The organism is Gemmatimonas aurantiaca T-27 (assembly GCF_000010305.1).
Taxonomy (GTDB): Bacteria; Gemmatimonadota; Gemmatimonadetes; order Gemmatimonadales; family Gemmatimonadaceae; genus Gemmatimonas; species Gemmatimonas aurantiaca.
In genome coordinates, this window is the sequence record NC_012489.1 from 288,357 (window position 1) to 345,338 (window position 56,982).

A 56,982-nucleotide genomic window follows, 5' to 3' on the forward strand; every position below is an offset into this window, starting at 1 on the left:
TGTTGCAGCGCGGTCACGACCTGGGCGCCAATGGCGATCGGGTCGATGGTTTCATGGGGCGCGGCCGCATGTCCGCCCCGTCCCATGATGGTGCACTGAAACGTGTCCGGTGCTGCCATCGCGGGGCCGGAGATGAGACCGATACGGCCCACCGCCAATGGCGACCAGAGATGCAGTCCGATCACCTGGTGCACCCCATCCATCACACCATGCTGCACCAGCTCTTCGGCGCCGCCGGGGGAGAGTTCTTCGGCGTGCTGGAAGACGAACCGCACGGTGCCATGGAGGGCCGCACGATGGCGGGCCAACAACGTGGCCAGCGCGAGCACAATGGCCGTGTGCCCATCGTGGCCGCAGGCGTGCATGGCGCCGTCCACCGTAGACCGGTACGGCACATCGTTCTCTTCGACGATAGGCAGCGCATCGATATCGGCGCGCACGGCGATCGTGGGCCCGGTGAGCCCCCCACGCAGTTCCGCCACCACGCTGGTGCGTGTGGGCCGCGACACCGAGAGACCCTCGACGGCCGACAGCACATCGAAGATGGTCTGTGAGGTACGCACCTCTTCGAAGGCGACCTCCGGATGCATGTGCAGGTGACGCCGCCAAGTGACCACCTGAGGCATCAGGGCATCGATTTCGCTCTGGAGGAATTCCTGCTGGAGGGGCAGATGGTGGGCAGCGGCCTCAGTCGTGCCGGCATGGCCGGTGTCGAATGGGGTGGCGTGACTCGTCATCGTGTCCTCCGGGATGTGGCCTGGGGTGTAACCGCGGCGCGGTCGGGCGCGTAGAATCCAGTATGCCTCTCCTGCAAGCTACCACGGTACCCGCGCCACCACTGCCGCCCCAGGCACCTTCGGCGGTGGTGGGTGGCACCACGATACCGCTGAACAACACCCCGGTGAGCGCGGCGGATCTGGCCGCGTTGCGCTCTCGGCGCACGGAGCTGTCCAATCAGCTCACGTCTGCGCAGGGACGACGCGATGACCTGGTGAAGGAGCTCCGTACGAGTCCGGAGGGTGTTGCGCGCACCGGCATCGAGCAGCGCATGTCCGTGATCGACGAGCGCATTGTGCAAATCGAGAAAGACATTGCGGCCAATGGCCGCGAGCTGGCGCGTGCACCACTGGCCCGGGCAGAAACGCAGGCACCACCGCGCGTCGGCGGGTTTCTCACGTCGGGTCAGGTCACCGGAATCTCCATCGTGTTCACCGTCACGGTGCTGATGCCGATCGCGATGGCGTACGCGCGATCGATCATGCGCCGGGCCAGTCAGCCCAAGCCGGCGCCGCAGGTGCTCGAAAGCGCCGCGCGGCTCGAGCGCATGGAGCAGGCCATCGACACCATCGCGGTGGAAGTGGAACGCATCTCCGAAGGCCAGCGGTTTGTCACGCAACTCATGGCGCCGAAGCCACAGCAGGACTCGGTGTTGATTGGCGAACGGCATGAGGTGCCGCGCTAGGAACAGCGGGGGGAACACAGACCACGCTGAAACGGGCAGATGGCACAGATACCACACCAATAAAAAAGAGGAGCCTCAGTCGACAGGCTCCTCTTTTCTATTTTGCAACTGTTTGTTGAAGCAGTGGCAGTATCTGTGCCATCTGCCCGTTTCAGCGCCGTCTGTGTTCCCCCCGCTGTTCACGCGGGCAGATCGTCGATACTGCGATCAGCGAGCAACGAGGCACGACCGAGCACCGGATGCATGGCCGGTTTGAGTGTGTTGCCGCAGAGTCGTTCGTAATTGAGTCGGAGCAGCTCCACCACCGCGGGCACATCGTGCTCGCTGCGGATGCGGAAGCTGATCCAGCCGGAATGAGGGAGTGTGCGGTGCGCGGCCGCGCGGCCGGCCGCCACGAGATCACGGCGCATGCGCACGGGCACCAGCAGATCGACCACGTTGCCAACGTGCACGTGACCGATTTCCCGTTTGCTCACACGAAACTCGACACCACCGAAGCGATGGGGTAACACTTCCACCCCTTCCCACTGACGCACGATCTCGGTGACAGCCGCACCGTAGTCAGTCGTTCCCATGCGCGCCCTCCAGGCACCGTTCGATGTGGAGAGCATGAAGCGCGCCGGTCGCGTGCGCAAGCCTGTGCAATGCACAACACCCCGCGTCGAACAGTGATGCTGTCGACGCGGGGTGTTGTAGTCAGCCTGACAAGTATGCAGCGCCCGGATCAGACCGGGAAGAGCATCTCGCGATAGCGGGGCAACGGCCAGAACTCGTCACCAATGGCGAGTTCAAGCGCGTCACTCGTTTCACGCACTTCGGCCAGCGCGTCGCAACCCGTGCTGGTCAGGTACACGGCCTGCGCATCGAGATCGTCGTGCAGCGCTTCCGCCTTCGTGATGACCTTGGCCAGTTCAGCCCGCTTCTTCTGCGCCGCCGCCACCAGCTTCGAGGTCGCATTGGCCGCGTCCACGACGGGCTGCATGTTGATGCCCGCCGCCGCACCCTGACCCGCCGTGCCCGCGAGCTGCGCGAGGTAGGCGTACGACGCCGGCAGCACCTGCGTATCGATCATCTGCTGCAGCGTGTGCAGTTCGATGAGGATGTCCTTCACGTAGCGCTCGAGGCGCACGTGATAGCGGCTCTCGAGTTCGACATCCGTGAGGATGCCGGTGCCCTTGAACAGTGCCTTGGCCGAATCCGTCTTGAGTTCCGCCATCGCTTCCGGCGTGCGACGCAGGTTCAGCAAGCCGCGGCTCTTGGCTTCCACCACCCATTCGTCCGAGTAGTTGTTGCCTTCGAAGCGGACCGCAGTGGTTTCCTTGAACGCCTTGCGCACCACCTTGAGCACCGCATCATCGGTGCTCTTGGCCGTCTTGATTTCCTTGGCCAGCGCTTCGGTCAGCTCGATCACCGCTTCCGCCACACCGGCCTGCAGCAGCATCACCGGGAACGCGATGCTCTGCGACCCACCCACAGCGCGGAACTCGAACTTCGCGCCCGTGAAGGCAAACGGCGACGTGCGGTTACGGTCGGTGTTGTCCTGCTCCACTTCAGGCAACTTGGCCACGCCCAGCTTGAGCATCGCCTGTTCGGCGTTGGCCGGCGACGTCTTGCCACCCGCGATGTCTTCGATGACCTGCGTGAGACCCTTGCCGAGGAACGCCGAGATGATGGCCGGCGGCGCTTCGTTGGCACCGAGACGGTGTTCGTTGCCCGACGTGGCGATACCCGCGCGCAGGAGACCGGCGTGCTTGTGCACACCCTTCAGCACGGCCGCGAGGATGATGAGGAAACGCAGGTTCTGGTGCGGCGTCTTGCCCGGCTTGAGCAGGTTGGTGCCGTCCAGGTTGTTGTCCGACGTGATCGCCAGCGACCAGTTGCAGTGTTTGCCCGAGCCATTGATGCCGGCAAAGGGCTTTTCGTGCACGATGGCCTGCAGGCCATGACGCAGCGCCACCTTGCGGAGCACGGCCATGGTCAGGTGGTTGTGATCGACGGCGATATCCGAGTCTTCGAAGATCGGCGCCATCTCGAACTGCGACGGTGCGACTTCATTGTGACGCGTGACGATGGGCACGCCGAGCTTGTAGAGCTCGTGCTCCACTTCGCTGATGCACGCCTGCACACGCTCGGGGATGCCACCGAAGTAGTGGTCTTCGAGCTGCTGGCCACGTGGCGGCGGCGCGCCGACGAGCGAACGGTTGGCCATCACCAGATCGGGGCGCAGCGCAAAATGCGCGCGGTCGATGAGGAAAAACTCCTGCTCCACGCCGAGCGTGGTGTTGACGCGCAACACGCCGGTGTCGCCCATCAGTTCGAGGAGCTTGATGGTCGCGGCGGAGAGCACATCGGAGCTGCGCAGCAGCGGCGTCATCTCATCGAGCGCTTCGCCGTTGTAACCGATGAAGACCGACGGGATGCAGAGATACTTCACGCCACCCGTTTCGCTGATGAACACCGGCGATCCCGGATTCCATGCCGTGTAGCCACGCGCTTCCCACGTCGCGCGCAGGCCGCCCGACGGGAACGACGACGCATCCGGTTCCGACTGAATGAGCTGCTCGCCGGTGAACGTCTCCATCGGCAGCTTGTTTTCGTCGAAGTTCAGGAACGCGTCATGCTTTTCGGCTGTGAGGCCAGTCTGCGGCTGGAACCAGTGCGTGAAGTGCGTGACGCCACGCGACAGCGCCCATTCCTTGATGACCTGCGCCACCACCGGCGCGATATCGGAATCGAGCTTCTTTCCGAGACGGATGGAGGCCGCGAGCTTCTTGTACACATCCTTCGGGAGCTTGGCGCGCATGTCGCGCAGGCCGAAGGTGTTCATCCCGAACCACACGCTGGTGGGCTGCTGCACACCGTTGGAGTCAGGGCGCGTAGTGATGCGAACCGGGCGGTGCGTGACTTCGCGCATTGCTGCGCTGCGCGAACGATTGCTTATCGACATGGGCGAAGGGCTGTGGTTCCGACGGCTGTAAATCCGGTGTCACCGGTTTTGTGCAATTCGGGAAGAAATATGGCAGCATCGGTCGCATATCCAAGTTCCGTCGATAAAATCGCGCAGAAAAACGTGCAAAAAGTGCACATCCTGGCGAGCAGTGTCACAATACGACCTATACATGCGAATAAAAGCCGAATAAAATAGGGACAATCTGCACCAATAAGCATTCGACGAGGAACGAATCGGGCGACTGGCTGTGGCCCGCAGCTCAGCGTGGCCTTGTCGCATCCCTGACGCGTGGTAGTGTGAAGACGTGACCATACCCCATCTCCCGCTCCGCATTGGCGCGCTCGCGGCGGCCTCGTTGATCGCGCTCGCCTGTGGTGGCTCGGATTCCTCTTCCGCCGACAGCGCGGCGAACACGGCGCAGTTGCCACCGGTCGCACGACCACTCACGCCCAGTGACTCGGCATGCCCGAAGGACGGCACCTGGAAGGCCTGCGCGCTTGAGGATCGCATCAACAAGGCCGGCATTCCCATCAAAGTGATCGATACGATCACCGTGCCGTACTTCCCCGAGCCTGGAGTGCGCTACCGCATCGGGCGTACGGCGACCATGGCCGCCTTCTACTTCGCTGACTCGGCGACGGGTGCCAATGCCACCGAAAAGCTCCATCGCTTCCGTCTCACACCGCCCAACGACTCCATCGGTGCCTGGCCCGCGGCACCCGTTGAAGGGGTCCGCTCGGCGAATCTCATTGCGGTGCTGTTCGATGTGAACGGGACGCAGGCCGAACGGGTGCGCTTGGCCATCACCGCCGGTGCACCGCAGCCGGCGAGTGCGCTGCCGCCGACGCCTTCCGGTGCGCAGAAGCTGCCGCCCGCACCACCGGCCCGTTGATGCCATCAGGTCGGTGCGCGTCTCGGAGACGCGGCGCGCGCGCGATGGGCATGATGAGTGCAGCGGTCAGTGCGCTGATCCTGGTGACGACGCGCCTCGGCGCTCAAGCCCCAGTCCCTGAGCCGCCAGCCGTGGGACAACGCGTGATTGCCAACGGGGCTTCCGATCACACGATAGAAGCGGCGGAAACGTCGGATTCCGATTCGTCCAGTCACGCCACGCGGAATCGCTATCTGCTGATGGCCGCTGGCGCCGTCACGGCGGCCACCTTCAATCAGGCCACGGCGATGCCGGTGCAGTGGAAGCGCACCTGGTATGGATACGGCGCACGACTCGCCGACCAGGCGGGGTTTGGTGTTGCCGAAGAATCGCTGCGTCTCGGACTGCTGGCCGCGATGCCGTGGAAAGGCGTGGCGATGGAATGCCCCAGCGCCCGTCGTGCATCAGGCCACGGCTTCTTGCGCCGTGTCGGTGCGGCCGGCACCTGTGGTGTCGTGAATACGCTGGTGGTGCGGAATGCCGAGGGAGCGCGTCGGCCGAATCTGCCGCTCATTGGCGCCATCACCGGCGCGAGTGCCTTGAGCCTCACCTGGCGTCCCGAGCGTGTCGACGCGGGCAAGGGGCAGATGTTCGTGCTCACGCGCATTGGTTTTGTATCTGGCAGCACCGCACTCAAGTCCGCCTACACGGAGTTCACGGCCCGCTGAGGCGCCGTGAACTCCGCTGTATTGCATCGATCAGCGGTAGACGATGCCGCCGTCGGTGAGAATGGCCTGTCCGGTGATGTAGTCCGAATCGGGGCCGGCCAGGAACGACACCAGCGACGCCACATCATCCGGCGTTTGTGCACGACCGAGGGCGATGCCTTCCACGTACTTCTTGTACGTCTCACCCTTCGGGGCGCCGGTGAGCGCGGCAAACCGCTCGTCGATCTCCACCCACATGTCGGTGCCGACGATACCGGGGCAGTACGCATTCACCGTGATACCGGCGCTGGCATACTCTTTCGCGGCGGCCTGCGTGAGACCACGCACGGCGAACTTGGTGGCTGAGTAGACGCCGAGCATGGCAAACCCATCGTGGGCAGCAATGGATGCGGCGTTGATGATCTTGCCCTTCTGCTTGCGGGCCTGGAACTTGGCCGCCGCCGCCTGAATGCCCCAGAGCACGCCGTCGACGTTGATCCGAAAAATGCGTTCGACCTCTTCCGGCGTGACCGAGGCGATCGGATTCACCTGCGCGATGCCGGCGTTGTTGACGATGACATCGAAGCCGCCGAGGGCCTGTTCGGCCTTGTCGATGGCCGCATAAACATCGTCGCGTTTGCTGATGTCAGCGGTGATGGACACCGTCTTGCGACCCAGTGCCGCGATTTCTGCGGCGACGCCGGTGAGGCGATCGGCCTTGAGGTCGACCAGCGCGATATCGGCGCCGTCCTTGGCCAGGCGGAGGGCGATGCCACGGCCGATGCCCTGCGCCGCCCCGGTGACGAGAACCACCTTCCCTTCAATGGACATGTATCTCTCTCCTGTTGATTGGGTACCTCAATACTAAGACATTGTAAATGTCTAAACAACTATTGGTAGACGATTTATTCTGAAGCATTGCCAGTCGGCGGTTACTGTGACCGATTGCAGTATCACCGACCCCGCGACCGTTCCCGGAGTGTGCATGTCTGAGCCATCACAAGTGATTGTGAATACACCACTTGCCAGTCTTCACGACATCGAGATCGCGGCCCGCGGCTGCTTGTCGTCGATGGCCTACGAGTACGTGAGTGGTGGGGCCGGCGACGAGTGTACGCTGGGTTGGAACGAGAGGGACTGGAACAGCATCCGGCTTCGGCAGCGGGTGCTGGTGGACGTTGCCGAGCTCGATACCTCGGTCAGCCTGCTTGGCCGAACGCTGTCGCACCCCATCCTGCTGGCCCCCACGGCCTACCACAAACTCATTCACGCCGACGGGGAGGTGGCCACGGCACGGGGAGCCAGCGAAGCCGGCGCGCCGATGATCATGAGTTCGTTCAGCAACTCGCCCATCGAAGATGTGGCCCGGGCCACCACCGCGCCGTTCTGGTTCCAGCTCTACGTCCAGCCCGATCGTGAATTCACGAAGGCCCTCGTGCAGCGCGTGGAAGCCGCGGGATGCGAAGCGCTGTGCCTCACCGTGGACACACCCGTACTTGGTGCGCGCTATCGCGAAACACGCACGGGTTTTCATCTGCCGGACGGACTTACGCGTGCCAACCTGGAGGGCATGACGCAGGTGGCGGCCGACGCCGCGCATCGTCCGCCGGAAGGAGCGATCTACAGCGCCGTGCTCGAGCCGCGGCTCACCTGGAAAGACGTGGAGTGGCTGCGCAGCATTGCCACGGTGCCCGTGTTACTCAAAGGCATCATGGACCCGGACGATGCACGACTTGCCGTGCAGCACGGTGCGTCGGGTGTGATTGTGTCCAATCACGGTGCACGGAATCTCGATACCGTGCCATCGACGGCCATGGCGCTGCCCCATGTGGTGGACGCGATCGATGGTCGTGTGCCCGTGTTGGTCGACGGCGGCATCCGCCGCGGGACCGATGTGCTCAAAGCGCTCGCACTCGGCGCCTCGTCCGTCCTGATCGGGCGCCCCTACCTGTACGGATTGGCGGTGGATGGTGCCGCGGGCGTCTCACGGGTGGTGCGCACGCTGCGCACCGAACTCGAAATGGCCATGGCACTCACCGGTCGTACATCGGTGAGTGCCATTGATCGCAGCGTGTTATGGGCGTGACGTGCGGGTGAGGTTCATGCCCGCATTGTTCACGCGATTGTTGGAGCGATCCCGGTCGATGAGATACATGAGCGGGTCGATCTCCACCGACTGCACCAGCCACGACACCGTGGTGTCCAGCGAAACTACCCCACGCTGCGCCATCACATTCACCTGATGTAGCACGCCAGCGCGATCACGCAGACCGAGTATGATGGGCAGCGCATCGGCGGGCTCGATAACCTCTCGTGCTGCGGCACCTGCGCCGCGCACGGCCACCCGTTGCGCGGTGAAACGTGCCGTGAGATGGGTACCCGACGCATTGCTTCCTGATGCCGCGCTGAACGACGCAGCGACCGTGGTATCGACGGCAAGATCGTAGATCACACGATCGGTGAGCCATTCGTCCACCGCTTGTTGCGCGGTGGGTGTGGTGGCTGCCGCGCGCAGCAGCCGATGCAGTTGTTGTGCACTGGCGGTACCACGCGGCCCACTCTGGGTCGCGAGCAGGTTGCGCAGAATGCCGCGTACGACACTGTCGCCCAGTGTATGCCGCAGCGCATGCATGGCCAATGTGCCCTTGCGATAGTACAGCTCGGGTTCGTCGGACATGGTGAGCAGGGTGGCTTCGGTGGTGCTGCGGGCATTGAGATATCGGTCGTGATCGAATGCCAGCATGTCCGTCAGACGGTCCTGCCCATGCGCCTGTTCCAGCAGTACCTGTTCGGCGTACTTGGCCATGGTTTCCACGAGCAGCAGGCGTCCCTCCGTGTCGAGCGGATTGACGGCGTGTCCCCACCACTGGTGCGCCACTTCGTGTCCGATGCGCCGGAGCAGCAGATCCACATCAGTGCTGCGCGCGTCGGTGAGCATGCCCCGCGTTTCCGTCAGGTAGATGCTGCCGGGCAAGGCGTAGGCGCCAAAGCGGAATCCCGACTGCACTTCGATGATGCGCAACACGTCGTGCGGATACGGGCCGAACTCCCGCTCGAGCACCTCCAGTGACGACGTCGCAATGGTGAGCAATCGTGAGGCAGGTTCAGCATGCCGCGGGTTGTACCACACTTCCACGGGCGTGGCGCCACGCACCGTCTGCACTGTGGCACGCTGCACATCATACCGTCCGCTGCTGATCGCCATGGCGCCCGACGTGGGACGCGTGGTGCGATAGTGCCACGTGCTGTGTGTGGTGGTGCGTGCACTGTCGATGAGCGCACCGGGGCCCTGTGCCACCTGATCGGCGTCGGTCTCGATGCGCACATCGGCCGTGAACCAGGCCGGCGTCTGTCCGTGTGCTTCCACCTGGGTCCGCAGCGAGTCTTCCGCGCTGGCGGATTGCAGGACGGGGGTTGCGGATTGCTCGAGCCCCTGCTTGATGCGCTCCGTGCTGTCGCGCAGTTCACGTCCCGGTGAATAGCCCAGTCTGGGCAACACGTCGGACGAGTGCAGGAAGGTACCATTGGCCGAAACATCGATGGCGTTGCCGTCCACACGAATGCCACCGCGATCGATCGTGGCCATCATCGACAATGGCAGCGAATCTCCGGGAGCCAATGGTGCACTGAGCACCAGCACATGGACCGCGTGCAACGCATCGACGCGCGCCAACTTCATCGTGTTGCGCGTCGCCCGTTCTGTGAGATCGGGGGAGAGCGGCTCTACCAACGGTACCACATCCGCATCGACGGCAGGGCCCACCACCACGTTCGACAGATCGGTGGGGAACACCAGCCACAGCGAATCGATGGACGCGTCGGTGTTGTTCACCAGATGCAGGCGCGCATGTACATCGGCGCGAGCTTGCGTTGGCAGCAGCTTCACATGCATCGCCACATGCGTGAACGCCGGCTGCGGCGCACCGGACAGATGGCGATAGGTGCGCTCATAGGCCACCCGACGGGCCAGTGCTTCGTGCGACCGTTCGAACGGTGTGTGCACGGTGGTTTGCCAGGTCATGCCCGCCAACACGGCGGCATACAACACGCCACCGGCCAGCAAGGTCGTACGCGCACGTGGCGCGAGTCCCTGTTTGATGAGCTGGGGCGCACGTCGCATGCGCTGCAGAAAGGGCAGCACTTCACCACGCGGCCAGAGTGCAGCGGCAACACCGAGCAACACCAGTGTGCCCAGCAGCCAAGTGCCCTGATACGCCAGCCAGCTCACCAGCGTGTTGCCGTAACCGGCGAGATCCGACCAGATCAGCGATGGTGCACTGCCAAATCGCCACAGGGGATGCTCGAGACCAACGGCCATACCCAACGACTCACCCTGCTCGGCGATGATCAACACCGCGAGTCCGAGCAGCATGGCCACCCACCGGTTGCCGATCAGCACCTGCAGTGCTGCTGCGAGCCCAACGAGAATCACGAGTGGCAGCATGGACGCCGCAACGTGTGCCGCGAGCACATCCCATTCGATGGGCAAGCCACCGGCGAACAGGTGCATGACCACGGTGGTGCCGTACCCGGTGAGCGCCAACACCAACGGCACGGTCATCAGCGCCACCAGCTTGCCGGCCAACAGCGCTGTACTGCGCACCGGGGTGGCATCCCTGATGCCATCGAACTTGAGCAGGCGCTCCCGCGAGAACACATCGGCGCCGAAGTACAGCACACACAGTGCGCCGAGCAGGCGGAGCGCGATGGGGACGGCGTCAGCCAACTGCGCCGTGCTGGCGAGAACACGGGTGCCGTAGTCGCCGCTCTTGAGCTGACCGTCGGCTTCGATGGCGATGACGGGAATCCACATGGCCAGCAGCGCGAGCAGCGGCCAACTGCGCAGCAACAGGCGGGCTTCGAGGCGCATGACCGCATTGGCGGCGGCACGCCACGCGCCCAGGCCGGTCACATCGACAACGGGCATCTTTACATGGGACGTGCTCTGTGGCGGCACAGGCGCCACCGCCGATGTGTCCGCGTCTGCTTTGGTGCGCGAGAACCAGCGGCGCTGGGGCGCGCCCACCGCGCGGGCCATGCGCCGATCGAGACGGAGCAGCGGTACCAGGCACAGCGCCGCCATGGCCAGGACCATCAGGCGGTTCTGCAGCAGATGACCACTCAAGGACAGTGCGCGGGCCTGTCGGTCGAGCGGCATCAGGTAACGCGTCTGTTCAAAAAACGCCGACAGACCGAATGGGTCGAGCAGGGCCGCGCGGGCGAGCAGTTCCGGCGTGGGCGGGCGTGTGCCTGCCATCAGCGGACTGTCCACCATCAGCGCCGTGACCATGTAGCCGGCGTAGATACCGATGCTGGCCACGAAGGTGGCGAGTGTGCTCCGGGAGGCCGCAGCCACCGCGAACAGCAGTGCACTGCACCACAGCGCATTGGGAATCACCACCCAGGCAAAGGCGCGCCAATACGGGTCCGGTGAAAATGGCACGAGCCGATCGGCCGGCAGGGGAATCACCAGTGGCAACACCGCGAGGACGATGGTGCTGACGGCGAGTGCGGCGAGCAACAGAATCACCACCCCCGCATAGCGCACGGCCAGCACGGTGGTGCGGGACACCGGACGCGATTCGATCAATGCGCGCATGCCGTGTTCATCGTCACGCAGCGCCGCGTGCACACACAGCATGGGCAGCGCAAACACACTGAGCAGCGAAAACAGTGCCATGGTTTCCGTGACCACGAACGCACCATTCACGGCGTCCGCCGGCGGTCCGAACCGCGTTGCCACGGTGGTGACCGGCAACAAGGCCAGCAGCACCACGGTCGCGAGGAAGGTCACGCGCCATCCCTGGTAGCGCATCTCGAATGCCAGCAGTCCGGGCCAGATCGCACCGCCTGCCGGCACAGGTGCGCCGACGTTCCTGCCGGTATTGGTCCCGGTGTTGCTCCCGGTGCTCATGCGACGGGCCCGATGGCGCGGAAGTACACATCTTCGAGCGTCGCGGCGGTGGGCGTCGATTGGGCATCAGGCGCCGAGTCGGCCAGCAGGCGCAAGCGGGTCTGCCCTGCGTGCAGGGTGTGCGACAGCGGCGTGCCGCGGGCGGTGTTGGTCCACGTTTCCTGACGTCCCATCGTGCGGCTGAACACCCGACCTTCGAGTTCACCCACCAGATCATCGGGCACACCTTCGCACACCACCTGACCACGATTCATGATGGCCATGTGGGTGCATAGCTGGCGCACGTCTTCCACGATGTGGGTGGACAGGATCACCACCACCTGTTCACCCACGGCGCTGAGCAGGTTGTAGAATCGGCTGCGTTCGGCGGGATCGAGCCCCGCCGTGGGTTCATCGACGATGAGCAGACGCGGATCGCCGAGCAGGGCCTGTGCAATGCCGAAGCGCTGCCGCATACCGCCCGAGAATCCGCTTACTGCGCGATGCCGATGCTCCCAGAGATTCACCTGCTCCAGCAGCGCATCGACCTGGGCGCGCCGCGAAGCCTTGTCGGTGAGTCCCTTGAGCAGCGCGAGATGGTCGAGCAGCATGCGCGCTGACAGGCCGGGATACACGCCAAAGTCTTGTGGCAGGTATCCGAGCCGCGCACGATGAGACGTGACATCGGCGAAGATGTCGATACCGTCCATGGTGATCGAACCGGCATCCATCGGCTGCAGCGTGGCGATGGTGCGCATGAGCGAAGACTTGCCGGCGCCATTGGGGCCGAGCAATCCGAACAGGCCGGGACCAATGTGGAGCGTCACACCACGCAGGGCGTGCACGCCATTGGGATAGGTTCTGGAGACGTTGTGGAGAGCAAGCATAGGCGACACGACGGACCCGCTGTTCTCAAGTTTCGTGCTAACAAGAACAAATCATTTATTAAGGTTCATCTTAATATCCACCATGCCACCCTGGAGCCAGAACGCTGTGTCCCATCCGCACGCTGAACGCCCACGTCAAACCGTGGCCATTGTGGGTCTTGGCAGTATTGGTGGCGTGATCGCGGGCATGCTCCGCGCCGCCGATCGCCATGACGTGACGGCTTGTGTGCGGACGCCTGTCGATCGACTGACGGTGGAACGCCCAGGCGATGTGGTGCAGACGCCACTGCGCGCCATCACCGATCCGTTGCAGGCCACGCCGGTGGACTGGGTACTGCTGTGCACCAAGGTGCACGACGTGCCACACGCCGCACCGTGGCTGACGCGCCTGTGTACGCCCAACACCCGCGTGGCGGTATTGCAGAACGGCATCGGTCATGTCGAACGCCTGACGCCATTGGTTGGCGGGGCCACCATCGTTCCGACGATCGTGTACTACAACAGTGAGCGACTGGCGCCGGATCGGGTGCGTTTTCGTCCGGCGGATCATCAGGAGTTTGCCGTGCGCGATGATGCCGATGGCCGGGCCTTTGCGGAACTGCTGGACGGCACGGCGATGCGCCTGCTGGTCAGCGAAGACTTCCTGACGCTGACCTGGAAGAAGCTGTTGCTCAATGTGATCGCCAATCCGATCACGGCATTGGCCATGGAACGCATGACCGTGCTGCGACGGGATGACGTGCAGGCACTCTGTCTGGAGACGCTGCGCGAGGCCGTGGCTGTCGGGCGCGCGGAAGGTGCGCGGCTTCGCGACGACGACGCGGCTCAGGCGCTCGCCACGATCCTCACGTACCCTGCCGAAGCGGGGACATCGATGTACTTCGATCGATTGGCGGGACGTCCGCTGGAAATCGAGGCGTTGACGGGCGCGGTGGTCGCTGCGGGCCGGAAGCATGACATTCCCATGCCCGTGAACAACACCATGTTCACACTGCTACGTGCGGTGCACGATGCCCACGTGGCTGCCGGCCGATAGCGGCGCGGTGATTCAACTCGCGCGCTTCATGCCGGGCTGCTGCGCTTCCAGCGCCGCACCCAGCGCTTCCGCCGTCCATATGATCGCGTTGGTGTAGAAGTCGTTGATCTTTGCCTGATCGACGCCCATGTCCTTGGCAATCATGGTCGCGTTCTCGAACAGGCCGAGCTCATAACTCTCGGCGAATTCCAGCGCGTTGGCATAGGGCCCCGAACGCTCCAGCAGCGCATCGTTGGCTTCCGTGCTCAGCACCACCCGATCGAGTATTTCGTTGAGCGGCATGCGGAACACCGCATCGAGCAGCGAAAAGAGTCCGACGAGGAACAGCGTACCACTGTCGCGACCACCACCCACGAGCTGTTCGAGCAGGCGGCCCCGTTCGACGGCCTGACGCACCAGTTCCTGATCCACGCCGGTCTTGCTCTTGCGGGCGGCGGCGACCGCCACGGCCAACCAGCGCAGAAAGGCATTGCGGCCGATGAGACGCAGCGCCTGGCCGATGGAGGCCACGCCCCGTCCGCCCAGCGCCGCCGAATTCACGAGGCGCAGCAACTGGAAGGTGAGCACCGGATCGGTGGCGATGACGTCTTCGAGCTGCCGATCACTGATGTTGCCATCGCGGGCGAGCCCCATGAGCCGCATGGCCGCGACGGTGCTCTGCGGCATGTCGGCCGCCGGCAGTGGCTCGGGGCGGCTGAAGAACGTGCCCTGAAACGCATGGAAGCCACTCGAGAGTGTGGCTTCGTAGTGCTCGATCTCCTCGACATTGGCCGCGATGAGCTTGAGCGCTCCAGCCGCGGTGCCCGCCGTGCCGTTGGTCAGGCGCGCGCAGATGGCCGCCAGGGTGTCGGCATTGCCGGCGCGGGCATCGACGCGCACCCAGCTCGCATGGGACAGCAGCGATTCGGCTGGCGAGGTGTCGGCCCCGATCTGGTCGAGAGCGAGCAGACCGCCCGCCGCCCGGTACCGGGCGATGGCTTCCACCAGTACTACATCAGCCGCTGTGTCGGCAGGAAGCAGCACGATGGCCGAACCGGGTTCGGCGGCCAGGAACGCATCTTCGATGAGCTGCTCGCGCGAGGCCGGCACAAAGGCCGGCAGACGGTTGCGAACAAGGTCGAAGGTGCCGCTCAGAAAACTCTGGGCGAATCCATGCTGACCGTCATCGGCGTCGTTGTACCGGACCTCATAGCCAATCAGAGACCCGGTGGAGCTGAAGACAGGCTGGCGAACGAGGCAGAAATCAGACATGGCGCTGTGACGTCGTGCGGGCGAGGGGTAGCGGGGACGACACCGTCCCAGCGACTCTACAGACGATTCAGGCGCTCCCGGGGGCACGAACCTCGGCCGATCCGATTTCCGGGTGAGGGCGTGGTTCCCGTGCAGGTGGTCTATGAGTCTGGCAACGTTGGATGGCACCCTGCATCGGGGGTGCGGCGGTCGGTACGCCCTGCAGACGGAGCAGGTGACGGTACGTCTGAGTGGTATGGCGGCCGAGGTGACCCGTGAGTTTTACCGGTGTGAGAAGTGCGGACACGAGCAGCGCACGATCGATCAGCGCGACTCGGCCGAAAAGGCCGCCACCGAACAGATCCGGGCCGCCAACGACCTGCTGGCCCCGCGGGCCATCCGGCAGTTGCGGGAGTCGCTGGGCCTCACGGTGCCCCAGTTTGCCGAACTGATCTACGGCACGCCAAAGGGCATTCTGGAAGGGTGGGAGAAGGGGCGGTATCTGCAGAACCGTGAGGCCGATGCGCTCATTCGGAGCCTGGCCGACCGCGAGACGCTGGAACGTCGGGCGGCCAAGGCCGGGGTGACGCTGCCGGCCGGTCCTCAGACCGAAGCGCCGGCCAGCCAGCCGGCTGATCCCCAGGCCACCGCCGCAGAACCGACGCCGAGTTCCCAGGACTCTTGACTGCACGGGGAGGTGAAGGAGTAGGGTAGCGCATGACTGAACTCCTTCTTCTCCGTGTCGTGCATGTGTTGTCGGGCACCTTCTGGCTGGGTGCTGCTTTGGTGAATGTCTTTTTTCTGATGCCCGCGGCGATGAGTGTCGGTCCGGCCGGTGGCACGCTGATGCTGGCGCTGCGGGATCGTGGGCTCATGCATTGGCTGCTGGCGACATCGGTACTCACGCTGCTGTCGGGCATGCGGCTGTTCTGGATCATTGCCGGTGGTGACCCGGCCATGTTCATGGCCTCGCCGATGGGTCGTGTGTTCGGGCTGTCCGGCATCGCCGCGATCCTCGCGTTTGCCCTGGCCATGCTGGTCTCCCGCCCCTCGGCGGTGAAGATCGCGACGTTGTCGAGTGCCATGGGCAGCGCCTCCGAAGCCGAACGCGACGTGCTGCAGCGGGACATCGAGCGGTGCCGGCAGCGGGCGCGCATCGGGTCGACGCTGAACATCGTGCTGCTGATGGGGAGTGCGATGGGCATGGCCGTGGCGCGCTATCTCTGAGCCCGCGGGATAAGTTGGGCCATCCTCCAGGAGAATCCCGCATGATCCCGTGTTCTGCTTCCCGTGTGCCGTTGTCGTATCTCGCCGTGCTGACGGCGATGGTCCTGTCACCAGCAGTGGTGCAGGCGCAGTTGCGTGGTGTGATGCCGCGTGATGCGCTGGTGCACGAAACGGCCAGTGATGTGCAGATCGCGCCTGATGGGCGGCAACTGGTGTACGTGCGACAGAATGTGGATTCGTTGCGCGACAAGCGGCTGCGCACTCTGTGGACCGTGAACGCCGACGGGTCGGCGCATCGCCAGCTCTTGCCGGGCAGCAATGAAACGGCGCCACGCTGGTCGCCCGATGGCACGCAGCTCGTGTTCCGTTCCGATCGTGAAGGCGGCGCGCAGTTGTGGACCATGCAGGTGGCGAGCGGCGCGCTCAAGCGACTGACGTCGGTGGCACGCGGACCATTGGGTGCCGCGTGGTCGCCTGATGGCAAACAGATCGCGTTCACCTCGCTGGTGCCGGAACCGGCGTTGTCGATCGCCCAGCAGATCGCGCCACCCGCGGGGGCGACATGGGCGCCGCCGGCGCGGGCGTTCGACAAGCTCATTTACCGGTTCGATGGCGCCGGTGAGCTCGAGCGTGGGTGGTCGCAGTTGTTCGTGGTGGATGTGGCGAGTGGCACCACACGCCAACTCACCAAGGGCGCGTACCATGTGGGCGGGGGCAATGGGCGTGGCAGTGGGGTGCCGTCGTGGAGTCCCGATGGCAAGACCATTCTGATCAGCGCCAATCGTCGTCCCGACTATGAAATCGAAAGCACCGACACCGAAGTGATGGCGGTGGATGTCGTCTCCGGCGATGTGCGTGCGCTGACCACGCGTTTTGGTCCGGACAATCGCCCGATGATGTCGCCCGATGGACAGTGGATTGCGTTCACGGGGTACGACGACCGCCGATTGGGCTACCAGAATCACGAATTGTACGTGATGCGTGCCGACGGATCGGCGCGACGGTCACTGACCGCATCGTATGACCGCTCCGTGGGCAGCCCGGTGTGGGCGCCGGATTCGCGCGGTCTGTATGTGGAGCTCAACAACGAAGGGGAGACGCAGGTGGGGTACGTGCCGCTGGCCGGTGGTGTGCCGCGCACGATTGCTCGGCATCTGGGCAACGGGCAGACCGCGTACGAAGGCAGCGGCTACAGTGTATCGCGCGCCGGACGGGTGGCGTTTGTGACATCGCGTGGCAACCATCCCGGCGGTGTGGCAACTGCTGCCATAGGTGACAGTAGCCCCAAGGTGCTGGCCGGTATGAATGCCGTGCTGCTGGCAAATGCCAGGATGGGCGAGGTGGAGATGTTCTGGACGCCGTCGTCGCACGACGGTTGGCGGGTGCAGTCGTGGCTGATCAAGCCGCCCGGTTTTGATGCCAGCAAGAAGTATCCGATTCTGCTGGAGATTCACGGCGGCCCGTTTCTGGGCTACGGCGATCGGTTCGACCTGGAAAAGCAGGCGCTGGCCGGTGCCGGATATCTCGTGTTGTATGTGAATCCGCGTGGCAGCACGAGCTATGGTGAGAAGTTTGCCAACGGCATTCATCACGACTATCCCAACTTCGACCGACTCGATCTCGAGAGTGCGGTGGATGCCGTGATCGCCAAGGGGATCGTGGACACCACGCGGCTGTATGTGGCCGGTGGCAGTGGGGGTGGCGTGCTGACGGCGTGGATCACGTCGTACACGCACCGCTACCGCGCGGCGGTGGTGGAATATCCGGTGATCAACTGGACGTCATGGCTGTGGACAGCGGACACGCCGCGAGGCACGACGACGTGGTTCCCCGGTGCGCCGTGGGATCATGAGGCCCAGTATGCGAAACGGTCCCCGCTGTCGCGGGTGCAGTTCGTGAAGACGCCGACGATGGTGCTCACGGGCGAGTTGGACTATCGCACGCCGATGAGCGAGTCGGAGCAGTGGTACAGCGCACTACGCTTTCGTGGGGTGGAAGCGGTGCTGGTGAAGGTGCCGGGTGAGCCGCATGGCATTCGGGAATCGCCCAGTCATTGGCTGCAGAAGATGGCGTATGTGCAGGGGTGGTTGGATGGGCATGGGGGGCGGCAGCCGTAGTGAAGTGACAACTCCTTCTTTTACTCGCCAGTCATGAACCGACCTTTCGTATTGGCTGCGGCCATCGTCGCATGGTGTGCCGTGCTGGCCGCCACGCGCGTGCCACCGCAAGACGACGCATTCACCGTCGCCAGCTACAACATCCGCCATGGTCGCGGCATGGATGGTGTGGTCGACCTGCACCGCACCGGCGAAGCCATCGCTCGCCTGGGCGCCGATGTGGTGGCGCTGCAGGAAGTCGATCGGAACGTGGAACGTTCGGGGCGTGTGGATGAACCCCGCGTACTGGGCGAACAGTTGAGCATGTCGCACGCCTTCGGTGCTTTCATGCCATACCAGGGTGGTGAGTATGGCATGGCCATCGTGTCACGACTCCCGATCCGGCGCAGTCAGGCGCTCCGGCTGCCTGATGGCAACGAACCGCGAGTAGCGCTGCTGGCCGAACTGGAGCTGCCGAGCGGGGCGCGGGTACTGGTCGTGAACGTGCACTTCGACTGGGTCGGTAACGACACGCTGCGGTATGCGCAGGTGAAGGCGCTGGGGGCCGTGTTGGACACGGTGCGTCTGCCGGTCATCTTGCTGGGTGACTTCAACGATCAACCGGCCTCACGTACGCTGCAGCATTGGCAACCGCGTTTTCGCGTCGCCGCCAAACCGGAGTCCGACCGTTTCACCTTCTCCTCTACCGAACCCAAGCAGGAAATCGACCACATCCTGCTGGCACCGGCACGCGCCTGGGGTGAGGCTACGGTGCGGGTGATCACGGACCCGATCACCTCGGATCATCGACCCATCGTGGCGCAGCTACGCCTTCTCAAACCTTGAAGGAGGTCTGAAGATGCACACCATGCAGAATCGACCGTTGGTGCTGGGCCTGTTGCTCGCACAGGCCCTGTTGATCTCGTGCACGGCGCCAACCACCGGAACACCACGTGATGACGGCGTGAAGCCGCTGCAGGTGACGAGCAGTTCGTCGGCACTGCGTTTTGATGCGGCCACCATCGATAGTGCGTCGATAGCGGGTGATGTGCTGTCACTCCACGTCACACACGGTGGCGGCTGCACCACGCACACGTTCGGCTTGCACACGTCGGGGATATTCCTGGAATCGTATCCTGTACAGGTGCCGGCGCAGTTGTCTCACGATGCGGCCGATGATCGGTGTCGTGCGCTGGTTCGGCCGGTGCTGCGCTTCGATCTGTCCGCACTGCGGACACTCTATCAGAAGGCGTACGGCGCACGTGGCGAGCTGGTACTCAATGTGCAGGCGCCGGGAGGTGGTGGCGCGTCCACGTCGGTGCGCTACGTGATTCAGTAGTACGAACCACCACGATCACTCATCACCGCAACATGGCCCACCAGAACACACCACAACCACCCGCATCCAACACGCCGGCCAGCTTCGACTGGAACGGCCGCTCCGGCGAGGTCTGGCGCGACAACCAGTCGCGTCTCGATCGCATGCTCGCGCCGTATGGCGCGGCGGCCGTCGCAGCAGCATCACCCGCACCGGGTGAGCGTGTGCTCGATGTGGGGTGCGGCTCTGGTGCCACGTCGCTGGAGCTGGCGGCGCGTGTGGGAGCCTCGGGATCGGTGCTCGGCCTCGATATCTCCGAACCACTGCTCTCACGCGCACGCGAACGGGTGCCGCCTGGAGTGCCGGTGTCGTTTGCGCTGGGTGATGCCGCAAAACATGCGCTGCCCGAGGGCACCTTCGATCTGCTGTTCTCGCGCTTCGGTGTGATGTTTTTCGACGATCCGATCGCGGCGTTCACGCACCTGCGTCGTGCTCTCGCGCCGAGCGGGCGCCTGACGTTCGTGTGCTGGCGCCCGTTCGATCAGAACGATTGGGTGCGTCTGCCCATGCAGGCCGTGGCGGATATCCTGCCACCGCTGCCGTTGCCGGGCCCCCATGCGCCGGGGCCATTTGCCTTTGGCGACACGGAGCGGGTGCGGCACATTCTGACGTCGGCCGGATTCACCGATATCGACATCACGGCGTTCGACAGTCCGCAGGTGTACGGCGAAGCGGACACGCGTGAAGATGCCGTAGCGGCGGCGCTCGAACTGGCGCTGCAGGTGGGGCCGCTCAGTCGGGCGATGGCCGAACAGCCACCGGAACTGCGGGAACGTGCGGCCGCGGCGGTGCGCGCGGCATTCGAAGCACGCGCCACCGACCATGTGGTCACGATGGATGGTGCGGCGTGGATCGTGACGGCGCGCAACGCGGTGCTTCGCTAGCGGCGCGCCATCACCGCGTTTTCAATACACGTGTCAGAACTCTTCGTGCGTCAGCGGGTCGAGGCCGAGGATGCGACCGTTGGTCCGTTCGAGTGTGGCAATGTTTGCCATGTCGTCCGCTGACAACTCGAAGTCGAATACCGCCAGATTCTGCGACTGACGCTCGCCGTTGGCGGCCTTGGGCAGCGGCACGGCACCGAGCTGCACATGCCAGCGTAACACCACCTGCGCCACACTGCGACCGACCCGAGTGGCAATACCGGTGAGCACCGGCTCGGCGAGCAGGTCCTGTCCTCGACCGATCGGACTCCACGATTCCGTGATGATGCGGTGAGTGTCGTGGTACACGCGCTGCGCCATCTGCGGGAAATACGGGTGCAACTCCACCTGATTCACCGATGGTGTCACGCCGGAATCGGCAATGATGCGATCGAGATGTTCGGGCAGAAAGTTGCTCACGCCAATGGAACGCACGAGGCCGCGCTTGCGCGCTTCGACCATCGCCTGCCAGGCCTCGATGTACACACCCTGATTCGGGTTCGGCCAGTGAATGAGATACAGGTCGAAGTACTCGAGGTTCGCGCGATACAACGATTCTTCGATGGTACGCAGCGCGCTGTCATACCGGTGATGGCGCCCGGGCAGCTTGGATGTGATGCGTAACTCGGATCGCGGCACGCCGGCGCGGCGCACGGCTTCACCGACCGCGCCTTCGTTTTCGTAGTTGAACGCCGAGTCGATGAGGCGATAGCCGCGGTGCATGGCGTCCACCATCGCGGCAACACCGGCCGATCCGTTCAGCTTGTAGGTGCCAAGCCCAACGTGCGGCAGGGTGGTGCCATCATTGGCGCGAACATCAGGAATGATGGCCACGGTCAGAGCGTGCCGAGTGCCACGTCCATCTGCACGACCTTGGCGCCGGAACCACCGGCTTGCACGCCGGCGCGTTCGGCAACACCCGACACATTGGTGCCCACCGCCGAGAGGCGAACACACCCGTTGAACTGGATACCAAAGCCCACGCTGAACCGTCCATCCGCTCCGGCGCGTGCCTGGGAGCGCTGCTTCAACACGCCGGTGTTACATGCTCCTTCGTACAGTTCGCCGGTGACCACGGCGTAGGCCGCCGCCGAGCTGGTCGCGGCGGTGACCGTGCCTTCCACGCGAAACTCGTATCCGGGATCGAACGTGGTGTTGCCGCACCCGGTGATGCCCGCTCCTGCGGTCACACCCAGGATGATCCCATAGACGGTGCGCCAGCGGCGCCCGTCGAGGCCTGTCTGTCCTGCTGCCATCGTTCCTCCGGTTGGTCGACTGCGATCCTTTCAATCCTAGTCGGCGGGTGGGAACGATGGCATCGTCGGCGCAGGCGGGACCTGTCACGCGACACACCGCGTGCCGCGTCTTCTGCTCAGCGCCCGGCGCTTCGTGTGATCGAACCCACCGGCACGCCGTATACGACGAGTCCGTTCTGTCCCACCGCCATGGCCCGATTGCCCACATACGAGGCGTCGTTCACGAGCTCCGGCGTGGTGCCCACCGACACCCACTGGTTGTTCTGCAGCGTGTAGATGCCGCGCGTGCCAGTAAATGCGTAATACTCGCCTCCCGCGCGTCCCGTCATCGCCTGGATGACATACCCGAGCTGCGGCAGCGGCTGCCACCGTGTGCCGTTCCAGCGCAGAATACCGGACTCTCCATAGAGCAGCGCCTCTGTGGGCGACAACACTACGATGCGATCATATCGGCCGGTGGTGGCGGCTGTATCGACTGTGAAAGTCGAGCCATTCCAGCGCAGTACGCGGTTGGCGTTGGTGGAATTGGTGACGGCCATGACATTGTCTGCGGCGGTGCCGTGCAGGTCATTGAACGACCAGCCCGTGGCGATGGCCGGCACGTTCGCGTTCACCCAGGTGCCACCCACCATGCGCATGAGTCCCTGTCGTCCCGCGGAAGACGACGCAGCGCCGGCACCCCACAGACCGTCGCTCGATGCACCCCAGGTCCGTATGAGGTCGGCGGGCAGGGTGGTCCATTGCAGGGTGCCGCTGCTGTATCGCGCCGCCACGCTGGCCAGCGTGAAGTAAGCACCGCCGGCGGCATCGGCATTCACGGTGCCATTGGCAAAACCGATGGTCGAGGTACGACCGAGGAACAGGGGTGTCCATCGCTGACCATCGTAACGCAGTGCCGACTCGGCGCCGCGTGCGACGGTCCACGCCGCGCCGGTGGGCGAGAGCGACAGCACGGCATTGTTGGTGAGATACGCTGTGGCGGAGATTGTCGAACTGGTGATACGCCACAGCGCGCCGCCGGCGGTGCCGCTGTAGGTACGCACGGTGCGATCTTGCGCGCTGCGGCAGGCCTGCAGCCCGCCGGCGTTGCGTGATCCGTCCGGCATCGTGATGGCGGTGAGTGAGCCGCTGTAGCGGAGGATCTCTCCGAGACCTCCGCTCACCAGCACATCGCCGTTTGCGCACAGCACCGGCGTGGCGCTGTTGTTGGTGGTTTGTGTGGACGAGGTCGCGACGCGCTGCCACGCACCGCCGGCATTGCGCGCGACGTACCAGTTGAACCCGTTGTTTTCCGATCCCCCGACCAGCAGCTCATCCGTCGGAAGCATGATCAGTGCAACGGCGGCCGATGTACCACCGGCGAGTGAAGAGCGGGGCAGTGCCGACCAGGCGTTGGTGTTGAACTGGAGGACGTCTGCATTGGGCCACGATCCGCCAGGGGTCCAGAGCATGTAGAAGCGACGGCCGGTGGGCGCGATCACGAGATCGCGCGACGTGGAGGGAGCGCCGGGCATGCCGGCATCACTCAGCACGTCCCAGGTGGTGTCGCGTCGCTCGAGGATGAGGCCACCGTCACCACTCGCAAAGCCGGCCCCGTCGGCGCGCATGGTGATGAAACGCAGATGCCGTGTCGTGTTGGTGATTTCGCGCGCCCAACCACTGGCGGTGCGCCGCAGAATGCGGCCGCTGTCGCCTACCACCCAGGTTCCCGCGCTGGTGGAGGCAACGTCGCGCAACGTGGGCCCATCGGGCACGTCGACGGCGCGCCATACACCGGCCGCCGACTCCTCCCACGCGCGTCCGCGTCCCGCTGCGGTGCCTCCCACGCCAAGCACGGTGTTGTTGCCGACAACCGATTGCAGGCTGGTGAGTTGGTTGACGATGTCGCCTTCGCCAATGCGGGCGTCATACGTGGAAGTCCATCGAGTCGCAAACGCGGGGGCGCGCACGGTGATGGGTGTGGATGCTGACACCGTAGGAGTGCCGACGCTGCTCACGGCAATGGTGGTGCTGCCGGCGGCGATGGCAGTGACCCGTCCGGTGGCACTGACGGTGGCGACAGCCGGAGCGGCGCTCACATAGGTGAGGCGGGTGTCGGCACCGCTGTCGGCGTTCACGGTGACCACCAGTTGTGCCGCGTCGCCCACTTCGAGTGCAGCCACCTGCGCCACGGTGATACTGCGGACCGCAGGCGCGCGTACGACCAGTGTGGCCGTACCGCGCACCGTGGTGTCGGCGGTGGCGATGGCGGTGATGGTGGTCGTGCCGGAAGCGATCGTGGTCACACGGCCATCTATGGCAACTGTTACCACTGTGTTATTGCCAGAGCGCCACGTGACCGTGCGTGCCAAGCCGCTGTCGGCCGTGACGGTGGCCGCCAGCGTGCGCGACTGGCCCACCAGCAGCGTGTCGGCGGTGGGAGCGACGGTCACACTGCGCACGCGCGGTACGGCGCTCACGGTGATGGTGCTGGTGTCGAGCAGAGCGGCAGCGGTGCGATCGGTGGCGCGGCTGGTGGCGATCATGAGCGCGGTGCCGGGTGACACGGCGGTCACGGTGCCTGTGCTGTCGATGGTGGCCACGGCCGCGGTGTTGCTGCGCCAGCTCACCCGCGTGTCGATACCGGCATCACCTGCCACGGTGGCCGAGAGCGTCCGTGTCTGACCCACCTGCAACGACACGATGGACGGTTGCACATCGATGCTGCGGGCTACGGGTCGCACGGTCACTGTCAGTCGAGCTTCTGCGCGCAGGCTGCCGTTGGTTGCTTCGGCCACCACGATCGCCGTGCCGGGCGTTACTGCGGTGATGGTTGCCGTGGCGCCGGAGCCGCTGACGGTGGCCACGGCCGGTGTTTCACTACGCCAGCTCGTAGTGGCGGATGTCGGTGAAACCGTTGCCGATACCGTGGCGCTGGCGCCGGCTCCGGCCAGTTCGGTGGCAGACGTGGACAGCGTGATGGTCGGGGCAACCGGGGTTGGCGGGGGAGTGACACCGCCGCCACCACCACCATCATCTCCACCACCTCCGCCGCAGGCAGAGAGGATGACGGCGCCGAGAAGGGCAGCGACCACCGAAGGCAACCGCAGGAGTGCAGGCACGACAGGCTCCGTGAGAGAGGAAGACATCTGCTCACGCGCAATCGTGGCCGGGAATTGCTCACGGGCTGAGGTGGTCGGATTTGGGGAGTGCGGCGATGGTGGTGCGTGGCATAACGGCGGCGACCGAGTAAACTGCGCGAAGTGCATCGCGCAGAACCCACCTCACTCCCTGGCACTGTGGAAGGTTCGGCCACGAATTCGATGATCACGCGGTGGGCCCGTCAGTTCCTCCGCGACGAGCCTCCGCGTGCGACGTCGCTGGTGGTGACGGTGTTCGGCGATGCCATCGCGCCGCACGGCGGCTCGGCGTGGCTGCGCACGCTCATCGACTTGATGGACACGTTCGGCATCAACGAGCGGGCGGTGCGTACCAGTGTGTATCGCCTGGCAGAGGACGCGTGGCTGGAGGCGCAGCGGCAGGGTCGGCAGAGTCGCTACGCACTGACGGAATCCGGCGTGCGCCGCTTCATGTTGGCGTCGCGGCGCATCTATCACCCGGGCCTTCCCACCTGGGATGGGCAATGGATTCTGGTGCTGATTCCGCGCGGGGCGGAGGTGATGGCGTCGCGCACGGACCTCCGGCGTGAGCTGGCCTGGGAGGGATTTGCGACCGTCACGCCGGGATTGTTGGCCCATCCTCAGGGCGACACTACCCGGTTGCGTGAGCTGCTCGACGAACTGGGGGTGCGCGACGACGCCTTCGTGGTGCGGGCACAGGATCTGCCCGGCGTGGCGGCACGGGAGCTGTCGCAGTTGGCGAGCTATTGGCCGCTCGAGTCTGTGGCGACGCAGTACCGCGATTTTCTGGCACGCTTCGAGCCAATCGCGGAGGTGGCTGGGAAGGCCGATGCCTGTTCGCCGCGGCAGGCGTTTCTCATCCGGACACTGTTGGTGCACGCCTATCGCCGAGTGGTGTTGCACGATCCGCGTCTCCCGGCGGCGATGCTCCCCGCGGACTGGCCTGGCCGGACGGCGTACGCCCTGAGCCGGCGTCTCTATCTGGCGGTGACGCCAGGTGCTGAAGCCTATCTGATAGATGCGCTGGGCGAGGATGGCGGGTTGGTGAATGCGGAGTTCCGGGATCGTTTTACGCAAACGTGGTGATCTGAACAAATGATCTTTTTGTGATTCTATAGTGGTTTGTAAGTGTCGCGATGATCGTGAGGGAAACCGGATTGTCTGGTGCGCGGAACGGGGTTTGGGGTGTTGGTCGAGCTTTGGGTGGGCCGCCTGCGGCGGCGATACCTGCAGGATCAACGGCCGGATAGGCGAGCCGTGAGTTCGACAGGCGTTCGTGTGGGATCGGCCAAATGAGATTTTTTGAGTGAACTGCGGTTGGGTTGTGTGGTGGCCACGGGGAAGCGCGTCGTCGGCACCAGCCTCAACCCCAAAAGAAATGGCTGCTGAACCCGCGGAGGCGTTCGTCGCCGGATCGGCTCGCTAATCCGGCTGTTGATCCTGCAGGTATCGCCGCCGCAGGCGGCCCCTCCAGCCGGCCGCCCACTCCCAATCCAGTGCCAAGCACCCAACAGGCAACCTCGCCCCGCAGAAATCTCAATGTGATACGAAAAGTTGACGTCACAGCAAAAATGTGTATCATTAAGGACGGTTCGTATCCTGCCCGTCGTCCGCACGCGGTCGACGTTCCCACCACGCCCAGCTCCCGGTCGCATGTACGCACAGATGGTGAACACCGGCGTCTCACGCGTTGAATCGCGTGAGGAGATGTCTCCCGAGGCGCGACGCTTTCAGGAGCGCGTGGACGCGGATATCCGCATCGAGCCGCGTGAGTGGATGCCCGAGGCCTATCGCAAGACGCTGATCCGTCAGATCTCACAGCACGCGCATTCCGAGATTGTTGGTATGCTGCCCGAGGGCAACTGGATCACGCGCGCGCCGAATCTGGAGCGCAAGGCGATCCTGCTGGCCAAGGTGCAGGACGAAGCTGGACACGGTCTCTATCTCTACAGCGCTGCCGAAACACTGGGTGTGTCGCGTGAAGAGCTCACCCGCCAGCTCGTGACGGGCGAGGCGAAGTATTCGAGCATCTTCAACTATCCCACGCTCACGTGGGCGGATATCGGCGTGATCGGCTGGCTGGTGGACGGCGCCGCGATCATGAACCAGATCCCGCTGCAGCGTTGCTCGTACGGCCCGTATGCCCGCGCGATGATCCGCGTCTGCAAGGAAGAGAGCTTCCATCAGCGGCAGGGTTACGCCAGCCTGATGGTGTTGGCCAAGGGTTCGGCAGAGCAGAAGGAGATGTTGCAGGACGCGCTCAACCGCTGGTGGTGGCCGTCGCTGATGATGTTCGGCCCGCCGGACGCGGAGTCGGTGCACAGCGCACAGTCGGCGCGTTGGAAGATCAAGCTGTTCTCCAATGACGAACTGCGTCAGCGCTTTGTCGACCAGACCGTGCCGCAGGCCGAATATCTCGGTATCACGCTCCCCGATCCGGACCTCCGCTGGAACGAAGAGCGCGGGCACTACGACTACGGCAAGATCGACTGGGCCGAGTTCCAGGCGGTCGTGGCCGGCAATGGTCCGTGCAACCGGCAGCGCATGCAGTCCGTGAACTCGGCCTTCTACGACGGCGCCTGGGTGCGTGAGGCCGCTGCGGCACATGCCACCAAGACCGCCGAGCGGGAAACCCAAAGGGCCGCGCAATCCCACGCCGAACAGAAGCGGGCGTCCTGATGAAAGAGTGGCCGTTGTTCGAGATCTTCATCCGCAGCTCACACGGGCTCGCGCATCGTCATGTGGGCAGCCTGCACGCCGCGGATGAAAACATGGCGTTGCAGGCCGCACGCGACGTGTACACGCGCCGCGGGGAAGGCACGAGCATGTGGGTGGTGCGTTCGTCGCACATCGTTGCCAGCGCTCCCGAAGACAAGGAGCTGAACTTCGACGCGGCGGACACCAAGCCGTATCGGCACCCGACGTTCTTCGACGTGCCGGAAGAAGTGGGGCACATGTGAGCGTGGTGGTCGAGAGTCTCCTGCGGTTGGGCGACAACGGCTTGATCCTGTCGCATCGACTGTCGGAAGTCGTGGGCAAGCAGCCCATCCTCGAAGAAGAGCTGGCGTCGGCCAACGTGGCCCTCGACCTGCTCGGGCAGTCACGGTTGTGGCTCGCTCTCGCCGGTGAGATCGAAGGCGAAGGGCGTGACGCCGACGCGTTGGCGTTCTTCCGCGACGTACGTGCGTTCCGCAATGCGTTGCTGGTGGAACAGCCCAACGGCGATTTTGCGTTTCAGGTGGCACGGCAGTTTTTCTTTGACGCTTGGCATCATCTGGTGCTGCGTGGCCTGACGCGTGTGACCGACCATCGGGTGCGCGACATCGCCACCAAGGCGTCCAAGGAAGTGGCGTACCATGTGCGCCGCAGTGGCGACTGGGTGGTGCGTCTGGGTGATGGCACCGACGAAAGCCATCAGCGCATGCAGACGGCCGTGAACGAACTGTGGCCGTACGTCGACGAGCTGTTCATGGACGACGAAACGGATGTCGCCGCGCACGCCGCCGGTGTGGGTGTGCTGCACGCTCCGCTCAAGGCCGCATGGGACACGCTCGTGCAGGACACGCTGGCCGCCGCCACGCTCACCGTGCCGCCCGCATCCAAGTGGCCGCAGCGTGGTGGCAAGCAGGGACGGCATGGTGAACATCTCGGGTATGTGCTCGCGGATCTGCAGTATCTGCAGCGCGCGTACCCCGGGCAGTCCTGGTAAGAGGAGCACACCGGACCATGGTGTCCTTGCCGCCGCGCGATGGAGGCACATCCACTGGCATCACGTCTGATGTCACATCGGATGCCACGTCGTCCGCACGCCCGTCGATCGAACAGGTGTGGGCGTGGTTGGGGGAAGTGCCCGATCCGGAGATCCCGGTGATCTCCCTCGTGGATCTTGGCATCGTGCGGGGCGTGGAATGGACAGGTGATGGGGATGAGGCCACGCTGGTGGTACGCATCACGCCCACCTATTCGGGATGCCCGGCCACGCAGGTGATCGCCGGTGACGTGAAGGACGCGATGGCGGCGCATGGCATACCCCGCGTGGTCATCGAGACGAGCCTGTCGCCGGCATGGACCACGGACTGGTTGTCGGACGTGGGCCGAGAGCGCCTGCGGGACTACGGCATTGCGCCGCCAGGCGCGCGAGAAGACGTGCTGGTGTCGCTCACGCGGCGCGGGGCACCTGTGGCAACGATTGCGTGCCCGCGCTGCGGGTCGTCGCGCACCCGGCTGGTGAGTGAGTTCGGTTCCACGCCGTGCAAGGCGCATCATGCCTGCCTCGAGTGTCTGGAACCGTTCGACTACTTCAAGCCGATCTGATTTTTTCTTTGTCGAGAGCCATAGGCGAGATGCGGGATTTTCATCGACTGCAGGTCCGTGATGTTCAGCACGACACCCGCGAATCCGTGGTGGTGTCGCTGGACGTGCCGGAAGAGATGCGCGAAGCGTTCCAGTTCCAGCCCGGTCAATACCTCACGTTCCGTCAGACGCTCGACGGCGAAGAGTGCCGACGCTCGTACTCGATCTGCTCGGCGTTGCAGGACGGCGCCCTGCGCGTGTCGGTGAAGCGCGTGCCGCAGGGGTTGTTCTCCACCTGGGCCAATCAGACACTCGAAGCCGGTGTCGAACTCGACGTGATGCGCCCCACGGGTCGCTTCACGGTGGCCATCGACCCCACGGCGTCGCATCACTATCTGGGGATCGCGAGCGGCAGCGGTATCACGCCGGTGCTGAGCATTCTCAAGTCGGTGCTGCTGGGTGAGCCGAACAGCCACTTCACGCTGATCTACGGCAATCGGGCGACCGGCTCGATCATGTTCCGCGAAGAGCTGCACGATCTCAAGGACCGCTTCCCCGAGCGATTCAGCATCGTGCACCTGCTCACGCGCGAGACACAGGATATCGATCTGTTCAACGGCCGTATCGACGGCGAAAAGCTCGAGCAGCTCTTCGGGAGCTGGGTCAACATCAAGCGCATCGACGGGGCGTTTGTGTGTGGCCCCGAGTCGATGACCGTGAGCACGGTGGCGGCGCTCAAGAACGCCGGACTCACGTCGGAGCAGATCAAGTTCGAACTGTTCACCACCGACGACAGCACGCCACGCCGCGCACGGTCCGCGGAAGCGATTGCCGCCAATGCTGCTGACGCCCATTGCGAGACCACCATCACGCTCGATGGCCGTCAGCAGACGTTCGATATGCCGCGTGCCGGCGAAACGGTGCTCGAGGCCGGCCGTCGCGCCGGCGCCGATCTGCCATATTCGTGCAAGGCCGGTGTGTGCTCAACGTGCCGCGCCAAGGTCATCGAAGGTGAAGTGGAGATGGACCGCTGCTATGGCCTCGAAGACTATGAGGTGGCACGCGGGTACATCCTCACCTGCCAGAGCTATCCGCTCACCGATCGTCTGGTGGTCGATTTCGATCAATAGCTGATGCTGGCCGTTGTGCACCTGCCCGGTACATCCGGGTAGGTGCCCCTCGCCGGCCGGGGCTCGCGTGGCATACATTGCCCGGATGTCCTCGCCCCTGATCGACGCGCGCGCGCTCAGTCGCCGCTATGGCGCCGTGTTGGCGCTCGATCGATTCACCGTGTCCATCGCGCCGGGTATCACGGGGCTCGTGGGCGCCAATGGCGCCGGCAAGAGTACGTTCATTCGCATTCTGCTGGGCCTGGTGACGCCGAGTGCGGGTGAGGTGAGTGTGTTGGGGCACGACGTGCGATCGGCGCGCGCGAACATCCGCGCGCTCGTGGGCTACATGCCCGAGCACGATTGCCTGCCGCCTGACATGAGTGCGGCGGAGTTCACCACCTTCATGGGGCGTCTGAGCGGTCTGCCGGCCCATGCCGCGCGCGAGCGCAGCGCCGAGGTGCTGCGGCATGTGGGGTTGTTCGAGGAACGCTACCGCCCCATCGGCAGCTACTCCACCGGCATGGCGCAGCGCGTGAAGCTCGCGCAGGCGCTGGTGCACGATCCGCGTGTGCTCATTCTGGACGAACCCACCAATGGTCTCGATCCCGCCGGGCGCGAGGAGATGCTGGCGTTGATCCGCCGCACGGGCCGGGAGTTCGGCATATCGGTGTTGCTGTCGTCACACCTGCTGGGTGAACTCGAACGCATTTGCGATGGCATCGTGCAAATGGATGGCGGGCGTCTTGTGCGTGCCGAATCGATCGACGAACTGACCGGTGAAACGGGCGACCTGCTGGTGGATGTGGATGGTGATCTCGCGCGGTTTGCGGCAGCGCTGCGGACGCGCGTGCATACCGCGGCCGATGTGGTCGTGCAGCGGCATCAGGTGCAGGTTCGCCCGTTGGCCGGTGCCTCGTTCGATCACATTGCCGATGCCGTGCGTGACGCGGCGGTGGAGTCGGACGTAGGATTGCTGCGGATGGAGCGCGCCCGCGCACGACTCGACGACTTGTTTCGTGATGCCACGGACCAGCCGAGCGTCGCGTCGTGAGTACCTCCACCATTCACGACCTCGGCTATCGTCGGTACGACGGCACGCGTGAAGGATGGACAGGGGCCTGGTCGGCGCTGTTCTGGCAGGGATTCCGCGGCATGTTCGGCATTGGACGCTCGTTGCGGGCGAAAGGCATTCCGGTGTTTGTGATCGTGATGGCGTTGCTGCCCTGTCTGGCCACGGTGGCGGCTGCGGCGGTGTCGAATGGACAGGCCGCGATTCCGTACGGACTGCTGATCGGCTCGCAGTTGCTGCTGTTTGTGCTGTTCACGGCGGCGCAGGTACCGGAAGTGTTGTGCCGTGATCGACAGCATGGGGTGTTGCCGTTGTTGCTCACCCGGGCTCTCTCGCCACGTCAGTATGCGCTGGCGCGACTGGCGGCGGTGTGGATGGCCGTGTGGATCGTGGCAACCGCGCCATTGCTGGTGTTGTATGTGGGAGAGCTTTCGATTGCGGCCGATCCGGCGGCACGATTTGCCGAAATTGGCGGGCGTCTGTGGCCCGTGTTGCTCTGCGGCACCATGAGCGCGTGGGTGATCGGCTCGTTGGCAGCGATGATGGCGAGCCTCACGGCACGACGTGGATATGCGTCGATGCTGGTGGTGGGGTTCTTCCTCGCGGTGGCGGCTGTGGCGATGGGCGCTGAAGATCTTGCGGCGCTGCCGGATGTCGTGCGCGAATTCCTCGATCCGCTGCGCGCACTGCGTACGATGGCCATGCTGTTGTTTGGTGAAACGACGCGGGCCATGGAGCTCAATCCGCCGCCATCGGTGCCCGTGTTTGTGCTGGTGTTCATCGTGGTCGGTGCGTTGGCGTCGCTGGTGGCCATGCGTCGTCTCGAACGGGTGGATGCATGAGCGCCGCGAGCATCGCGCCACTGGTGTTCGAGGGTGTTTCACATTGGTACGGCGATGTAGTGGCCGTGAACGATGTGTCCGCCGTGGTGGAGCCGGGTATCACGGGACTGTTGGGCCCCAATGGTGCCGGCAAGAGCACACTGCTGCAGCTCGCCGCCGGTGTGCAGGCACCATCGTCGGGCCGGGTGAAGGTGTTTGGTGAGTCGCCGATGGGGCGCCCGTCGGTGTTTGCGCGCCTTGGCATTGTGCCGGAGCGCGAGGCACTCCCGCCGACGTTGAGTGCGCGGGCCTTCGTGGAGGCACGTGCCACGTTGTTGGGTATGCATGACGTGCGCGCTGCGGCTGCAACTGCACTGGCCACCGTGGAGCTCGATGAGGTGGCGGATCGGGCGGTGGAAGGGTTCAGCAAGGGCATGCGACAGCGGGTGAAGCTGGCGGCGGCCATGGTCCATGAACCCGATGTGTTGTTGCTCGACGAGCCATTCAATGGGCTCGATCCACGGCAGCGTGCTCACATGATGCAGTTGCTGGAGCACCGTGCGGCGGCTGGTACGACGATCCTGCTGTCCAGTCACATTCTCGAAGAGATCGAGGGGGTGGCGTCTCGCATGCTGGTGATGGTGGCCGGGCGATTGGCGGCGAGTGGAGATCACCGCACGTTGCGTCGTCTCATGACGGATCGGCCGCATACGGTGCGGATACGGGCCAGTGATCCCCGGATGCTCGCGTCGGTGCTGGTGACGTTGCCGGACGTGATCGGTGTGGAGATTCATGGTACGCAGGTTCTGGTGCGGACGGCGGATCATGCGGTGTTGGCACGACAGCTCGTGCGTGCCGCCCAGGTGTGCAATGTGACGTTGCATGCGGTGCAGCCGGCCGACGAGTCGCTCGAGCACGTCTTCGCCTATCTGGTGAACCGATGAACAACACGGCGCGTCGCGTATCGCTGGGGGCTCCGTCGTGGCTTGGCACGATGGGTGTGCTGTCTCGCCTGGCATGGGCGCGTACGATGTCGCCGGGTGTGATCATGGCGCTGGCGGCGGTGCTGGCGCTGCCGGTGATTTTTGCGCTCGCCTTGAGATCCACGGTGGGCGATATCGGGGTGGAAGACGCGACGCGCTTTTTGTTGCAGCGCTACGGGTCGCTGGTGAGTGGCTTTGCCACACCGATCATCGCCTTGTTGCTGGGCACGAGTGCCTTCAGCGCAGAATCCGAAGACGGCACGCTGCTCTATCTCGTGACGAGCACGACCCCACGCTGGTGGATTGTGACGGCGCGGGTGTTGTTCGCGAGTGTGGTCACGGCGTTGCTGTCGAGTGTGGCGGTCCTGGCCACTGGCTGGATCGTACTTGGCGCCGCCGATTCCGGTGGTGTGGTGCCGGCGTTCACGGCCGCGATATGTGTGGGCAGCACGGTGTACGCGGCGCTCTTCACACTGCTCGCGCTGCGCACGCGGCGTGCCCTGATGGTGGGCCTGCTGTACGTGATCGTCTGGGAAGGTGTGTTGTCCTCCACCTTTCAGGCGCTGCGCTATCTGTCGGTGCGGCAATGGATCGTGACGGTGGCGGGCTCGCTCACCGATGCCACGGTCGCCCCCGCCGATGGTGGTGTTCCCATCGGCTTCGTATTGCCCGCCGCGCTCACCGTGCTGGTGGCCACCGTGGTGGTTGGTGCGCGGCTGCTGGATCACCCGCGGTTGTCGCGTGTTGGAGGGTGATCGGCGGCGCTAACTGGGTACAGCGGGGGGAACACAGACAGCGCAGAAACGGAACAGAAAACACCGATACAACATCAAAGAAACACGGTACTACCGATCCGATCCTTTCTCAGTTGGTGTTTCTTTTTTCGTTTTGTTGTTGCAGTCTCTGTGCTGTCTGCTCCGCTTCTGCGCCGTCTGTGTTCCCCCCGCTGTACCAAAGCGACGATCACCGGAACGACGCGACGCGATCGACGGTGTGGCGATGAGACACGAAGCCATCTTCCGCGCCTCGGCCGAGTGCGATGAGCGCGGTGATGGTCGCATGCGCGGGCACACCAAGCTGCGCTTTCACGGCCTCGGGGTCGAAACCGAGCATGGGTGAGGTGTCGAGTCCTTCGCTGCGGGCGATGAGCAGCAGGTAGCCGAGGGCGATGTTGGCCTGGGCATTGGCCCACTGCCCGCGGGCTTCGAGTGTCATGCGGCCAAACCGGGTGCGCAGCCCTTCGATGGTGGCGTCGCGCTTTTCTGGCGGCAGGCCGGGATGCACGACCTCATGGAGTGAGGCCAAGGTGTCTTCCATGTCGGCGTACATGGCGATGACCACCGGAGCGGACGCCACCTGTTTCTGATTGAAGGCCGCAGCGCTCAGTTGGTTTTTCTGCTGCTGCTCGCGCACCACGACAAATCGCCACGGCTGCAGGTTGTGCGCCGACGGCGCCCGTCCAGTCAGTTCGAGCAGGCGGCGGACTTCGTCGTCGGTCACGGGGACATCGCGATATGCCCGGACCGAACGGCGAGAAACAGCGGCTTCGGCGGCAGAGAGGGCGGCCGGCGTCCGTGTGTCGACGAATGTGGTGGTGAGGTCTGCGGCGATCATCTCAGTGTTTTCCTGTTGGTGTGACGTTAGTCGTGAAAACAGATAAGTGAGCACAAGCAGACCGGCGATGCCGGTCCGTACAGGTTCAATCGATTGGGCAGTTCTGACGGATACGACGAAGGAGCACGGTGAGCTGCATGCGCTCCGATTCCGTCAGTCCGGCGAAGATCAGTTGTTCGGCCTCTGCGGCAGCGGGGGCCACCGTTTCCAGCAATTCGACCGCTTTGTCGGTGAGCGCCGTGTGCACAACTCGGCGATCATTCGTATCTCTCTGACGCGACACCAATCCGGCAGTATCGAGCCTGTCGAGCATTCTGGTGATATCCGGCCCCGGTGCAGCCAAATGTTTCCCGAGCTCGCTGCAGCCGCCGCCCCGCCCGACGCGCACCTGGATTACCTGCAGCAGCTCATACTGAGAGGCGGTAATGCCAAACGGCTCGAGCGCTCGCGCCATGGTGCGCTCCATCTGTGCCGTCGCGGCACGAAGCGCATGAACCGAAGCGGCAGCAGAGCTGCACGGTTCGGTCTCGGAGGCGGCTGGAAGCGGAAGTGTCTGAGTCATGGTTGTGAATCTATGTGGTGTAATATTTCCGTTGCAACAAATATTGTCAAGACAATACCCGTTCTCACGCACGGGCCGTCACACGCTGTGGGCCGGCACGATGGGAAAAATCCCGTCACGGCGCAGTTTCGCCAGCGGGAGGTGGTGGGTACATTGCCCACTCCGCACCGAGTGCAGAACATCGGTTGCGGACATCGGCGCCGTGGCCAAGTGGTAAGGCAGGAGACTGCAAATCTCCCACCGTCGGTTCGATTCCGACCGGCGCCTCTCCGAACCTGCAGGGTGGGTTCGAGGCTTGGAGTAAAGACAAAAGGCCGAGGCGATCTTCACGATCGCCCCGGCCTTTGTCGTTTGTGGATGGTCTACCAGTAGATGTTCAGGTCGTACAGCGACGCCCCGCCCCGGGGGTCGTTGATGCGGATGACGGCCGTGTAGTTGTTCCAGGCCGCTGGCTGCTGCACCACATCCACGCTGCCACGACCGACCTGGGTTTCGGTCCGCACGGTGACGCTACGCGACGGCAAGCCGTTGCCGCGCAGGTTGCTCGAGACCTCCCGCACCGGCTGGCCACTGCGGGCAATGGCCTCGACCCGACGACCCGAGATCCGGAGCTCGACGACATCGTCCACCTGGCCGCTCCAGCGCAGGAAGCCAGACTCGTTGTTTCCACGATTGTCGTAGCCCCCGTTTCGGTCACCGCCACGGTCATCGCGCCGACGATCGTCGTTTCGATCGTCCCGGCGGTCATCCCGTCGATCGTCGCGACGATCGTCCCGACGGTCCCATGGGTCGTTCCCGCGGTTGTCGTTGCGGTTGTCATAGCGGTCATCACCCTGCCAATAGACCGTCACCCGGTAGTTGTCGGCGCCACCCCGCGGGTCGCGCACCCGGATGGTCGTGGTGTAGCCGTTCCGGACCGAAGGCTGCTCCACGACATCGACGTCTCCGCGTCCATCATTGACGCGCAGATACACGTCGCCGCGGCCACGCGGGAGCGCCGTACTCACCCGGGCCCGATTGGCCATCCGGGCGTCGGTGCCGCTCACGCGGACGTCGTTGCCCCGCATGGTGAGGTACACCTCCCGATCGACGCGACCTGTCCAGGTGAACAGCGTACGATTGACGGTGGTCGCCTGCGCCGATCCAGCCACGGTGGTGGTGAGCAGTGCGGCGGTGAGTGAGCGATTGATCAGACGCAGCAGGGTCATGGTACGATCTCCGAAGTGGGTTGCCCCTCCAGTACGCATCGGTGATGCCAGAGCATGGCCCCTAGGTCGTAGACCGTGAGAGGTATGCACCACCCGGTCCTCGCCAACTGTGCAAGTCATTGTCAAATCAATGCTTCCCGACGCCTGTCGAAATCAGGGCCACGAACCTATCGTGGGATGAGGCGCTCTCTGAACGCCATAGGTAGCCGGGTGGCTGTCACCGATTTCGGACAGTGCCTGTGAACATCAGCGGACGGTGGCATGACGACACCTCTCATTTTGATTCTGGTGGCGGCGCTGGCCTTTTTGGCCACGCATGTCGCGTACGAGTGGTTGGCCAAGCGCCTGCTGATCGTGTCGGGTGCCGAGTATCTGGTACTGGGGGTGTTGCTCGGCCCGCAGGTGACCGGACTGCTCACCCCGTCTGCGATCGAGGCATTCCAGCCGATCGTGATTCTGGGCATTGGCTGGATGGGCATCACCAGTGCCATGCCGCTGCGTCTCCAGCGGCTCGTGCGGGTGCCTTCGATGCACTACCGATTGGCGGTGGTGGAGGCCCTGACCACACTCGGACTGGTGACACTGGGCGCGATGTCGGCGCTGCATGTGGCCTTCGAAGTGGACTACGCCACCGCGCTCGCGCCGGCGCTGTGTCTGGGCGCCATTGCCGTGGCTTCGACGCCGGCCGGCCTCGACGTCGCGTACGGTGGTCAGCGTCGACGGGCGCCGGTGCTGCAACAGATCGAAGTGGCCAACGGCATGGATGCGTTCGTGAGTGTGCTCGCCTTCGGCATCATGATCGCGGTGATGCATGTGTCGGCGCCGGTGACCATGCGCGCGTTGACCACCACCGAATGGGTGGTCATCACGTTGGGTATCGGCGTGGCAGGTGGCACACTGTTTCACCTGTTCCTGGGTGACGAACAAAGCCCCGATCGTCTGTTCATCTCGCTCGGCGGCGCCGTGATTCTGACCGCAGGAGCGGCCGCGTACCTCAACCTCTCGCCCTCGCTCGCGGCCTTTGTCATGGGCGTGATCCTCGTGAATTCGCTCCGGCAGCCGGGCGCCGTGGTCGATGTGCTGCGCAGCGGCGAGCGGCCTCTGTACTACGTGCTGTTGTTGCTTGCGGGGGCGTCATGGTCACCCACATCGAATGTGGTGTGGTGGTTGGTGATCATTCACTACGTGGTGTTGCGTACGATCGCGAAGCTCTGGGGCACCGGCATCGTCACCTGGATCAATCGGGCGACGTCGCAGGTGGGTCTCGACTGGGGGCGTGCCCTCATCGGGCAGGGACGGCTCACCATTGCATTGGCACTCGACTATTCGCGCCGCGGCTTGCCGTACGGCGACGTGATCTTCACCTGTGCGGCGGTGTCGGTGTTGTTCACGGAGTTTTTTGCGGCGCGGTTTGTACGCTCGGCGGCAGCCCCGTTGCTGGCGCCGCTCGAAACACTTTCTGCGACCACGGAAGCGGTGGTGGACACAGTCACGGAAACCGTCACGCAGGTCATTCCCGGATTTTTGCGTCCGCAGGGCGCCGCGGGTGATCACACCGGTACGAGTGCTCCGGGAAAGAGTGCCTCCGGAACGAAGGCACCAGCGCGCGATGATGCCGACACATCGCACCGCGGAGGTCACTGATGCGTCGTATCGTGATTCTGCTGATCCTCTACGCCGTGATGGGTGGGATCTTTGTGTTGGGTGGTGCGGACGCCGGAGCGCCGACCCTGATGTTGTTCGGCTTCCTGATTCTCGGAGCGTACAGCGTCGGTGAACTGGTCAAGCCGTTTGGCATCCCCAAGATCGTGGGGTATCTGCTGGCCGGTATTCTCTTCGGGCCGCCGGGATTGGGTTATGTATCGAAGCCGGTGCTGGCCGAACTCAATCCGGTCAGCAATCTCGCCATCGCATTGATTGCGTTCCTGGCGGGCGCCGAGCTGCAGATGGAAGAGATCAAGGCGCGCGGGGCCGCGATCCTGAAGATGGTATCCGTGGAGCTGGTGTTGTCGTTCGTGTCCGTCACGGCGGTGGTGCTGGTGTTGCGCGAGCAGTTGCCGTTCATGGCCACGGCGCCATTGCCGGAAGCGGCGGCGTTTTCGATGCTGTTTGCCGCCGTGGCGGTGGTGCACTCACCTGCCGTCACCATGGCGCTGCTCACGGAAACACGGGCCAGTGGGCCGGTGGCGCGCTACACGCTGGGTGTGGTGCTGGTGATGGACGTTGCGGTGGTGCTGATCTTCTCGCTGGTGCTGGCGGCGGCGCGTTCGATGGCACCACCGGCCGGTGACAGTGGCGGTGTGCAACTCGGCGCCGTGGTGTGGGAGATCGGCGGATCGGTCATCGTGGGCGCCGTGCTTGGTGTGGGCATCGCGGCGTATCTGCGATTCATCAGCCGGGAGCTGTTCATCTTCGGCTTGCTGGTGGCGCTGCTCGGTGCAGAAGTGGCGCGCATCCTGCACGTGGAAACGCTGCTGACGCTGCTCGTGGCAGGATTCGTGGCCGAGAATGCGGGAGGCGGTCGTGGTGCCGAATTGCGTCATGCGCTCGAGCGCGCAGCAGCGCCGGTCTTCGTGGTGTTCTTTGCACTGTCGGGTGCCAAGATCGATCCCCGCACGGTGTTGCCGTTGTGGATGATCGTGATTCCGGTGGTACTGGTGCGCATGGGCGGCATCTGGGCCGGTATGCAGCTCGGTGGCCGTTGGGCGCGGCTCGATCCGCTCATTCCGCAGCGCGCCTGGCTTGGACTGGTGTCGCAGGCCGGTGTGGCGATCGGCCTCGCCACGGTGGTGGCCGATGTGTATCCCACGCGCGGCGGGCAGCTCCGTGATCTGCTGCTGGCCACCATTGCCATCAATGAAACCATTGGCCCGATTCTCTTCCGGCTGGGCCTCAAGCGAGCCGGCGAGTTGGACGCCTCAGATCCTTCAGGCGTCCACGCTCTGCCGGAGCCCAAGCACGCATAGCACAAGGTATGCGCTATGCGGTTGCGCTATGCGGTTGCGCTATGCGTGTGGGTGTTCAGTGCGCGACGGTGCGGCGGCCAAGGACCGCGCGCCCGATGCGGCGCAACCAACCCGTTTGCACCAATGGTGCCGGCGGCGGGACTTCACCCAACACGCCGCGATACTTGCCGATCTCTTCGTCGGCGTAGGCCAACACACGCCCCACGTCGTCTGGGGACAGTGGCTCGAACGGCTTGAACTGGAACGGATGGCGCCGCGCCTCGTCGGCAAAGGCGTGAATGGCCGGGAACTCACGCGAGAGTTTGGGCATGAGTTCGAGCACACTGGCGAGCAGTTGTTTGGAGCTGGGTTGTTCGCCGAACGAATAGGCGAGGTACCGATCCTGTGCGAGCCGCCAGAAGGCGTCGGTGGCTTCGTTGATGCTCACCGCATCGTATTCGAGTGCGATGCACATGAGACCCCACAGCACATGTTTCTCCCGTCCCGACATGTTGCGGGTGGGCGATTCGGGTGCCTTGTGCCAATGGCGCAGAAAACCCCGATCGAGGATGTAGCCCGTGGGGAATCCATGACGCCACATCCGGAGGTTGAACTCTGTCCATTCACCCCAGAACTGCCGACGCGGATTGAAGCCGCCGATATCGGCAAACAGGCGACGATACCCGGCCACCAGCATGCCCTGGACCGGCATGTAGCGAATGCGATCCACATCGACATAGGGCGTGGATTCCCGCGGCTTGAACCGTACGTCGGTGTCTTCTTCGTAAGACGGCAGACCCACGATGCCCAACGGATGGGCGCGCAGCGTTTCTTCGATGCTGGAGAGCACATCGCCGTGCAGCGTGAGGTCGTCATCCACGAATGCGACCAGCGGTGTGCGGCACACGGCCAGTTGCACACGACGTCCACCACCGATGGTGGCATCCGTGGAATTCACGTACACGCGCACGGGCAACGTGGGAGCCAGCGCACGGATGCGTGCTTCGATCGCCAGCGGTTCTTCTTCCGAGGCGGCATTGTGCACGACAATCACTTCGAACGCCGGTGTTGCCGGCAGGGATGCCAGCGACTGCAGCAGACGTTCGAGGAATTCGATGCGTGACGGAATCGTGAGGATCGAGAAGGTCCAGCGTGGCACTTCCAGTTCCTTGCGCGATGAGGCGCGCGCGGACTGCGTCACGTGGCGACCAAGTGCAAGCGATTCAGCATGTCGATCCATCCTCCAGGGCCTTCGGGACTGAGTACTACGGCGCCAGGCAGTGACGCGAGCGACTCATGCGGGCCTCTGTGCGGGTTACGTATCACGAAGCGCAGGTCCGCTTCAGCGAGCAACGAGATGTCGTTCTCCTCGTTGCCAACAGCGACAATCAGGGGTGGTACACCATCCAGTCGGGCATTGTGCCGCAGCGCACGAAGCGCAGCACCTTTTCCGGAAGCGGCCGTGAGCGTGAGCCAGCGTCCACCGCGGCGCAGTTGCAGAGCCTGTCGCGCCGTGAAGTCATGTAGCGTGTTCAGCGCGTCCACGTCAAGGACTTCCGGATCGAGCAGAATGCTGTGATGACGCGCCGCGAGTGCACGACGCACGGATGCAGGTGTCCGGAATCCAAGCGATTTCCACTCGGCGGCGCCGAGGCGGCGCACATCCGCGTGCTGGAAAGCGCTGCAATCATTCATCATACGATCCAATGCCGCGCTATCGACTGCAAATGATTGCAGAGCAAGTGTGCGACGCCCTGCGTTCGTGATTGCAGTCCACGCAGGATCATCCGTGACGTCGATGTGATCGTGTTGTTCCACACCAAACGGCACCGCGCCACGTCGTCCCACATCGACACCAAGCAAGGCACCGTCTTCGGCGATACACGGTCCGTATAGTCCCAGCGCACGCTGTAGCACGGTGAGCTCACGCATCGTACGACTCGAGGCCAGCGCAACGAGTACCGGAGCGCCGCGTGCGGCGGCGAGTGCGGCGAGCAGTGCCCGCAGTGCGACGGGCGTGCAAGGCAGTTGTCCACGCTCGTCGATGAGCGTGCCATCGACATCGCTCACAATGAGCAGCGGGGCTCGCGATGTGTGCGGTGATGTGTGCGGTGATGCGGGTGATTGTGCGTGTGTGGACGGTGTGTGAGGTGGTGGCATGGTGGTCGGTGCTGGGGTCATGTGAACTCGGGTGTGGTCGGGCGTGCTGGGGGCCGCGCGCCCAGTATCAGTAGGGCGGCGCCGAGTGCGCCTGCGCACAGTGATCCGCTCAACACGCCGAGCTTGGCCGCATCGAGGTGTGCGCTGGTGCCGAAGGCCAGGGCGGCCACGAACAGGGACATCGTGAAGCCAATGCCGCCGAGCAGTGATACCCCGATGAGCCCCAACCAGGTCGCCCCTGTGGGTAGTGAGGCCCATCGCATGCGCACCGCGATCCATGCGGCGCCGGCGATGCCAATCGGCTTGCCGATGAGCAGTCCGGCAGCGGTTGCCACAGCCGCCGTGCTGGCCATGAGTGCCCCCAGATCGTGCGGCAGGGCCACACCGGCGTTGGCCAGCGCGAAGAGGGGCACCACGCCGTAACTCACCGGGAACTGCAGGGCGTGTTCGAGCGTCTGCTCCACGCTGCTGTTGCCCCGTGCGGGAATGGTGAAGGCCAGCAACACACCGGCGATACTGGCGTGCACACCCGACTTGTACACCGCGACCCACAGGAGCAGGCCCAATGCGATGTAGGGCCACGGGCTGCGTACACCGCGTTTGTTGCAGACGAGCAGAAGCCCCACGAGAGCCAGGACGGCCGCGAGGGCGCCTATCGCGATGTGCGAGGTGTAAAACAGGCCGATGACGAGCACCGCACCGATATCGTCGGCGATGGCGAGTGCGGCGAGAAAAATGCGCAGTCCGGCGGGCACACGATCGCCGAGCAGGGCCATGACACCGAGCGCAAACGCGATGTCGGTGGCCATGGGGATGCCCCATCCGCGCGCGGCGGGCGACCCGACAGCGATCGCGGTGTAGATCGCCGCCGGTACCAGCATGCCACCGATCGCGCCCACGATCGGCAGGGCGGCCTGTCGGACAGACGCCAGTGCACCGTCCTGCAACTCGTGTTTGATCTCGAGGCCGACCATGAGAAAAAACAGCGCCATCAACGCGTCGTTGATGACGTGATGCAGCGACATGCCCCCGATGGGCAGTTCCCAGAGCGCGTGATAGGAGTCACGCGCATCCGAGTTGGCCCAGATCATGGCCACGATGGTGGCGGCGAGCAGGAGCAGGCCGCTCAGGGACTGGCTGGGCTTGAGCGGTGCGGCCGAGATCAGCCCGTCGTGTGAGTCTGCGTTCATCGCTGTGGTCGTCGTCCGATCGGTGTTACACTCACGGCCACGGCCGCGAGGCCGTGGCGAGATTCCCTGCGGGGCGCCACTATGAAGCCCCACCATCGCAAGGTAACGTGAGGCTCGCAGGCCGTCCCGCACGGACCCCCGATTCCCGGATGTGGTACGATAGAGACAGCCATCGTGTTGTCCTGCTGTCGTTTCCGCCTGTATCGCCCCAGTCAGCAATGCCTCTTTCGCTCCGATCCCGTCGTCTCTGGATCATCCCGCTGATTGCGGGGGGATTGGCTGCGGCGTTTGTCGGTGGTGTGTGGTTCGAGCAGAAGCGGGCCGCGGCCCGGGATGAGTGGTCCGAAGCACGTCTGCTGTCGCAAGCCATCGACTCGGTGCGCGTGAATGCCCTCGATTCCCTGCCCAGTGATGAACTGATCCGGCGCGCGGTGGCGGGCATGCTGCGGGAGTTGCACGACCCGTACGCCGCGCTGCTGCGGGGGGACGGTGTGCAGCGGTATCGGGGCACCTTGCAGGGCGAGGTGCGTGGACTGGGTCTGTCGCTGCGTGGGCAGAAGGACGGTGCCAGCGTGGTGCGCGTGGCGCGTGGATCGCCGGCTCACGCCGCCGGGCTCCGTGCCGGCGATCGCATCCTGATGGTGGACAGCGTGCCGGTGCGTGATGGGTGGGGCAAGCAGCGCGACAGCACGGAAGATGCGCCGTCCAGTCATGTGTTGACGGTGTGGCGTGCACCGATGGGAGACACCTCCACCGTCACCGTGCAGCGCACCACGTGGCATATGTCGGCGGTGGCCGAACAGGGCTTGCTGGCGGATTCGGTGGGATATGTGCGGGTGTCCACGATGACCGCGCGATCGGCCGCAGAGCTCGAGGACGCGGTGGAATCGCTGGTGTCACGCGGCGCGAAGTCCCTGGTGCTGGACCTGCGGGGCAATGGTGGCGGCTTGTTCGAAGAAGGGGTGAAGGCGGCGGGACTGTTTCTGCCACGCGGGGCGGTGGTGTCATCGTTGGCCGGTCGTGGTGGCACGGAGCCGCAGCCCCATCGGGCCCCCACGTCGCGCTGGCCCACGATGCCGCTCACCGTGTTGGTGGATGCGGGGACGGCGAGCGCGGCCGAAGTCACGGCGGCAGCGCTGCGTGACTACGGTCGGGCGCTGCTGATCGGTGCGCCCACCTACGGGAAGGGCGTCGTGCAGCGCGTGGTCACGCTGTCGAAAGAGCTGTCGCTGCGACTCACCACCGCACGCTGGCTCACGCCCAACGGAGAAGCGCTGGTGCGGCGGGAAGGCACCGGTGCGGCCGCGCGCGGTGGCATCGAGCCCGATGTGCTGCTCGATGACGCGGTGCGTCGTGACTGGTCGGCGGCGCCTCCCGGGTGGACGGCGGCATCGTCGGCGCTCGTGAACCGCCTCGCCGATTCGTTGGCCATGCACGCCTTGCGCGAATCGTGGGCGATTTCGCCGCTGGCGGTGCTCGAGGCGCGCATGCGGGTCTCGCTGGCGCAGATGGTGCCGCGCGAAGTCTCCGATCCGATCGCCCGCACGGAATGGGTGACGGTGGGGACACGCATGGCGGTGCTGCGCGTGTTCGAAGTGGAGCAGGCCGACGAACAGATGCTGCGCTATGCAGTGCGGAGTGATGCGGCGCTGCGTGCCGGACTCGATGTGCTGACACCGGGCGTGGAAGTCTCGCACGTGGTGCCGGCCCTGTTGCCGGTCACACTGCCGTCGGTGCTGGGACGGCGTGTCATCGAGGTCCCGTGAGACGTCGCCGATGCCCCGTGGTGACACGGGCGCTCCCGTTGCTGCTGCTCGGCGTGGTGCGCCCGATCAGCGCGCAGACGGTGCGTACGACCCCTGCCGCGAGTTCCACGGCAACTCCGGTTGCCGTTCCCGCCGTGCAGCGAACCAGGCCGGTCGTGGCGACCGTGGACCCGCTGGATGCGTGGGTGGTGACGCGCTTCCGAGGGGCGCACTTGTTGGTGGACAGTGCGGTCACGTTGACGTCGCTGGCTTCTCTGGCGTCCAATGGTCCGCTGCCACGCGTGGAGAGTGCACGGGCCGGTCGTGACAGCGATACGCTGCTGGCCGTGCACTTCAGCGCACGACGGGATGCGCCGATGATGCAGATCCTGTCGCGGGCGCGCCTGGTGGGTGCCAACGGCACCATCGTGCCGGTCACCGTGCGGGTGCTGCAGCGCCGTCTCTTCCGTGCGCCCCGCGTACCGGCCGCCAAAGTGGATGTGGAGAGCCAATGGCGATACGGATGGGCCTATCTTGTGGTCCTGCCCCACGACAACGATCGACCGGCTGGGCGCTATCGCAGTTGGCTGCTGCTGCCCACCACATCACCCTGAATCCGCGTTCGCCGAGTCCTTCGGTCCTGTGAATTCCTTTCCCTCGAGCATGCGCCGCGCCGCTGTGCTGCTGTGTAGTGTGGTCTTGTCGCTGTCCACACGGCCCGTGTCGGCGCAACCGAATACCGGTGCGTGGCGCAATGCATCGGCTGATTCGCTGGTGGAGCGGGCCATCGCGCGCCGTGGTCTGCAGTTGGCCGACAGCACACTGCTGTCATACCAGGCGGACGCCCATGGTTTCCTCGCCTTCCTGGCGCAACTGGGCGAAGGCACGATCATCCCTCCCAAGGTGGTGCAGAGCGAAGAGCTGGCGCTCACTATCGCCTGGTGGCAGCCGGGCCGTAGCGCGCAGCGTCTCGTAGGGCGCCGCGATACCACGCTGCTGCCGGCCCGCGTTGGCTACTATCGCGATCGCTACGGCGTCGTGCTCGACAATCTGCCCGATCGCATCCGTCTCGGTGACGGACAGGATGTGCGCGATGTGCCACACCCACTCGGCGCCAGTGCTCTTTCGCAGTACGAATATGCCATGGGCGATCCGTTGCGCATCCGCATTCCGGGGCGCGAGATCCTGGTCGACGAAGTGAAGTTTCGTCCACGTGACGCTGCCACACCGGCGGCGATCGGATCGGTGTATCTCGATCGCGAGACCGCCGCGGTGGTGCGGTTGTCGATGACATTCACGCGTGCCGCGATCATCGACAAACGCATCGAGACCTTGGTGGTGACGCTCGAAAATGGGCTGGTACGCGAGCGCTACTGGTTGCCACGCAAGCAGGAGGTGGAGGTGTCGCGCGGCAGTACCTGGTTCGATATCCCGGCGCGTGGCATCGTGCGTGGCCGATGGCAGATCTCGAACTACACCGTGAACGAGCAGATCTCGGCACCGACGATGGCGTTGCCGCGCTGGAGTTCGGTGTCGCGTGACAGTCTCAAGGCCCATCCGTTCGAGGATCGTGTCATCGATGCGCTGCCGCCGGAGATCCAGATCGCGAGCAGTGAGGATGTGGTACGCGCCCGTGTGCAGGCGGAAGCGGCGGTGCGGTCGGCGATGCTGGCACGGCCAGCCACGGCATCGGTGACGGGGCGCGGTGTGAGTGATCTGGCGCGGTTCAATCGTGCGGAAGGTTTGGCGTTGGGTTTGGGTGGCGCGCATCGCACGGGCAATGGTGTGCAGTTGGGCGCACGCGCGCGGTATGGTTTCTCCGATCGGGAGGTGAAGGGGCACGTTTCCATCGGACCGGCGCCGGCGTTTGGGCGCACGCCCACTTTCCAACTGTTCGTGGAGCGCGACTACCGCGATCTCGCGTTCGCCGAACGGGCCGGTGTCACCAACTCGCTGGCGTCGTTGCTGTTTGGCAGCGACTACACGCAGCCGGTGGACACACGCGCGGCCGGCATCATCTGGCGGCGTGCGCCAAACAGTGCGTTCAGTTGGCGCCTTGCCGCGGAGCAGGATCGGCCGACGACGGTACGCGCCACAGCGGTGTCCCGGGAGTTCGCGCCAACGCTTGGTGCGTGGCGCTTGAATGGTGCACGTGCCGAAGTGCAGGGCACCGGCGGGTGGGTGCCCTCGGAGCCGGGAGCCACACGCGGCCTGTGGATGCTGTCGGCCAGCGCTGGCGCGTACGAAGGTCGGATCAGCGTACTCGACGGCATCGCGGTGCGGCCGGAGTCGCTCATTCTCCTCGCATCGGAAACCCGCCGCGTGACGCCGGTCGTGGCCCGCGCGCAGGGATTGTTGCAGCTCACGCGCGGCATCGGTGGCGATCGTTCGCTGTTTCTGCAGACCTATGGTGGCGTGGCCGGTGGCCACGACCTGCCGCCGCAGTGGTTGGTGTTTGCCGGTGGTCCGTGGACAGGGCCGGGGTATGACGCGCAGCAGTTCGGTGCACGGGCGCTGGTGTCGCAGCGTGTGGAGTTTCGGACACCGGTACCGGCACCGGGCATCCCGCTGGGACGCTTCGGCAAGTCTCCTTCGCACGTCACACTGGCCCCGTTCGTGCAGGTGCTGGCCACGGCATCGGGCACGGCACAGCGTCGCACCGTGTCGGGGCTGTATCCGTCGGCCGGTGTGGGCATGCTGTTCTTCTACGATCTGCTGCGCGCCGATGTCGGACGTGGGCTGCGTGATGGGCATTGGCGCTTCTCGATCGATATCGATCGGAGCTTCTGGGGCATCCTGTAGTGGACGAAGCCAAGCGCTACGATCAGGCGTACTTCGACAAGTGGTACCGCCATCCCAAGCATCGCGTGAAATCGCCGGCCGAGTTGGCACGCCAGGTGGCGTTTGTGCTGGGCACGGCGGAATTCGTGTTGGGTCGACCGGTGCGGTCGGTGCTCGATGTGGGATGTGGGGAGGGGCAGTGGCGTGCCGCACTGCGTGCGCATCGTCCGCGGTTGCACTATGACGGGGTCGATCCGAGCGCCTATGCCGTCGAACGGTACGGCGCGCGCCGCAACCTGCATCTTGGCGGCATCGAATCGTTGGATGGTCTCGCCCTGCGCGATCAGTACGATCTGGTGGTATGCTGTGGCATGCTCAACTACCTCTCCACCGCACAGCTCACCGATGGGCTGTCGCAAGTGGCACGGCGAGTGGGTGGTGTGGCGTATCTCGAGTTGTTCACGCGCGAAGATCGTTTTGAAGGGGACACCGAATGGCCCACGCCGAAACCCGCGCGGTGGTATCGCGATGCCATGCAGGCGGCTGGGCTGACGGCGATCGGGATGCAGTGTTATGTGTTGACACGGGATGTCGATCGTGTGTCGTTGCTCGAGCGGTCGTGATTCCGTGATTCACTCTCTTCCTCACGCCATAACGTCGGATGTATCTGTGAGCGCACCGGCAGCACTCTCCAATTGGCGCGACTTTCTGGTGAGTCTGCGTGAAGAACGCACTCGATGTGATGCACCGCGGCCGTTGCGGGCGATGGCCGAGGAGTTTGCGTTGCGGGCGCTGGCGTTGCTGTTCCCGCAGTTTGCCCACCCGTCGCGATTGGGAGCCGATGGGGTGGACGACGAGGCTTCACACCTCGAGGCCTTGCTGCGGGCGGCGATCACCCCGCTGATGCCCGATGCGGAGTCGGTGGTGGCGGAGATTCTCGATCGGTTGCCGGCCGTGCATGCCATGCTCATGGAGGATGCGCGCACCATCACCGCCGGCGACCCGGCAGCCGGCAGTATCGAGGAAGTGATCATCTCGTATCCAGGTTTCCTGGCGACGGCGGTACATCGCCTGTCACACGAGTTGTATCTGCGCGACGTGCCGCTGTTTCCGCGGGTGTTATCGGAGTGGGCGCATCGCGAGACCGGTATCGACATCCATCCGGGTGCCCGAATCGGCGCCGCGTTTGCCATCGATCATGGTACCGGTGTGGTGATTGGTGAAACGAGCGAGATCGGTGATCGGGTGCGTATCTATCAGGGCGTGACGCTGGGGGCGCTGGCGGTCAGCAAGAAGCTGCAGAATCGCAAGCGACACCCCACCATCGGCAACGATGTCGTGATCTACGCCAACGCCACCATCCTGGGCGGCACCACACATGTGGGGGATCATTCGGTGATCGGCGGCAACGTGTGGCTCACGTCGTCGGTGCCGGAGCGTTCGGTGGTGCAGTTCACGAGTCGGGTGGAGCCGCGTCCGGCACCGGATGCCGACGGCAACGACGACGGCAACGACGACGGCATCGAGTTTCACATTTAGCAGTTCACGCTGGAACTGGTTGGGTGCGATGTGCCCAGTCGGACTCTTGTCACCGCGCACTTCACGCATGCGAGTCGCCAACATCCTCGAAACCATCGGTCGCACGCCTCATGTGCGGCTGCAGCGTCTGTTTCCTGCACCGGCAGAGGTCTGGCTCAAGCTGGAGCGTGCGAATCCCGGTGGCAGCATCAAGGATCGCATTGCACTGGCGATGATCGAGGATGCCGAACGCGCGGGCGTGCTGCAACCTGGCAGCGTGATCGTGGAACCCACCTCGGGGAACACCGGCATCGGGCTCGCCATGGTGGCTGCGGTGAAAGGCTATCGGCTGGTGCTCGTGATGCCCGAGTCGATGTCCATCGAGCGGCGGCGTATCATGGCTGCCTACGGGGCGACCTTCGATCTGACACCGCGCGAACTCGGGATGAAGGGCGCGATTGCCCGGGCGCAGGAACTGGTCGCCTCCACGCCCCACGCCTGGATGCCGCAGCAGTTCGACAATGCGGCCAATGTCCGTATGCATGCCGATACCACCGCACGGGAAATCCTCGACGATTTTCCGGAAGGCATCGACTATCTCATCACCGGTGTCGGTACGGGTGGTCATATCACCGGTGTGAGCGAAATGCTCAAGCAGCAGTGGCCGGCCATGAAAACGCTGGCCGTGGAGCCGGCGAAGTCGGCGGTGATCGGCGGTGGCGCGCCGAGTCCCCATCGAATTCAGGGCATTGGCGCGGGATTCATTCCGGCCAATCTGCACGTGGACACACTCGATGGCACAGTGAATGTGACCGAAGAAGCGTCGTATCGTTTTGCACAACGCGCGGCGCGTGAAGAGGGCATCTTCGTGGGGATCTCCAGTGGCGCTGCACTGGCGGCGGTGGACCAGTCGCTGGCGACGCTGCCAAGTGGCGCGCGTGTGCTGACGTTCTGCTACGACACGGGTGAACGCTACCTGTCGATCGACGGGCTCTTCCCCGTCTGATGCAGGAGATCGCGGGCACCGCTGATGCTTCGCCACTCGCCATGGTGATGTGGCTGGCCGCAGGCGCTGTCTTCGGTGGTGTGATCACCTGGCTGGTGGCGCGCCGCATCGCTCACGCCGACGTGGCCCGCGCCCGCAGTGATGCCATGAACGACGCCGATGCACGGGCTCGTGCCACCGAGGTGGCGCTACGGGAGCAACTGGCGCGACATGAAGCAGAAGCATCGCTCACGGAACGGCATGGCAGTGTGTCCGAGTTGTTGGTGCCGATCCGGGAGACGCTGTCGCGCTACGACGCCGCGCTGGGAGAACTCGGGCGAGCGCAGGCCCGTGTGGCAGGTCAGATCACCGAGCGTCTCGACGCCGTGACACTGGCCGGTGAAACACTGCGTCATGAAACGCAGCAGCTCTCGCAGGCTTTGCGGGCCCCCAGTGTGCGTGGGCAATGGGGCGAATTGCAGTTGCGGCGGGTGTGTGAACTGGCCGGCATGCTGGCCTACTGTGACTTCGAACCACAGGTGACGGTGCGCGGCGAGTCGGGTGTGCAACGACCTGACCTGATCGTGCGATTGCCTGGTGATCGCCGGATCGTGGTGGACGCCAAGGCGCCGCTGTCCGCGTATCTCGAAGCGATGGCTGCCGGTGACGAACGCACCCGAACCGCTCGGCTGGCGGCTCATGCCGCGCAGGTGCGTGCGCATGTGCAGCAATTGGCGGCCAAGCGGTATTGGGCCCAGTTCGACGACGCGCCGGACTTTGTGGTGCTGTTCCTGCCGGGTGAAGCGTTTTTTGCGGCAGCACTCGACGCCGATCCCAGTTTGCTGGAGGCCGCACTGGAGGATCGTGTGTTGCTGGCCACTCCCACCACGCTTATCGCCTTGCTCAAGGCCGCAGCGTATGGCTGGCGGCAAGAACGTGTGGCCGATGAAGCCGCGCAGGTCGCAGCGTTGGGTCGCGAACTGCATGAACGGTTGTCGGTGTTCGACGAGCAGCTCGTGGAGCTGGGACGTGGTCTCCAGCGCGCCGTGCTGTCGTACAATCGTGCCATTGGGAGTCTCGAGCGACGGGTGCTGGTGAGCGCGCGAAAACTGGGCACGCTCAGTGGTGTGGCTGCGGTCGATGGGTCACTCACTTCGCCGTCGTTGCTGGATGTTCAGGTGCGCGGCAGCGAGGGGTATGACAGCGAAGGCACCGAACCGGAACGTGTTCCGTGAACGTCAGGTGATCGCCGCATGAGTCTCGACCACACGCTCGTCACGCGGGTGCACAGACGGGAGCGCAAAGGCTCGTCGTCGCCGGTGGTGGCAGAGACCACCGACGGCATGCGCTTCGTGAAGTTGCATGGCGCATCGCAGGGGGCGGCGCCGCTGGTGGCCGAGATCATCGTGGGCGCACTGGGTGATGCGCTGGGATTGTCGGTTCCGGCGCGGGCCGTGGTGCAGTTGCCGCGTGATGTGCCCAGTGATGATCAGAACGACGAGCTGCGCGATCTGCTCGAGGCGAGCGTGGGCATGAATCTGGGTTTCGAATGGCTCGAAGGCGCGCGTGACCTGGGAGCCAGCGAATTTGCGACAGCCAATCTTGTGGTGGCGTCACGGGTGTTGTGGCTGGATATGCTGGTGCAGAACCTCGATCGCACGCCGCGCAACGCCAATCTCATGATGCGGCGTGGCACGATCTGGCTCATTGACCACGGCGCCTGTCTGCCGTTCCAGCACGACTGGTCGAACGTGACCGAATCTCACCCATCACGGGCCTACGACGTGGCCGGCCATGTGTTCGGCTGGGCCGCGCCGGTGTTGCCGGATGTACACGCCCACTGTGCCCCACTGATCACCCGTGAAGTGCTGCGGGCTGCGGTGCAGCCGGTGCCTGACGCATGGATAGGCGGTGACGCCGCGCGTCGGCGGGAAGGGGTGGTGGCGTACCTGTGGAAACGGCTGGCGGCCATGCCGAAGCTGCTGGCAACGCTGCCAGCTCAGTCGCAGTCGACGTCCTGAGCGGTCTCGCGTGGGTCGCTGGTCGCGTTTCGGGCCTGCGCGACGGCCTCAGCGTGTTCATCCACCCAGTTCCAGATCGCACAGGCCGCCTCGCCCAGCGAGGCACCACGTGGGGTGAGCTGGTAGTCCACATGCGGTGGCACCACCGGGTGCACCCGCCGCGTGACCAGGCCATCGCGTTCCAGTTGTCGGAGAGTCTTGGTGAGCATCTTTTGGCTCACTTCGCCGACCTGTTCCTGCAAGCGCGTAAAGCGTTTTGGTGCACCATCTTCCAGCGCTTCGATGACGAGCAGTGTCCACTTGTCAGCAATGCGGGTCAGCAGTTCGCGGGCTAAACGATCACGCTCGCTGGTGGCATCGAAGACAGTATCCATTGAGATAGTATAGCACTTCTGGGTGCCTTGTTGCCAATGGATACTGTGAGAATCAGCGTTCAGGCATGACATCTCCCATCAATTCCGGCTTGTCCCGCGTGGCGCTCGTCACCGGCGGATCCCGTGGCATCGGGCGGGCCATCGCTCTGCAACTCGCGGCCGACGGCATGGCCGTGGTGGTCAACTACGCCGGTGATGCCGACAGCGCCGCCGAGACGGTGGCCACCATCACATCGGCCGGTGGGCGCGCGACAGCCGTGCAGGCCGATATCAGCGATGCGCCCAGTGTGCGCAGGCTCTTTGCCGATTCCCTCACTGCGTTTGGCCGCCTCGATGTGGTCGTGAACAGCGCCGGCGTCATGCCCATGGCGCGCATCACCAGCGATCAGGTGGATGCGTTCGACAAGGTGATCGCGACCAACCTGCGCGGCGCGTTTCTCGTGCTGGCGGAAGCGGCGCAGCATGTGGCTGCGGGCGGGCGCATCATCGCCCTGTCGACCAGCGTGATTGCATTGTCACTCCCGGCCTACGGTCCGTACATCGCGTCGAAGGCGGGCGTTGAAGGGCTGGTGCGCGTGCTCGCCAACGAACTGCGTGGACGTGAGATCACGGTGAACGCTGTTGCGCCCGGACCGGTGGGCACGGAGTTGTTCTTCCACGGCAAGACCGAAGCACAGGTGGCGCACATCGCCAAGCTGGCGCCGCTCGAACGACTCGGCACGCCCGAGGAGATCGCACGTGCGGTGTCGTTCCTGGCCGGTCCGGACGGTGGTTGGGTGAACGCGCAGGTATTGCGCGTGAACGGCGGCTACGCCTGATGTCGGGCAGGCGCGCCTGACGATCTGCTCAGAGTGATCCGAGCAGATCGTCGATGGCCTTGCGATCCGCGTCTTCGAGTGGTTCAGCGCCGTGAATGATGCGCTGCAGAATGTCGACCGCTTCCTCGGCGAGTTCTTCCGGGTGACGACGGTCCTTTTCGAAGCGCACGATGTGCCCAAGCAGGATGGTCTCGAACGGTGACTCTTCGTCATCGTCGTCCTCATCCTCATCGTCTTCATCGTCCACGTCGTTGTTGCCGAGCGTGGATTCGTAGCTGGGCACACTGGCCTTCCACGGTTCGGCGGCATGCGCGCCCGCTTCGAGGAGTGTGCGGGGGACGAGGGCAAAGAGCCGGCATTGCAGGCCAGGCGCTTCTTCGTACGCAAAAAGTCCCAGCGATACCGGTTCATCGAACAGGTGCAGCTCGACCAGGCGCTGGATGGCTTCCGGCGGCATGGCCGAACGCGCGACGAGTCGCCCATCGATGTAGGCCGCGAGCGCCGATGAATCGGGCGCGCGCGGATCATCGAGACGGTCGATGGTGACCGTCACGGGTTCCCGTGTGGTCACGAACACCGCGGGCCGGTGTTCATCGCCATCGGGGGTGTCGTCGTCTGGGATCTCGAATTCGTCGGCGGACATCGGATATCTGAACGAAAAGGTGGCTTCGGCAGGTTAGGCAACCGCGCGCCATGCGGAAAGGGCTTCAGGTCGACCCGGTGACTTCGTTCACATCGGTGCGCTCAAAAACCGATCCCAGCCAGTGCAGTACGGGGAAGAGCTCGGCGATGATCAGCAGGCAACCGAGTGCGGTTGCGCCGAGGACCGTCCATCCATTCCAGTCATCGGCCAACCATACCACCAATACCCCGAGACCGACCGGAAAGACCAGTGCCACCGCGGCTACGATGGTCGTGAGCCCGGTCGTGAGCAAGTTCTGTCCCATGGTCTCGAAGCCGCGCGATTCGGTGCCGAGGCGGACCCATGCAGGAAAGAGCAGCGCCGTGCCGTTCTGAATGGTGAACATCAGCGCGTTGAAGATGGGCACCGCTACGACAATGGACACCAACAGCGGGATCGTGGCGCCGCTTTCGAGCAGCATGGACGGATCCTGCAGAAACATCACCAATGGCACAATCATCAGCGACCATACGGTGATGGAGTGCAGCAGGGTGACCGCCGCAATCTCCGCCATCACGATGCGCCAGCCGGGCAGGGGCATCGTCTTGAGCATGGCGAGGCGCGGCAGATCGAGGCGCAGGTCGAAGCGCATCCACAGCGGCCCGATGAAGAGCAGCATGGCGCCCCAGCCGATGGTGATGCCGACAAACGCGTCCCCGATGCGTGTCGACGCGGTGCGTGTGGCGACGGCCAGTGCGGCCAGACCGATGGTGAACATCACGAGCTGTGTGCGCCAGGCGCCACCACGCAGCGCGGCCGCGATGTTCTTCCAGGCGATGGCCACTTCCGGCGCACCGGTGAGTGACAGCGTGGGAATGCGCGCGATCTTGCCGGCCCGGGAGCGCGCTTGGCCCATCTGCGAAGAACGGAAACGCTGCAGGCGTTCGGCGCGATGTTGTGTGGCTTCGAGTGCGGCCTCTTCGAACGCGCCGTCGAGACGCAGCAGCCAGAGGTAGTGCAGCAGCAGGATACCAGCGGCCCACGCTACCGCCACCGGCCATCCCGTGCTATTGGCCGTGCTGATGGGGGCGAGCAATGTGCGTACGGGCCAGAGGGCCATGGAAGGCACTGGTCCGTTGAGCGCACTCACGAATACTTCGAAGGCGGCCCGAAAGCCGTTCAGGCTCGCCGCGCGCAACATGGGCCAACTGTCGACGATGCCATAGAGCACCGCGCCGAGCAGCAAGCCAAAGACGATCATGGGAATGACACCACGACGGCGTCCGGCGGTGCCATGCTCGAGCACACTGGCCCGCACGATGCCGGCGGCGAGGCGATGGAAGGCGAGCGTGGTGAACAACATCCACAGGGCAAATCCGCGTTCCCACGCCGCCAGCGAGCCCGCGTTGCCGCGCAGGATCACCGTGAAGATCAGTGTGTTGATCAGAATGGCGAGCTGCATACGCAGCAGCTTGGCATGCACCAACCCACGTCGCGTGATCGGGGCAGGGAACAGGAACTGGACTTCTGCCGCTGTGAAGGCGAGTGCGCCGCGGTCGCTGCCGAAGAGCCACCAGCGTGCACTGGACAGCAACAGGAACGCGCTGCCCAGCACGATGGTCACATCGCTGGTGAGCAGGCGGTGTACCGAGAGTTCGTTGGTGGTGGTGTTGCGGAACAGCGCCCACCAGAGGTAAAAGGCGCCGATGCAAACGGCGGCGAGATACCGTGGACTGCGCACCCGTGCGATCTGCCGTCGCAGGCGGTTGACGAAGGTGCGCGCATACAGAAAACGCAGCGCCGACGCGGCGCGCAGGGTGGAATGAGCGCCGGTGGGCGTTTCCGTCACCGGTCAGCCCCCGGTGAGTGCAATGAAGATGGCTTCGAGCGAGTGTCCCGCGAGTTCCGGTCGTGCTGCCACAATCTCGTCGATCGTGCCGAAGGCCACGGCCTGCCCCTGCCGGATGACCAGCAGCCGGGTGCACAGCTCTTCCACGAGATGCAGCAGGTGTGAACTGAGAATCACCGCCGACCCATCGCGCGCGCGGGCACTGATGGTCTCCTTCATGCGCCGGATGCCCACCGGATCGAGTCCGGTGAGCGGTTCGTCGAGCAGCAGCGCCCTGGGTTCGTGCAGCAGCCCGCAGGCAATGGCGAGTTTCTGCTTCATGCCCCGCGACAGCTCACTGGGCAGCGCATCACGCTTGGCCGTGAGTTCCAGTTCTTCGAGCAACAGGGGAATGCGCGGCGCCGCATCGGTGACCCCGTACAGGCGCGCCACAAACTGCAGATGTTCGGCAACGGTGAGGTATTCGAAGAGCTGCGGCTCGTCCGGAATGAATGCCAGCTTGGCTTTGGCAGCCACCGGGTCGGCCTGCAAATCGATACCGGCGATGCGGATGGCCCCGGCCGATGGCTGCAGGATGCCGGCCAGTGCGCGTAGTGTGGTGGTCTTGCCCGCTCCATTGGGACCTACCAGTCCCAGCACGTCACCCGGCGCGACATGGAAGGACAGTGACTGCACGGCGACGGTGTCGCCGTAGAGCTTGGAATAGCCGACGACGTCGATCACGAAGCGGACATCAGTTGGGGAGCAGCATCGTCGACGACAGCGTGGCGGTGAGTGTGGTGCCCGCAGGGAGACAGCGTTCCTTCGTGGTGTTGCGGGCCGCGGCCACCGTACCGGCGGCGGCGCCACCGGCCGCGCCAATCACCGCGCCTTTGGTGCTGCCCCCCAACACCCGGCCGAGGATGGCGCCGGCGATCGCTCCCGTAATGACCTTGCCTTTGTCGCCGCCCTTGGAGATGCTGCGCTCGGTGACGGTGGCGTCGGCCACCTGCACGCCACCTTCTGCGGCAATGAACTCGCCGTTGAGCTGGACACCCTTCAAACGGAAGGCAAACTCGCCGTTGGGGCCGGGCTGGCCCAGTTCGACCAGCACCGGCGTGCCGGCGGGCAGCGTGGCGCCATCAGGACCTGATACCGTCTGGGCCAACGAGACGACAAACCGGTCGCCCGGGCGATTGGCCAGCGTGCAGATCTCCGCGTTGGTGGCGCCGGCGAGTACCATGCCTGCCCCGAGCCCCCGTCGCCGTCCGGCAGCTTCTGCCGAGGCCGAGGGTTCT

General features: G+C 64.6%; 54 protein-coding genes and 1 tRNA gene (2 of these 55 running past the window's edge). 34 read left to right on the top strand and 21 right to left on the bottom strand.

Features of this window, described 5'->3' with window-relative positions; all coding sequences use genetic code 11:
• A protein-coding gene (locus tag GAU_RS01235; protein ID WP_012681731.1) for an amidohydrolase crosses the window boundary here: on the bottom strand, positions 1–626 show its 5' portion. Its footprint begins 517 nt before the window's first position; only the first 626 of its 1,143 coding nucleotides appear in the window; its start codon is at positions 624–626; the stop codon falls past the left edge of the window.
• 173 nt (positions 627–799) lie between these two features.
• On the opposite strand from GAU_RS01235, the gene GAU_RS01240 reads away from it, so the two are divergent.
• Entirely contained in the window at positions 800–1,462 is a 663-nt protein-coding gene (locus GAU_RS01240; protein ID WP_012681732.1) for a hypothetical protein, read from the top strand.
• 179 nt (positions 1,463–1,641) lie between these two features.
• On the opposite strand, the gene GAU_RS01245 is transcribed toward GAU_RS01240, so the two are convergent.
• Both GAU_RS01245 and GAU_RS01250 read right to left on the bottom strand, forming a co-directional pair.
• Positions 1,642–2,037, bottom strand: coding sequence for a luciferase family protein (locus tag GAU_RS01245; RefSeq protein WP_012681733.1), 396 nt, complete (start codon positions 2,035–2,037; stop codon positions 1,642–1,644).
• Positions 2,038–2,186: 149 nt separating this feature from the next.
• A complete protein-coding gene (locus GAU_RS01250; protein ID WP_012681734.1) occupies positions 2,187–4,409 on the bottom strand; it encodes a glutamine synthetase III in 2,223 nt (740 codons plus the stop codon).
• Positions 4,410–4,716: 307 nt separating this feature from the next.
• Between GAU_RS01250 and GAU_RS01255 the strand changes: the two genes are divergently transcribed.
• A complete protein-coding gene (locus GAU_RS01255) occupies positions 4,717–5,304 on the top strand; it encodes a hypothetical protein (RefSeq protein ID WP_012681735.1) in 588 nt (195 codons plus the stop codon).
• Between the two features lie 50 nt (positions 5,305–5,354).
• Positions 5,355–6,011 (top strand): hypothetical protein, encoded by a 657-nt coding sequence (locus GAU_RS01260; protein WP_156798852.1) that lies wholly within the window; start codon positions 5,355–5,357, stop codon positions 6,009–6,011.
• Positions 6,012–6,041: 30 nt separating this feature from the next.
• On the opposite strand, the gene GAU_RS01265 is transcribed toward GAU_RS01260, so the two are convergent.
• Positions 6,042–6,821: an acetoin reductase gene (locus tag GAU_RS01265; RefSeq protein ID WP_012681737.1), complete on the bottom strand. Its 780-nt coding sequence runs from the start codon at positions 6,819–6,821 to the stop codon at positions 6,042–6,044.
• Between the two features lie 154 nt (positions 6,822–6,975).
• Between GAU_RS01265 and GAU_RS01270 the strand changes: the two genes are divergently transcribed.
• On the top strand, positions 6,976–8,076 hold the full coding sequence (locus tag GAU_RS01270; protein ID WP_052574176.1) for an alpha-hydroxy acid oxidase: 1,101 nt from the start codon (positions 6,976–6,978) through the stop codon (positions 8,074–8,076).
• On the opposite strand, the gene GAU_RS01275 is transcribed toward GAU_RS01270, so the two are convergent.
• Positions 8,065–11,904, bottom strand: coding sequence for an ABC transporter permease/M1 family aminopeptidase (locus tag GAU_RS01275; RefSeq protein WP_041265141.1), 3,840 nt, complete (start codon positions 11,902–11,904; stop codon positions 8,065–8,067). The genes GAU_RS01270 and GAU_RS01275 overlap by 12 nt on opposite strands.
• On the bottom strand, positions 11,901–12,770 hold the full coding sequence (locus GAU_RS01280) for an ABC transporter ATP-binding protein (protein ID WP_012681740.1): 870 nt from the start codon (positions 12,768–12,770) through the stop codon (positions 11,901–11,903). Before GAU_RS01280 ends, GAU_RS01275 begins: the two co-directional genes overlap by 4 nt.
• Before the next feature lie 82 nt (positions 12,771–12,852).
• Here GAU_RS01280 and GAU_RS01285 point away from each other — a divergent pair, with 82 nt between their 5' ends.
• Entirely contained in the window at positions 12,853–13,806 is a 954-nt protein-coding gene (locus GAU_RS01285) for a 2-dehydropantoate 2-reductase (protein ID WP_070104996.1), read from the top strand.
• Positions 13,807–13,818: 12 nt separating this feature from the next.
• Here the strand turns inward: GAU_RS01285 and GAU_RS01290 are convergent, their stop codons facing one another.
• Entirely contained in the window at positions 13,819–15,057 is a 1,239-nt protein-coding gene (locus GAU_RS01290; protein ID WP_012681742.1) for an EAL and HDOD domain-containing protein, read from the bottom strand.
• A gap of 142 nt (positions 15,058–15,199) precedes the next feature.
• On the opposite strand from GAU_RS01290, the gene GAU_RS20175 reads away from it, so the two are divergent.
• From GAU_RS20175 to GAU_RS01320, 6 genes are read left to right on the top strand one after another with little or no spacing between them, the layout of a single operon-like run.
• Positions 15,200–15,721 carry a transcriptional regulator gene (locus GAU_RS20175; protein WP_012681743.1) on the top strand — a complete coding sequence of 174 codons (522 nt, stop codon included), beginning with the start codon at positions 15,200–15,202 and terminating at the stop codon, positions 15,719–15,721.
• Between the two features lie 32 nt (positions 15,722–15,753).
• On the top strand, positions 15,754–16,263 hold the full coding sequence (locus GAU_RS01300) for a hypothetical protein (RefSeq protein ID WP_012681744.1): 510 nt from the start codon (positions 15,754–15,756) through the stop codon (positions 16,261–16,263).
• A 41-nt stretch (positions 16,264–16,304) separates the two neighbouring features.
• Entirely contained in the window at positions 16,305–18,380 is a 2,076-nt protein-coding gene (locus tag GAU_RS01305; protein ID WP_012681745.1) for a S9 family peptidase, read from the top strand.
• 33 nt (positions 18,381–18,413) lie between these two features.
• A complete protein-coding gene (locus tag GAU_RS01310; RefSeq protein WP_052574178.1) occupies positions 18,414–19,205 on the top strand; it encodes an endonuclease/exonuclease/phosphatase family protein in 792 nt (263 codons plus the stop codon).
• Between the two features lie 13 nt (positions 19,206–19,218).
• A complete protein-coding gene (locus GAU_RS20180; protein ID WP_012681747.1) occupies positions 19,219–19,698 on the top strand; it encodes a hypothetical protein in 480 nt (159 codons plus the stop codon).
• 32 nt (positions 19,699–19,730) lie between these two features.
• Complete coding sequence (locus tag GAU_RS01320; protein WP_012681748.1) at positions 19,731–20,621, top strand: class I SAM-dependent methyltransferase; 891 nt, start codon at positions 19,731–19,733, stop codon at positions 20,619–20,621.
• A 33-nt stretch (positions 20,622–20,654) separates the two neighbouring features.
• Here the strand turns inward: GAU_RS01320 and GAU_RS01325 are convergent, their stop codons facing one another.
• The 3 genes from GAU_RS01325 to GAU_RS01335 all read right to left on the bottom strand — a co-directional run bounded on the left by GAU_RS01325 (position 20,655) and on the right by GAU_RS01335 (position 25,017).
• The gene (locus GAU_RS01325) at positions 20,655–21,500 is read right to left on the bottom strand and encodes an aldo/keto reductase (RefSeq protein ID WP_041265836.1); all 846 of its coding nucleotides are present in this window, start codon (positions 21,498–21,500) and stop codon (positions 20,655–20,657) included.
• Positions 21,497–21,916: a hypothetical protein gene (locus GAU_RS01330; RefSeq protein WP_012681750.1), complete on the bottom strand. Its 420-nt coding sequence runs from the start codon at positions 21,914–21,916 to the stop codon at positions 21,497–21,499. The genes GAU_RS01325 and GAU_RS01330 overlap by 4 nt, the downstream gene beginning before the upstream one ends.
• Positions 21,917–22,032: 116 nt before the next feature.
• On the bottom strand, positions 22,033–25,017 hold the full coding sequence (locus tag GAU_RS01335; RefSeq protein WP_169307556.1) for an Ig-like domain-containing protein: 2,985 nt from the start codon (positions 25,015–25,017) through the stop codon (positions 22,033–22,035).
• Positions 25,018–25,194: 177 nt separating this feature from the next.
• Here GAU_RS01335 and paaX point away from each other — a divergent pair, with 177 nt between their 5' ends.
• The 10 genes from paaX (at position 25,195) to GAU_RS01385 (ending at position 34,068) form a co-directional block, all read left to right on the top strand.
• Positions 25,195–26,121: a phenylacetic acid degradation operon negative regulatory protein PaaX gene (gene paaX, locus GAU_RS01340; RefSeq protein ID WP_012681752.1), complete on the top strand. Its 927-nt coding sequence runs from the start codon at positions 25,195–25,197 to the stop codon at positions 26,119–26,121.
• Positions 26,122–26,688: 567 nt separating this feature from the next.
• A complete protein-coding gene (gene paaA / locus GAU_RS01345) occupies positions 26,689–27,714 on the top strand; it encodes a 1,2-phenylacetyl-CoA epoxidase subunit PaaA (RefSeq protein WP_012681753.1) in 1,026 nt (341 codons plus the stop codon).
• A complete protein-coding gene (paaB, locus tag GAU_RS01350) occupies positions 27,711–27,995 on the top strand; it encodes a 1,2-phenylacetyl-CoA epoxidase subunit PaaB (protein WP_041265143.1) in 285 nt (94 codons plus the stop codon). The genes paaA and paaB overlap by 4 nt, the downstream gene beginning before the upstream one ends.
• Positions 27,992–28,744, top strand: a complete 753-nt coding sequence (paaC, locus tag GAU_RS01355; protein WP_012681755.1) for a 1,2-phenylacetyl-CoA epoxidase subunit PaaC — start codon at positions 27,992–27,994, stop codon at positions 28,742–28,744. Before paaB ends, paaC begins: the two co-directional genes overlap by 4 nt.
• A gap of 17 nt (positions 28,745–28,761) precedes the next feature.
• Complete coding sequence (gene paaD, locus GAU_RS01360; RefSeq protein WP_012681756.1) at positions 28,762–29,349, top strand: 1,2-phenylacetyl-CoA epoxidase subunit PaaD; 588 nt, start codon at positions 28,762–28,764, stop codon at positions 29,347–29,349.
• Positions 29,350–29,378: 29 nt separating this feature from the next.
• Positions 29,379–30,458: a 1,2-phenylacetyl-CoA epoxidase subunit PaaE gene (gene paaE / locus GAU_RS01365; protein WP_012681757.1), complete on the top strand. Its 1,080-nt coding sequence runs from the start codon at positions 29,379–29,381 to the stop codon at positions 30,456–30,458.
• An 85-nt stretch (positions 30,459–30,543) separates the two neighbouring features.
• On the top strand, positions 30,544–31,491 hold the full coding sequence (locus GAU_RS01370; RefSeq protein ID WP_012681758.1) for an ABC transporter ATP-binding protein: 948 nt from the start codon (positions 30,544–30,546) through the stop codon (positions 31,489–31,491).
• Positions 31,488–32,351 carry an ABC transporter permease gene (locus GAU_RS01375; protein WP_012681759.1) on the top strand — a complete coding sequence of 288 codons (864 nt, stop codon included), beginning with the start codon at positions 31,488–31,490 and terminating at the stop codon, positions 32,349–32,351. Before GAU_RS01370 ends, GAU_RS01375 begins: the two co-directional genes overlap by 4 nt.
• The gene (locus GAU_RS01380; RefSeq protein WP_012681760.1) at positions 32,348–33,274 is read left to right on the top strand and encodes an ABC transporter ATP-binding protein; all 927 of its coding nucleotides are present in this window, start codon (positions 32,348–32,350) and stop codon (positions 33,272–33,274) included. Before GAU_RS01375 ends, GAU_RS01380 begins: the two co-directional genes overlap by 4 nt.
• Entirely contained in the window at positions 33,271–34,068 is a 798-nt protein-coding gene (locus GAU_RS01385) for an ABC transporter permease (protein WP_012681761.1), read from the top strand. Before GAU_RS01380 ends, GAU_RS01385 begins: the two co-directional genes overlap by 4 nt.
• 208 nt (positions 34,069–34,276) lie before the next feature.
• Here the strand turns inward: GAU_RS01385 and GAU_RS01390 are convergent, their stop codons facing one another.
• Together GAU_RS01390 and GAU_RS01395 are read right to left on the bottom strand one after the other, a co-directional pair.
• Complete coding sequence (locus GAU_RS01390; protein ID WP_012681762.1) at positions 34,277–34,927, bottom strand: nitroreductase family protein; 651 nt, start codon at positions 34,925–34,927, stop codon at positions 34,277–34,279.
• 85 nt (positions 34,928–35,012) lie between these two features.
• Positions 35,013–35,381 (bottom strand): MarR family winged helix-turn-helix transcriptional regulator, encoded by a 369-nt coding sequence (locus tag GAU_RS01395; protein ID WP_169307557.1) that lies wholly within the window; start codon positions 35,379–35,381, stop codon positions 35,013–35,015.
• A 304-nt stretch (positions 35,382–35,685) separates the two neighbouring features.
• Here GAU_RS01395 and GAU_RS01400 point away from each other — a divergent pair.
• A tRNA-Cys gene (locus tag GAU_RS01400) sits at positions 35,686–35,756 on the top strand.
• A gap of 95 nt (positions 35,757–35,851) precedes the next feature.
• Here GAU_RS01400 and GAU_RS20185 read toward each other — a convergent pair.
• Positions 35,852–36,697, bottom strand: coding sequence for a hypothetical protein (locus GAU_RS20185; protein WP_052574179.1), 846 nt, complete (start codon positions 36,695–36,697; stop codon positions 35,852–35,854).
• A 261-nt stretch (positions 36,698–36,958) separates the two neighbouring features.
• Between GAU_RS20185 and GAU_RS01410 the strand changes: the two genes are divergently transcribed.
• Together GAU_RS01410 and GAU_RS01415 are read left to right on the top strand one after the other, a co-directional pair.
• Positions 36,959–38,341, top strand: a complete 1,383-nt coding sequence (locus GAU_RS01410) for a cation:proton antiporter (RefSeq protein ID WP_012681765.1) — start codon at positions 36,959–36,961, stop codon at positions 38,339–38,341.
• The gene (locus GAU_RS01415) at positions 38,341–39,663 is read left to right on the top strand and encodes a cation:proton antiporter (RefSeq protein WP_041265145.1); all 1,323 of its coding nucleotides are present in this window, start codon (positions 38,341–38,343) and stop codon (positions 39,661–39,663) included. The genes GAU_RS01410 and GAU_RS01415 overlap by 1 nt, the downstream gene beginning before the upstream one ends.
• 55 nt (positions 39,664–39,718) lie before the next feature.
• On the opposite strand, the gene GAU_RS01420 is transcribed toward GAU_RS01415, so the two are convergent.
• Genes GAU_RS01420 through nhaA form a run of 3 tightly spaced genes read right to left on the bottom strand, consistent with a single transcriptional unit; the run spans position 39,719 to position 42,992 of the window.
• On the bottom strand, positions 39,719–40,843 hold the full coding sequence (locus tag GAU_RS01420) for a glycosyltransferase family 2 protein (protein ID WP_012681767.1): 1,125 nt from the start codon (positions 40,841–40,843) through the stop codon (positions 39,719–39,721).
• A complete protein-coding gene (locus tag GAU_RS01425) occupies positions 40,840–41,802 on the bottom strand; it encodes an HAD hydrolase family protein (protein WP_012681768.1) in 963 nt (320 codons plus the stop codon). The genes GAU_RS01420 and GAU_RS01425 overlap by 4 nt, the downstream gene beginning before the upstream one ends.
• 17 nt (positions 41,803–41,819) lie before the next feature.
• Positions 41,820–42,992, bottom strand: coding sequence for a Na+/H+ antiporter NhaA (gene nhaA, locus GAU_RS01430; protein WP_012681769.1), 1,173 nt, complete (start codon positions 42,990–42,992; stop codon positions 41,820–41,822).
• A gap of 218 nt (positions 42,993–43,210) precedes the next feature.
• On the opposite strand from nhaA, the gene GAU_RS20190 reads away from it, so the two are divergent.
• The 8 genes from GAU_RS20190 (at position 43,211) to GAU_RS01475 (ending at position 52,042) form a co-directional block, all read left to right on the top strand.
• A complete protein-coding gene (locus GAU_RS20190) occupies positions 43,211–44,758 on the top strand; it encodes a S41 family peptidase (RefSeq protein ID WP_012681770.1) in 1,548 nt (515 codons plus the stop codon).
• Positions 44,755–45,351: a hypothetical protein gene (locus GAU_RS01445; protein ID WP_156798854.1), complete on the top strand. Its 597-nt coding sequence runs from the start codon at positions 44,755–44,757 to the stop codon at positions 45,349–45,351. Before GAU_RS20190 ends, GAU_RS01445 begins: the two co-directional genes overlap by 4 nt.
• Before the next feature lie 28 nt (positions 45,352–45,379).
• On the top strand, positions 45,380–47,539 hold the full coding sequence (locus GAU_RS01450) for a hypothetical protein (protein ID WP_169307558.1): 2,160 nt from the start codon (positions 45,380–45,382) through the stop codon (positions 47,537–47,539).
• Positions 47,539–48,141, top strand: a complete 603-nt coding sequence (locus GAU_RS01455; RefSeq protein ID WP_012681773.1) for a class I SAM-dependent DNA methyltransferase — start codon at positions 47,539–47,541, stop codon at positions 48,139–48,141. Before GAU_RS01450 ends, GAU_RS01455 begins: the two co-directional genes overlap by 1 nt.
• A gap of 46 nt (positions 48,142–48,187) precedes the next feature.
• Complete coding sequence (gene epsC / locus GAU_RS01460; protein WP_052574180.1) at positions 48,188–49,057, top strand: serine O-acetyltransferase EpsC; 870 nt, start codon at positions 48,188–48,190, stop codon at positions 49,055–49,057.
• A gap of 67 nt (positions 49,058–49,124) precedes the next feature.
• Positions 49,125–50,042 carry a cysteine synthase A gene (gene cysK / locus GAU_RS01465; protein WP_012681775.1) on the top strand — a complete coding sequence of 306 codons (918 nt, stop codon included), beginning with the start codon at positions 49,125–49,127 and terminating at the stop codon, positions 50,040–50,042.
• A complete protein-coding gene (locus GAU_RS01470; protein ID WP_012681776.1) occupies positions 50,042–51,256 on the top strand; it encodes a DNA recombination protein RmuC in 1,215 nt (404 codons plus the stop codon). The genes cysK and GAU_RS01470 overlap by 1 nt, the downstream gene beginning before the upstream one ends.
• Positions 51,257–51,274: 18 nt before the next feature.
• Positions 51,275–52,042, top strand: a complete 768-nt coding sequence (locus GAU_RS01475) for a HipA family kinase (RefSeq protein ID WP_012681777.1) — start codon at positions 51,275–51,277, stop codon at positions 52,040–52,042.
• Here the strand turns inward: GAU_RS01475 and GAU_RS01480 are convergent.
• Complete coding sequence (locus GAU_RS01480; protein WP_012681778.1) at positions 52,021–52,416, bottom strand: winged helix-turn-helix transcriptional regulator; 396 nt, start codon at positions 52,414–52,416, stop codon at positions 52,021–52,023. The genes GAU_RS01475 and GAU_RS01480 overlap by 22 nt on opposite strands.
• A 65-nt stretch (positions 52,417–52,481) precedes the next feature.
• On the opposite strand from GAU_RS01480, the gene GAU_RS01485 reads away from it, so the two are divergent.
• Positions 52,482–53,234: an SDR family oxidoreductase gene (locus GAU_RS01485; RefSeq protein ID WP_012681779.1), complete on the top strand. Its 753-nt coding sequence runs from the start codon at positions 52,482–52,484 to the stop codon at positions 53,232–53,234.
• 28 nt (positions 53,235–53,262) lie between these two features.
• Here the strand turns inward: GAU_RS01485 and GAU_RS01490 are convergent, their stop codons facing one another.
• The 4 genes from GAU_RS01490 to GAU_RS01505 form a co-directional block, all read right to left on the bottom strand.
• A complete protein-coding gene (locus tag GAU_RS01490) occupies positions 53,263–53,877 on the bottom strand; it encodes a hypothetical protein (protein ID WP_012681780.1) in 615 nt (204 codons plus the stop codon).
• Positions 53,878–53,941: 64 nt separating this feature from the next.
• Positions 53,942–55,705 (bottom strand): putative ABC exporter domain-containing protein, encoded by a 1,764-nt coding sequence (locus tag GAU_RS01495; protein WP_012681781.1) that lies wholly within the window; start codon positions 55,703–55,705, stop codon positions 53,942–53,944.
• 3 nt (positions 55,706–55,708) lie between these two features.
• Positions 55,709–56,428 carry an ABC transporter ATP-binding protein gene (locus GAU_RS01500; RefSeq protein WP_012681782.1) on the bottom strand — a complete coding sequence of 240 codons (720 nt, stop codon included), beginning with the start codon at positions 56,426–56,428 and terminating at the stop codon, positions 55,709–55,711.
• A 10-nt stretch (positions 56,429–56,438) separates the two neighbouring features.
• Positions 56,439–56,927 carry a glycine zipper domain-containing protein gene (locus GAU_RS01505; protein WP_156798855.1) on the bottom strand — a complete coding sequence of 163 codons (489 nt, stop codon included), beginning with the start codon at positions 56,925–56,927 and terminating at the stop codon, positions 56,439–56,441.
• On the opposite strand from GAU_RS01505, the gene GAU_RS01510 reads away from it, so the two are divergent.
• Positions 56,926–56,982: the 5' end (the start) of a hypothetical protein gene (locus tag GAU_RS01510; RefSeq protein ID WP_156798856.1), read on the top strand. 420 nt of this gene lie beyond the right edge of the window; only the first 57 of its 477 coding nucleotides appear in the window; it begins with the start codon at positions 56,926–56,928; its stop codon lies off the right edge, out of view. The genes GAU_RS01505 and GAU_RS01510 overlap by 2 nt on opposite strands.

Bases quoted from the DNA above. Each gene is read 5' to 3' on its own strand.
- GAU_RS01240 (WP_012681732.1), top strand. From the start codon at position 800: ATGCCTCTCCTGCAAGCTACCACGGTACCCGCGCCACCACTGCCGCCC.
- GAU_RS01245 (WP_012681733.1), bottom strand. From the start codon at position 2,037: ATGGGAACGACTGACTACGGTGCGGCTGTCACCGAGATCGTGCGTCAG.
- GAU_RS01250 (WP_012681734.1), bottom strand. From the start codon at position 4,409: ATGTCGATAAGCAATCGTTCGCGCAGCGCAGCAATGCGCGAAGTCACG.
- GAU_RS01260 (WP_156798852.1), top strand. From the start codon at position 5,355: ATGATGAGTGCAGCGGTCAGTGCGCTGATCCTGGTGACGACGCGCCTC.
- GAU_RS01265 (WP_012681737.1), bottom strand. From the start codon at position 6,821: ATGTCCATTGAAGGGAAGGTGGTTCTCGTCACCGGGGCGGCGCAGGGC.
- GAU_RS01270 (WP_052574176.1), top strand. From the start codon at position 6,976: ATGTCTGAGCCATCACAAGTGATTGTGAATACACCACTTGCCAGTCTT.
- GAU_RS01275 (WP_041265141.1), bottom strand. From the start codon at position 11,904: ATGAGCACCGGGAGCAACACCGGGACCAATACCGGCAGGAACGTCGGC.
- GAU_RS01280 (WP_012681740.1), bottom strand. From the start codon at position 12,770: ATGCTTGCTCTCCACAACGTCTCCAGAACCTATCCCAATGGCGTGCAC.
- GAU_RS01285 (WP_070104996.1), top strand. From the start codon at position 12,853: ATGCCACCCTGGAGCCAGAACGCTGTGTCCCATCCGCACGCTGAACGC.
- GAU_RS01290 (WP_012681742.1), bottom strand. From the start codon at position 15,057: ATGTCTGATTTCTGCCTCGTTCGCCAGCCTGTCTTCAGCTCCACCGGG.
- GAU_RS20175 (WP_012681743.1), top strand. From the start codon at position 15,200: ATGAGTCTGGCAACGTTGGATGGCACCCTGCATCGGGGGTGCGGCGGT.
- GAU_RS01300 (WP_012681744.1), top strand. From the start codon at position 15,754: ATGACTGAACTCCTTCTTCTCCGTGTCGTGCATGTGTTGTCGGGCACC.
- GAU_RS01305 (WP_012681745.1), top strand. From the start codon at position 16,305: ATGATCCCGTGTTCTGCTTCCCGTGTGCCGTTGTCGTATCTCGCCGTG.
- GAU_RS01310 (WP_052574178.1), top strand. From the start codon at position 18,414: ATGAACCGACCTTTCGTATTGGCTGCGGCCATCGTCGCATGGTGTGCC.
- GAU_RS20180 (WP_012681747.1), top strand. From the start codon at position 19,219: ATGCACACCATGCAGAATCGACCGTTGGTGCTGGGCCTGTTGCTCGCA.
- GAU_RS01320 (WP_012681748.1), top strand. From the start codon at position 19,731: ATGGCCCACCAGAACACACCACAACCACCCGCATCCAACACGCCGGCC.
- GAU_RS01330 (WP_012681750.1), bottom strand. From the start codon at position 21,916: ATGGCAGCAGGACAGACAGGCCTCGACGGGCGCCGCTGGCGCACCGTC.
- paaA (WP_012681753.1), top strand. From the start codon at position 26,689: ATGTACGCACAGATGGTGAACACCGGCGTCTCACGCGTTGAATCGCGT.
- paaD (WP_012681756.1), top strand. From the start codon at position 28,762: ATGGTGTCCTTGCCGCCGCGCGATGGAGGCACATCCACTGGCATCACG.
- paaE (WP_012681757.1), top strand. From the start codon at position 29,379: ATGCGGGATTTTCATCGACTGCAGGTCCGTGATGTTCAGCACGACACC.
- GAU_RS01370 (WP_012681758.1), top strand. From the start codon at position 30,544: ATGTCCTCGCCCCTGATCGACGCGCGCGCGCTCAGTCGCCGCTATGGC.
- GAU_RS01380 (WP_012681760.1), top strand. From the start codon at position 32,348: ATGAGCGCCGCGAGCATCGCGCCACTGGTGTTCGAGGGTGTTTCACAT.
- GAU_RS01385 (WP_012681761.1), top strand. From the start codon at position 33,271: ATGAACAACACGGCGCGTCGCGTATCGCTGGGGGCTCCGTCGTGGCTT.
- GAU_RS01390 (WP_012681762.1), bottom strand. From the start codon at position 34,927: ATGATCGCCGCAGACCTCACCACCACATTCGTCGACACACGGACGCCG.
- GAU_RS01395 (WP_169307557.1), bottom strand. From the start codon at position 35,381: ATGGCGCGAGCGCTCGAGCCGTTTGGCATTACCGCCTCTCAGTATGAG.
- GAU_RS20185 (WP_052574179.1), bottom strand. From the start codon at position 36,697: ATGACCCTGCTGCGTCTGATCAATCGCTCACTCACCGCCGCACTGCTC.
- GAU_RS01410 (WP_012681765.1), top strand. From the start codon at position 36,959: ATGACGACACCTCTCATTTTGATTCTGGTGGCGGCGCTGGCCTTTTTG.
- GAU_RS01415 (WP_041265145.1), top strand. From the start codon at position 38,341: ATGCGTCGTATCGTGATTCTGCTGATCCTCTACGCCGTGATGGGTGGG.
- GAU_RS01425 (WP_012681768.1), bottom strand. From the start codon at position 41,802: ATGCCACCACCTCACACACCGTCCACACACGCACAATCACCCGCATCA.
- nhaA (WP_012681769.1), bottom strand. From the start codon at position 42,992: ATGAACGCAGACTCACACGACGGGCTGATCTCGGCCGCACCGCTCAAG.
- GAU_RS20190 (WP_012681770.1), top strand. From the start codon at position 43,211: ATGCCTCTTTCGCTCCGATCCCGTCGTCTCTGGATCATCCCGCTGATT.
- cysK (WP_012681775.1), top strand. From the start codon at position 49,125: ATGCGAGTCGCCAACATCCTCGAAACCATCGGTCGCACGCCTCATGTG.
- GAU_RS01470 (WP_012681776.1), top strand. From the start codon at position 50,042: ATGCAGGAGATCGCGGGCACCGCTGATGCTTCGCCACTCGCCATGGTG.
- GAU_RS01475 (WP_012681777.1), top strand. From the start codon at position 51,275: ATGAGTCTCGACCACACGCTCGTCACGCGGGTGCACAGACGGGAGCGC.
- GAU_RS01480 (WP_012681778.1), bottom strand. From the start codon at position 52,416: ATGGATACTGTCTTCGATGCCACCAGCGAGCGTGATCGTTTAGCCCGC.
- GAU_RS01485 (WP_012681779.1), top strand. From the start codon at position 52,482: ATGACATCTCCCATCAATTCCGGCTTGTCCCGCGTGGCGCTCGTCACC.
- GAU_RS01490 (WP_012681780.1), bottom strand. From the start codon at position 53,877: ATGTCCGCCGACGAATTCGAGATCCCAGACGACGACACCCCCGATGGC.
- GAU_RS01505 (WP_156798855.1), bottom strand. From the start codon at position 56,927: ATGGTACTCGCCGGCGCCACCAACGCGGAGATCTGCACGCTGGCCAAT.